Annotated in this window: 50 protein-coding genes and 1 tRNA gene (2 of these 51 only partly in view); 19 read left to right on the top strand and 32 right to left on the bottom strand. The window is 65.2% G+C overall.

All coding sequences use genetic code 11. From position 1 onward, the window contains the following. Positions 1-1,012 carry the 3' portion of a hypothetical protein gene (locus tag AC1ROT_RS18180; RefSeq protein ID WP_493000701.1) on the top strand. The gene continues 428 nt to the left of window position 1, outside the view, so 1,012 of the gene's 1,440 nt are visible here — the last part of the coding sequence; its start codon lies off the left edge, out of view; it ends in the stop codon at positions 1,010-1,012. A 50-nt stretch (positions 1,013-1,062) separates the two neighbouring features. Further along, on the top strand, positions 1,063-1,512 hold the full coding sequence (locus AC1ROT_RS18175; protein ID WP_493000700.1) for a GNAT family N-acetyltransferase: 450 nt from the start codon (positions 1,063-1,065) through the stop codon (positions 1,510-1,512). Here the strand turns inward: AC1ROT_RS18175 and AC1ROT_RS18170 are convergent, their stop codons facing one another. Beyond that, positions 1,513-2,595, bottom strand: coding sequence for an anhydro-N-acetylmuramic acid kinase (locus AC1ROT_RS18170; RefSeq protein WP_493001170.1), 1,083 nt, complete (start codon positions 2,593-2,595; stop codon positions 1,513-1,515). Between the two features lie 101 nt (positions 2,596-2,696). Between AC1ROT_RS18170 and tyrS the strand changes: the two genes are divergently transcribed. Both tyrS and AC1ROT_RS18160 read left to right on the top strand, forming a co-directional pair. Beyond that, a complete protein-coding gene (tyrS, locus tag AC1ROT_RS18165) occupies positions 2,697-3,953 on the top strand; it encodes a tyrosine--tRNA ligase (protein WP_493000698.1) in 1,257 nt (418 codons plus the stop codon). Positions 3,954-4,144: 191 nt separating this feature from the next. After that, entirely contained in the window at positions 4,145-5,125 is a 981-nt protein-coding gene (locus AC1ROT_RS18160; RefSeq protein ID WP_493000697.1) for an LLM class flavin-dependent oxidoreductase, read from the top strand. Here the strand turns inward: AC1ROT_RS18160 and AC1ROT_RS18155 are convergent, their stop codons facing one another. Beyond that, entirely contained in the window at positions 5,126-8,290 is a 3,165-nt protein-coding gene (locus tag AC1ROT_RS18155) for a YhdP family protein (protein WP_493000696.1), read from the bottom strand. Between the two features lie 152 nt (positions 8,291-8,442). Between AC1ROT_RS18155 and AC1ROT_RS18150 the strand changes: the two genes are divergently transcribed. The 4 genes from AC1ROT_RS18150 (at position 8,443) to AC1ROT_RS18135 (ending at position 14,161) form a co-directional block, all read left to right on the top strand. Further along, positions 8,443-11,574 (top strand): bifunctional [glutamine synthetase] adenylyltransferase/[glutamine synthetase]-adenylyl-L-tyrosine phosphorylase, encoded by a 3,132-nt coding sequence (locus tag AC1ROT_RS18150; protein ID WP_493000694.1) that lies wholly within the window; start codon positions 8,443-8,445, stop codon positions 11,572-11,574. Further along, the gene (locus AC1ROT_RS18145) at positions 11,546-12,121 is read left to right on the top strand and encodes a peroxiredoxin (protein ID WP_493000692.1); all 576 of its coding nucleotides are present in this window, start codon (positions 11,546-11,548) and stop codon (positions 12,119-12,121) included. The genes AC1ROT_RS18150 and AC1ROT_RS18145 overlap by 29 nt, the downstream gene beginning before the upstream one ends. Before the next feature lie 248 nt (positions 12,122-12,369). Then, complete coding sequence (locus tag AC1ROT_RS18140) at positions 12,370-13,686, top strand: M23 family metallopeptidase (protein ID WP_493000690.1); 1,317 nt, start codon at positions 12,370-12,372, stop codon at positions 13,684-13,686. Beyond that, positions 13,643-14,161: a bactofilin family protein gene (locus tag AC1ROT_RS18135; protein ID WP_492971145.1), complete on the top strand. Its 519-nt coding sequence runs from the start codon at positions 13,643-13,645 to the stop codon at positions 14,159-14,161. Before AC1ROT_RS18140 ends, AC1ROT_RS18135 begins: the two co-directional genes overlap by 44 nt. Positions 14,162-14,262: 101 nt before the next feature. On the opposite strand, the gene prfB is transcribed toward AC1ROT_RS18135, so the two are convergent. The 3 genes from prfB to AC1ROT_RS18120 all read right to left on the bottom strand — a co-directional run bounded on the left by prfB (position 14,263) and on the right by AC1ROT_RS18120 (position 17,820). Further along, positions 14,263-15,376, bottom strand: a protein-coding gene (gene prfB, locus AC1ROT_RS18130; RefSeq protein ID WP_493000688.1) for a peptide chain release factor 2 whose coding sequence is annotated in 2 segments (ribosomal slippage) — positions 14,263-15,309 and positions 15,311-15,376 — 1,113 coding nt in all. Because the reading frame shifts where the segments join, the coding sequence is not laid out codon by codon here. Positions 15,377-15,546: 170 nt separating this feature from the next. Next, entirely contained in the window at positions 15,547-16,302 is a 756-nt protein-coding gene (locus tag AC1ROT_RS18125) for a DsbA family protein (protein WP_493000687.1), read from the bottom strand. An 81-nt stretch (positions 16,303-16,383) separates the two neighbouring features. Beyond that, the gene (locus tag AC1ROT_RS18120; protein ID WP_493000685.1) at positions 16,384-17,820 is read right to left on the bottom strand and encodes a M48 family metalloprotease; all 1,437 of its coding nucleotides are present in this window, start codon (positions 17,818-17,820) and stop codon (positions 16,384-16,386) included. On the opposite strand from AC1ROT_RS18120, the gene AC1ROT_RS18115 reads away from it, so the two are divergent. Both AC1ROT_RS18115 and AC1ROT_RS18110 read left to right on the top strand, forming a co-directional pair. Beyond that, entirely contained in the window at positions 17,819-19,393 is a 1,575-nt protein-coding gene (locus AC1ROT_RS18115; protein ID WP_493000684.1) for a gamma-glutamyltransferase, read from the top strand. The genes AC1ROT_RS18120 and AC1ROT_RS18115 overlap by 2 nt on opposite strands. A 5-nt stretch (positions 19,394-19,398) precedes the next feature. Further along, positions 19,399-20,550 (top strand): pyridoxal phosphate-dependent aminotransferase, encoded by a 1,152-nt coding sequence (locus tag AC1ROT_RS18110; RefSeq protein ID WP_493000682.1) that lies wholly within the window; start codon positions 19,399-19,401, stop codon positions 20,548-20,550. 174 nt (positions 20,551-20,724) lie between these two features. Here the strand turns inward: AC1ROT_RS18110 and AC1ROT_RS18105 are convergent, their stop codons facing one another. After that, positions 20,725-21,210 carry a GNAT family N-acetyltransferase gene (locus AC1ROT_RS18105; protein WP_492971152.1) on the bottom strand — a complete coding sequence of 162 codons (486 nt, stop codon included), beginning with the start codon at positions 21,208-21,210 and terminating at the stop codon, positions 20,725-20,727. Then, entirely contained in the window at positions 21,198-24,104 is a 2,907-nt protein-coding gene (locus AC1ROT_RS18100) for an Rne/Rng family ribonuclease (protein ID WP_493000680.1), read from the bottom strand. The genes AC1ROT_RS18105 and AC1ROT_RS18100 overlap by 13 nt, the downstream gene beginning before the upstream one ends. A gap of 591 nt (positions 24,105-24,695) precedes the next feature. Between AC1ROT_RS18100 and AC1ROT_RS18095 the strand changes: the two genes are divergently transcribed. Both AC1ROT_RS18095 and AC1ROT_RS18090 read left to right on the top strand, forming a co-directional pair. Further along, on the top strand, positions 24,696-25,805 hold the full coding sequence (locus tag AC1ROT_RS18095) for an N-acetylmuramoyl-L-alanine amidase family protein (protein WP_493000678.1): 1,110 nt from the start codon (positions 24,696-24,698) through the stop codon (positions 25,803-25,805). Positions 25,806-25,902: 97 nt separating this feature from the next. Then, positions 25,903-28,356: a penicillin-binding protein 1A gene (locus AC1ROT_RS18090; protein WP_493000677.1), complete on the top strand. Its 2,454-nt coding sequence runs from the start codon at positions 25,903-25,905 to the stop codon at positions 28,354-28,356. A gap of 76 nt (positions 28,357-28,432) precedes the next feature. Here AC1ROT_RS18090 and AC1ROT_RS18085 read toward each other — a convergent pair whose 3' ends face one another. From AC1ROT_RS18085 to AC1ROT_RS18070, 4 genes are read right to left on the bottom strand one after another with little or no spacing between them, the layout of a single operon-like run. Continuing rightward, positions 28,433-29,515: a lactonase family protein gene (locus AC1ROT_RS18085; protein WP_493000675.1), complete on the bottom strand. Its 1,083-nt coding sequence runs from the start codon at positions 29,513-29,515 to the stop codon at positions 28,433-28,435. A gap of 32 nt (positions 29,516-29,547) precedes the next feature. Further along, positions 29,548-31,050 carry a tripartite tricarboxylate transporter permease gene (locus AC1ROT_RS18080; protein WP_493000673.1) on the bottom strand — a complete coding sequence of 501 codons (1,503 nt, stop codon included), beginning with the start codon at positions 31,048-31,050 and terminating at the stop codon, positions 29,548-29,550. Between the two features lie 7 nt (positions 31,051-31,057). Then, entirely contained in the window at positions 31,058-31,519 is a 462-nt protein-coding gene (locus tag AC1ROT_RS18075) for a tripartite tricarboxylate transporter TctB family protein (protein WP_493000671.1), read from the bottom strand. Between the two features lie 4 nt (positions 31,520-31,523). Then, positions 31,524-32,513, bottom strand: coding sequence for a Bug family tripartite tricarboxylate transporter substrate binding protein (locus tag AC1ROT_RS18070; RefSeq protein ID WP_493000669.1), 990 nt, complete (start codon positions 32,511-32,513; stop codon positions 31,524-31,526). Between the two features lie 135 nt (positions 32,514-32,648). On the opposite strand from AC1ROT_RS18070, the gene AC1ROT_RS18065 reads away from it, so the two are divergent. Beyond that, positions 32,649-33,530, top strand: a complete 882-nt coding sequence (locus AC1ROT_RS18065; RefSeq protein WP_493000667.1) for a LysR family transcriptional regulator — start codon at positions 32,649-32,651, stop codon at positions 33,528-33,530. Between the two features lie 104 nt (positions 33,531-33,634). Further along, positions 33,635-33,709 (top strand) — tRNA-Val (locus tag AC1ROT_RS18060). A gap of 60 nt (positions 33,710-33,769) precedes the next feature. Here the strand turns inward: AC1ROT_RS18060 and AC1ROT_RS18055 are convergent. The 7 genes from AC1ROT_RS18055 to AC1ROT_RS18025 form a co-directional block, all read right to left on the bottom strand. Next, positions 33,770-34,453, bottom strand: a complete 684-nt coding sequence (locus tag AC1ROT_RS18055) for a hypothetical protein (protein WP_492971162.1) — start codon at positions 34,451-34,453, stop codon at positions 33,770-33,772. 89 nt (positions 34,454-34,542) lie between these two features. Further along, positions 34,543-35,316 (bottom strand): sulfur oxidation c-type cytochrome SoxA, encoded by a 774-nt coding sequence (gene soxA, locus AC1ROT_RS18050; protein WP_493000665.1) that lies wholly within the window; start codon positions 35,314-35,316, stop codon positions 34,543-34,545. 10 nt (positions 35,317-35,326) lie between these two features. Then, positions 35,327-35,647 (bottom strand): thiosulfate oxidation carrier complex protein SoxZ, encoded by a 321-nt coding sequence (gene soxZ / locus AC1ROT_RS18045; RefSeq protein WP_493000663.1) that lies wholly within the window; start codon positions 35,645-35,647, stop codon positions 35,327-35,329. A gap of 5 nt (positions 35,648-35,652) precedes the next feature. Further along, positions 35,653-36,108, bottom strand: coding sequence for a SoxY-related AACIE arm protein (locus AC1ROT_RS18040; protein ID WP_492971165.1), 456 nt, complete (start codon positions 36,106-36,108; stop codon positions 35,653-35,655). A 3-nt stretch (positions 36,109-36,111) separates the two neighbouring features. Further along, complete coding sequence (gene soxX / locus AC1ROT_RS18035) at positions 36,112-36,561, bottom strand: sulfur oxidation c-type cytochrome SoxX (protein WP_493000661.1); 450 nt, start codon at positions 36,559-36,561, stop codon at positions 36,112-36,114. Positions 36,562-36,575: 14 nt separating this feature from the next. Next, a complete protein-coding gene (locus AC1ROT_RS18030; protein WP_493000659.1) occupies positions 36,576-38,765 on the bottom strand; it encodes a xanthine dehydrogenase family protein molybdopterin-binding subunit in 2,190 nt (729 codons plus the stop codon). Positions 38,766-38,782: 17 nt separating this feature from the next. Then, positions 38,783-39,259 carry a (2Fe-2S)-binding protein gene (locus tag AC1ROT_RS18025; protein WP_493000657.1) on the bottom strand — a complete coding sequence of 159 codons (477 nt, stop codon included), beginning with the start codon at positions 39,257-39,259 and terminating at the stop codon, positions 38,783-38,785. A gap of 274 nt (positions 39,260-39,533) precedes the next feature. Here AC1ROT_RS18025 and AC1ROT_RS18020 point away from each other — a divergent pair, with 274 nt between their 5' ends. The 4 genes from AC1ROT_RS18020 to AC1ROT_RS18005 all read left to right on the top strand — a co-directional run bounded on the left by AC1ROT_RS18020 (position 39,534) and on the right by AC1ROT_RS18005 (position 44,586). Further along, a complete protein-coding gene (locus AC1ROT_RS18020) occupies positions 39,534-40,559 on the top strand; it encodes a TRAP transporter substrate-binding protein (protein ID WP_493000655.1) in 1,026 nt (341 codons plus the stop codon). Positions 40,560-40,626: 67 nt separating this feature from the next. Further along, entirely contained in the window at positions 40,627-42,510 is a 1,884-nt protein-coding gene (locus tag AC1ROT_RS18015) for a TRAP transporter large permease (RefSeq protein WP_493000653.1), read from the top strand. Between the two features lie 4 nt (positions 42,511-42,514). Continuing rightward, the gene (locus tag AC1ROT_RS18010) at positions 42,515-43,576 is read left to right on the top strand and encodes a LacI family DNA-binding transcriptional regulator (RefSeq protein WP_492971171.1); all 1,062 of its coding nucleotides are present in this window, start codon (positions 42,515-42,517) and stop codon (positions 43,574-43,576) included. Positions 43,577-43,587: 11 nt separating this feature from the next. After that, on the top strand, positions 43,588-44,586 hold the full coding sequence (locus tag AC1ROT_RS18005; protein WP_493000651.1) for an NAD(P)-dependent oxidoreductase: 999 nt from the start codon (positions 43,588-43,590) through the stop codon (positions 44,584-44,586). Between the two features lie 5 nt (positions 44,587-44,591). Here the strand turns inward: AC1ROT_RS18005 and AC1ROT_RS18000 are convergent, their stop codons facing one another. The 10 genes from AC1ROT_RS18000 to AC1ROT_RS17955 form a co-directional block, all read right to left on the bottom strand. Continuing rightward, entirely contained in the window at positions 44,592-45,515 is a 924-nt protein-coding gene (locus tag AC1ROT_RS18000; protein WP_493000650.1) for a 3-hydroxyacyl-CoA dehydrogenase NAD-binding domain-containing protein, read from the bottom strand. Between the two features lie 20 nt (positions 45,516-45,535). Next, the gene (locus tag AC1ROT_RS17995) at positions 45,536-46,273 is read right to left on the bottom strand and encodes a CoA-transferase (RefSeq protein WP_493000648.1); all 738 of its coding nucleotides are present in this window, start codon (positions 46,271-46,273) and stop codon (positions 45,536-45,538) included. Positions 46,274-46,276: 3 nt separating this feature from the next. Then, a complete protein-coding gene (locus AC1ROT_RS17990) occupies positions 46,277-47,089 on the bottom strand; it encodes a CoA transferase subunit A (protein WP_493000646.1) in 813 nt (270 codons plus the stop codon). A gap of 105 nt (positions 47,090-47,194) precedes the next feature. Further along, positions 47,195-47,752, bottom strand: a complete 558-nt coding sequence (locus AC1ROT_RS17985) for an NADPH-dependent FMN reductase (protein WP_493000644.1) — start codon at positions 47,750-47,752, stop codon at positions 47,195-47,197. Between the two features lie 27 nt (positions 47,753-47,779). Continuing rightward, the gene (locus AC1ROT_RS17980) at positions 47,780-49,288 is read right to left on the bottom strand and encodes a tripartite tricarboxylate transporter permease (protein WP_493000642.1); all 1,509 of its coding nucleotides are present in this window, start codon (positions 49,286-49,288) and stop codon (positions 47,780-47,782) included. A 1-nt stretch (position 49,289) separates the two neighbouring features. Beyond that, positions 49,290-49,748 carry a tripartite tricarboxylate transporter TctB family protein gene (locus AC1ROT_RS17975; RefSeq protein ID WP_493000640.1) on the bottom strand — a complete coding sequence of 153 codons (459 nt, stop codon included), beginning with the start codon at positions 49,746-49,748 and terminating at the stop codon, positions 49,290-49,292. Positions 49,749-49,761: 13 nt separating this feature from the next. Continuing rightward, positions 49,762-50,739 (bottom strand): Bug family tripartite tricarboxylate transporter substrate binding protein, encoded by a 978-nt coding sequence (locus AC1ROT_RS17970; RefSeq protein WP_493000638.1) that lies wholly within the window; start codon positions 50,737-50,739, stop codon positions 49,762-49,764. Positions 50,740-50,798: 59 nt separating this feature from the next. Continuing rightward, the gene (locus tag AC1ROT_RS17965; protein WP_493000636.1) at positions 50,799-51,683 is read right to left on the bottom strand and encodes an intradiol ring-cleavage dioxygenase; all 885 of its coding nucleotides are present in this window, start codon (positions 51,681-51,683) and stop codon (positions 50,799-50,801) included. Next, positions 51,683-52,762 carry a maleylacetate reductase gene (locus AC1ROT_RS17960; RefSeq protein WP_493000634.1) on the bottom strand — a complete coding sequence of 360 codons (1,080 nt, stop codon included), beginning with the start codon at positions 52,760-52,762 and terminating at the stop codon, positions 51,683-51,685. The genes AC1ROT_RS17965 and AC1ROT_RS17960 overlap by 1 nt, the downstream gene beginning before the upstream one ends. 17 nt (positions 52,763-52,779) lie before the next feature. After that, a complete protein-coding gene (locus tag AC1ROT_RS17955) occupies positions 52,780-53,409 on the bottom strand; it encodes a nuclear transport factor 2 family protein (protein ID WP_493000632.1) in 630 nt (209 codons plus the stop codon). Positions 53,410-53,487: 78 nt separating this feature from the next. Here AC1ROT_RS17955 and AC1ROT_RS17950 point away from each other — a divergent pair, with 78 nt between their 5' ends. Then, positions 53,488-54,255: an IclR family transcriptional regulator gene (locus AC1ROT_RS17950; RefSeq protein WP_493000630.1), complete on the top strand. Its 768-nt coding sequence runs from the start codon at positions 53,488-53,490 to the stop codon at positions 54,253-54,255. Here AC1ROT_RS17950 and AC1ROT_RS17945 read toward each other — a convergent pair. From AC1ROT_RS17945 to AC1ROT_RS17930, 4 genes are all read right to left on the bottom strand, one after another. Beyond that, entirely contained in the window at positions 54,252-55,535 is a 1,284-nt protein-coding gene (locus AC1ROT_RS17945; protein ID WP_493000628.1) for a TRAP transporter large permease, read from the bottom strand. The genes AC1ROT_RS17950 and AC1ROT_RS17945 overlap by 4 nt on opposite strands. After that, positions 55,532-56,035: a TRAP transporter small permease gene (locus AC1ROT_RS17940; protein WP_493000626.1), complete on the bottom strand. Its 504-nt coding sequence runs from the start codon at positions 56,033-56,035 to the stop codon at positions 55,532-55,534. Before AC1ROT_RS17940 ends, AC1ROT_RS17945 begins: the two co-directional genes overlap by 4 nt. A 75-nt stretch (positions 56,036-56,110) precedes the next feature. Beyond that, positions 56,111-57,163: a TRAP transporter substrate-binding protein DctP gene (gene dctP / locus AC1ROT_RS17935; RefSeq protein WP_492971186.1), complete on the bottom strand. Its 1,053-nt coding sequence runs from the start codon at positions 57,161-57,163 to the stop codon at positions 56,111-56,113. A gap of 67 nt (positions 57,164-57,230) precedes the next feature. After that, positions 57,231-57,351, bottom strand: partial view of an alpha-ketoacid dehydrogenase subunit beta gene (locus AC1ROT_RS17930; protein WP_493000624.1) — the end only. It continues 839 nt past the right edge of the window; the window shows 121 of its 960 coding nt (coding positions 840-960); its start codon lies off the right edge, out of view; it ends in the stop codon at positions 57,231-57,233.

The following is a 57,351-nucleotide window of genomic DNA, read 5'->3' as shown; positions in this document are numbered from 1 at the left end:
TCGCGACTTCGTCACCAGCAAGGTCGGCTCGCTGCAGGACCTGCTGAGCCATGTCAAAGCCAACGGCAAACCGGCTCTGGCCGGTAGCGACCCGGCGAACCATGCCGGCGAGGTGATGCTGTTCGACGACGAGCCGGTCTGCGCCGATCTGTATGAAAGCGCCGCCCCGCCAACCCGCGCGCCGGCCATGGGCGCCGGCCCCGACCTGGCCGATCTCGACCAGTCGCTCGACTGCCTGTTTCAGAAAAAGACCAGCGCCACCTTCCTCAAGGAATGCCAGGCCGCCTTCTATCCGAATTTCAGCACGCGGCGTCGTGCGTTTTCCTTCTACACCGTACATGTCACGCATATGCCCACCGGCCGTGCGGCCGATATCAGCGATCCGATGCTGGAAGACCCCGACGAGCTGGAATTCCTGCTCGACCGCTATCGCCTGACCACCGCGCTGCTCGGCCTGCACCGGATGGTGACCGGCGGCCACAAGGGCATGATCTCCATCCCGGTGTCGTTCCAGACCCTGGCGACGGCGCGCGCGCGCAATCTCTATCTGGCCCGTTTCAAGGACCTGCCGGCCGGCCTGTTCCGCAGCCTGTGCATCACCATCACCAATATCCCCGACGGCACACCGGCCAGCCGCATCGCCGACGCGATCAACTATATCCAGCGCTTCTGTGCCGCCCGCATCCTGCACATCGCGCCCGATGTGCGGCTGATCGACCTCTATGCCGGCACCGGCTGCCAGGGCTTCGTCACCGCGCTGCCGACCGGCATCACCGATACCGCGACCCGGATGCAGACCCTGTCCGCTTTCGCCAAGCGTGCCGCCTGGCACAAGATGGAAGCCATCCTGTGGAATGTGGCCCAGCCCGATGACATCAACCTGGGCACGGCTGCGGGCTTTTCCTTCCTGGTCGGCGATGCCGTGGCGCCGCTGCTGGCCACGCCGGGCCATCGCCAGGCCCTGCGCGCCGATCATATCCCGGACCGCGCGGCGAGCGCCCCCGCGCGCTGATAGCGAAATCGCTGGCCCGGACATGCGCGCCGCCCTATCTGGCGGTGCGCATGTTCACGCTCCCTGTCATCCGTTCCGCCATCGAGGCCGATGCGAAAGCCATCGCCGCCCTGATCCAGCGCACGCTGCGGGTCAGCAATGCCGCCGATTATTCCGTCGACGAGATCGCCGGGGTCTATGCCGGCTTCAGTGCCGGCCAGGTGCGCGAGCGCATGACGCGACAGGATGTCTTCGTCGCCGTGCTGGACGACGCGATCGTCGGCACGGTGGGTTATGGCCGCGGCCAGCTCTGGGCGCTGTTCGTGGCGCCCGAGCAGCAGCGGCTCGGGCTGGGTTCGCTGCTGGTGGCGCATATCGAGGCCCATGCGCGCGAGCGCGGACGGCGCGAGCTGGGCCTCACCGCGTCGCATACCGGCGTGAGCTTCTACGAGCAGCGCGGCTATCGCCGGCTGAGCGACCGGCCGCGCGCCGATGGCTGGCCGATGGTGAAGGGGCTGTAATCAGATGTTGTAAATCCGCCCGCCACTCACCGCCTGCCGCACGCCGGTCGTGCCCGGCAGGCTGAGCGGCAATCCGCGCACGCTGCGCGCCGCGAGATAGGCAAACGCCTCCGCCTCCAGACTGTCGCCGCGCCAGCCCACCGCCTCGACGGATTCCACCGGCATGTTCAGATGCTGGGTCAGCATCTGCATCAGCGTCGCGTTATGCCGCCCGCCGCCGCAGACCAGGCAGCGCAGCGGCCGTTGCGGCAGATGGCTCAAGCCGCGCGCCACGCTGGCCGCGGTGAAGGCCGTCAGCGTCGCCGCGCCATCGGCGGCGGACAGAGGCTGCAGGACCGCCATGCCGAAGGCGTTGCGGTCGAGCGACTTCGGCGGCCTGGCTGCGAAATACGGATGCGCCATCAGCTGTGCCAGCGCGGCTGTATCGACCGTGCCGCTGGCCGCCAGCGCGCCGCCGGTATCCTGCGTCCTGCCGGTATGGCGCAGCAGCCAGTCGTCGATCAGCGCATTGCCCGGGCCGGTATCGAAGGCGATCAGGTCGTCGGCCTTGTCACTGCCGATATAGGTGACATTGCCGACGCCGCCGAGATTGAGCACCAGCAGCGGCGCGGCCAGCTGCGCATGTCGGGCAAGGGCCAGATGATACAGGGGCACCAGCGGCGCCCCCTGCCCGCCCATCGCCACATCGGCGCTGCGGAAGTCGCTGACCGTGTTGATGCCGGTGAGCTTGGCCAGCATGGCGCCGTCGCCGGTCTGCCAGCTGCGGCGATGCGGCGCGTCGGGCTGATGCAGGATGGTCTGGCCGTGGAAGCCGAGCCAGGCCACATCGGCCGGCTGCAACCCGGCCAGGCTCAGCAGCGCCCGCACCGCCTCGGCATGGGCGATGGTGACCACGCGGCTGACCACCGGCACCTGCCCCGCCGTGCCGGCCGGAACGCCGAGCACGGCACGGATGCGGGCCCGGACCTCGTCCGGATAGGGCAGGGTCAGCGCCGGGCCGAATTCCGCAATGATTTCGCCATCGGTGCGCAGCAGGGCGGCGTCGACGCCATCCATCGAGGTGCCGCTCATCAGGCCGATCATCCAGGAAGTCTGCGGCAAGGCCGGGCGTCCAAAAGCTAGGCGATTCACGGCCTGTATGTTAGACCATCGCCCACCAATACCCAACCCGAGCCTTGAGTCCGATGACCGAGTTCAAATCCGAATTCCTGCGCACCATCTCGCAGCGCGGCTATCTGCACCAGTGCACCGATGGCGCGGCGCTGGACGCGCTGGCGCTGAAGCCCCAGGGCATCACCTGCTATGTCGGCTACGACTGCACCGGGCCGAGCCTGCATGTCGGCCATCTGCTCTCGATCATGATGCTGCGCCGCCTGCAGCAGGCCGGCCACAAGCCGATCGTGCTGATGGGCGGCGGCACCACCAAGGTGGGCGATCCGTCCGGCAAGGACGAGGCGCGCAAGCTGCTGACGCCCGAAGGCATCCAGGCCAACATGGACAGCATCAAGACGGCGTTCAGCCGTTTCGTGACCTTCGGCGACGGGCCGTCGGATGCCATCATGGCCAACAATGCCGACTGGCTCGACAAGCTGCAGTATATCGACTTCCTGCGCGACTACGGCCGGCACTTCTCGGTCAACCGCATGCTGTCCTTCGACTCTGTGAAGCTGCGGCTCGACCGCGAGCAGCCGCTCAGCTTCCTCGAATTCAACTACATGATCCTGCAGGCCTACGACTTCGTCGAACTGGCGCGGCGCTATGACTGCAATCTGCAGATGGGCGGCTCGGACCAGTGGGGCAATATCGTCAACGGCGTCGAGCTTGGCCGCCGCAGCGCCGATCTCAGCCTGTTCGGCCTGACCTGTCCGCTGCTCACCACATCGTCGGGCCAGAAGATGGGCAAGACCGCCAATGGCGCGGTCTGGCTGAATGAAGACATGCTGTCGCATTACGATTACTGGCAGTACTGGCGCAACTGCGAAGATGCCGATGTCGGCCGTTTCCTCAAGCTGGTCACCGACCTGCCGCTGGACGAGATCGCAAAGCTGGAAGCCCTGCAGGGCGCCGAGCTGAACGAGGCGAAGAAGATCCTCGCCACCGAGGCAACCGCGCTGTGTCGCGGCCGCGAAGCGGCGGAAGCCGCGGCTGACACGGCGAAGAAGGCCTTCGAGCAGGGCAGCTTCGGCGGCGACCTGCCTGTGGTGAAGGTCGCGCGCGACCGGCTGAACGAGGGCATTGCTGCTTTTGCTCTGGTGCAGGAAGCCGGCTTCGCCAAGAGCGGCGGCGAGGCGCGCCGCCATATCCGCGGCAACGCCATCAAGCTGAACGATGCGGCCATTTCGGACGAGAACCAGAAGATCACGGCGGCCGATCTCGGCGCCGACGGCCAACTGCGCCTGAGCTTCGGCAAGAAGCAGCATGTGCTGATCGAGGCGGCGTAAGCCTAGCGACCTGTCATGGCCGGGCTTGACCCGGCCATCCACGTGACCGGGTTCTGCGCAGGACAAAGACGTGGATGCCCGATCAAGTCCGGGCATGACAAAATGGATGACAGATGTTGCCAATCCGCCGCCCTGTCCCATCTGATCGTCTTTCCGTCTGACCATCCGGTGCTCCGATGATTCCGTTTTCCATGCTCGATCTGGTGCGTGTCATGCAGGGCGGCACGGTCTCCGATGCCTTCCGCAACAGCCTGGCGCTGGCGCAGAAGGCGGAAGAGATCGGCTTCACCCGCTTCTGGCTGGCCGAGCATCACAACAACCCGGGCATCGCCAGCGCCGCCACCGCTGTGGTGATCGGCCATATCGCCGGCGGCACCAAGACCATCCGCGTCGGCTCCGGCGGCGTGATGCTGCCCAACCATGCACCATTGGTGATCGCCGAACAGTTCGGCACGCTGGAAGCGCTGTTCCCCGGCCGCATCGATCTGGGGCTGGGCCGCGCACCAGGCACCGACCAGATGACGGCGCGCGCGCTGCGCCGCGACCTCGAGACCAGTTCCGAGCGCTTCCCGCAGGATGTGCAGGAGCTGCAGATGTATTTCGACACGCCGGAGCCGGGGCAGCATATCCAGGCGGTGCCCGGCGCCGGCCTGAAGGTGCCGCTGTGGATTCTCGGCTCCAGCCTGTTCGGCGCGCAGCTCGCCGCCATCCTCGGCCTGCCGTTTGCCTTCGCCTCGCATTTCGCGCCGGACCACATGATGCAGGCGCTGGACCTCTATCGGGCCAAGTTCGAGCCATCGGAACAGCTCGACAAACCCCATGCGATGCTGGCGGTCAACATCATCGCCGCCGATACGGATGCCGAGGCGCGATATCTGTTCACGTCCTTCCAGCAGGCGGTGGCCAACCTGCTGCGCGGCCGGCCCGGCCTGACGCCGCCGCCGGTCGACGATATCGACCGGTACTGGTCGCCGGCCGAGCGCGCCGGCGCCGAGCGCATGCTGGCCTGCTCGTTTGTGGGGGCGCCCGACACCGTCGAAACCGGCTTACGCCGGTTCATCGCCGCGACGCAGCCCGACGAGCTGATGATCACCACGCATATGTATGACCTGAAGGCGGCCCTGCATTCGCTGGACCTCACCGCCGGCATCCGCGCGGCGATGGCGTCTTAGCTACTGCTGCTGGAACTGCTGGAACTCGACCGCCGGCGGCGGCCCCTTCTCGGCATCCTCCGGCGAAGGCGCGCGCACTTCCGGGGCCTGGAAGATACGGCGCAGGAAACCGGGCGCAATCACCGACAACGGATTGATGGTGAACTGCGGATCGCTTTTCGCGCCGGAGACGGCGAAGTTGACGCCGATGATGCCGTCGCCGACCAGCAGGTCGCCGAGCAGGGGAATCTTGCCCAGCAGCGTGTTGAGCACGAAGGCCGGCACGGCGGTGCCGTTGACGCTGATGCTGTTGGCCTTGCCGTTCACCGTGCCGTCGAAGGTGATGCCGAGCTGCGGGCCGCTGAGCCGCGACGGTTTCAGCGTCAGCACGCGGTCCTTCTGCTCGAAGGGCACCTCGCCATTGTCGAACATGATGCCCTCGCCCGACAGCAGGTTGGCCAGGCCGGTGAAGCTGCCGATGCCGAGCAGGCGGGCCAGGAAGGGCGTGCGCACGGCGCGCACCGATTTCAGCGTCATGCGGCCGGCGAGCGGCTGCAGCACCTGGGTATCGTCATAGGCGGCCGCGACATGCAGCGATCCACCCTGCATGTCGGTAATGCCGAGAAAATGCAGCACCGCACCGGCATTGTCGGAGTCCATCACCAGCCGGCGGCCGTTCAGCGCCGGCGAGATGTTGAGCGTCAGGCCGCCGGTGCTGGCGAAACCGCCGGTGACGCTGACACGCTCCATGCGGGTCGGCGCGCGCTGCGCCGCCACCGAGAGATTGCGCATCTCCAGGTCGTTGTCGATGCGCGCCTCGTCGAAGCGCAAGCTGAGCGTCATGCGCGGCTTGACCTCGCCCGGCGGGCTTTCGTCATTCATCACGTCCTCGACGAAGCGGCGCAGGTCGTAGCGTTTGCCGCTGAGTTCGATCTGGGCGTCGCCATTGGCGGCGAAGGCGATCTTGCCGCTGGCGTCGTTCTCGCCGAATTTCAGGCTCTGCACATCGGCGCTCCAGCCGCCGTCATTCTGCAGCACGGCCCTGGCGCGCGCGCTGAGCGTCGGCCCGCTGATCTCGATCAGGTCGAACTGCACGGGCTGACCCGCCTTCGTGCGAATCTGCACCTTGCCCGCAGCGGCCTCGCCGGCGCCCTTGCCCAGATAGGCATCGGCAATGGCAATGGTCGTGTTGGTCAGGTCGAACTCGCCGCCGATCGCCACCTCGCCGCCGCGGCGCTCCTCGATATCCATCACGGCTTCGGCCGGGCCGTCGATATAAGGTGCCAGCGGATAGCCGAGCGCCTTGCGCTGCGCCTCGTCGATACGGCCTTTCAGGCTGTAGCGCGCCTGCACGGCGGCCCGCGCATTGAAGTCCTGCTTCCAGCCGATCTGCAAAGGCACGCCGTTCAGCGCCGCCTTGCCGCCGGCCTCCAGCCCTTTGGCATCCACCTTCATGGTCATGTCGCCATCGGCCAGGTCATAGCGGCCCATCAGGCCACTCATGGTCAGCGCCGTCATCGCCGCGTCGGCATTGACCTGGATATCGTCGATCTTCAGCGCCATCAGCAGCGGGAAACGGATTTTCCAGCGCACCTCGCCGGTGCCGCCCACCGTGGCCGCCTTGATGCCCATGCGCGAGGGGAAGCCGAGCGGTTTCTGGTCGATGATGGTCAGGATGTCGGCTGTCCGGCCGCGCGCCACCGAGGCGATTTCGGCATGCTGGTCGACATCCTGCAGGCCCGTGATACGCGCATGACCTTCTCCAACCAGAACCGGGCCGACCTTGCCGTTGTCGAGCGTCAGATCGAAGACATCGGCATTCAGGGTGGCGACGCCCTTCGCCTCGGTCAGCCGCGTCATCGGCGGCAGGTAGTTGACGCTGAGATTGTCGAAAGCGAAATCCAGCTTGATCGCCTGCGGCGGCAGGCGCGTCTCACCCGCCACCATCCCCGGCGTCAGCGCCGCCTCGAAGCGGCCGGTGCTGACCATGCCGCCGCTGATCCGGGTGGTGACCCAGTCGCGCGCATTCTTCGCCATGCCGGGCGGCCAGTAGCTGCTGAGCCGGTCGGTCGGCAGTTCGAAGAACTGGCCCTTGAGATCGACACCGTAGCGGTCGCCCTCGCTGCGTGTCACCATGCCGCTCATCGACAGGCGGAACTTGTCGGCAAAGGACAGGCTGGCTTCATCCAGCTTGACGATGCCTTTGGCGCCATCGGCCTGGCCGCGGAAGCGCGCCTGCTGCAGCGACAGCGGCGCCGGCAGCGTGCCGGGCACATTGATCTGGCCGGCGCCGGCGGTGAGATCGAAGGCGAGACCGAGCCGCTCGCCGCTTTCGTTCACATCCAGCGTCAGCGTGCCGTTGATCGGCGCGGCAACATAGGCGAGCGGCGCCAGCTCGGGCAGCACATCGGCGAAATCGGACGGCTCGATCTCGCTGAACCGCAGCACCACGCGGGCCGAGCGGTCGGCCGCGGTGTAATCGGCATCGAGATTGAGATCGACGCGACGGCCGCGCCAGTCAAGCGCACCGCTGGCCGAGGCGAAGACATGGCCCTCGCCGCGCTGGAAGGCGATGCGCGCCGAAGGCACGATCCAGCGCTGGTTCAGCTTCCAGTCCTCGATCACCAGGCGGTCGGCCAGGATCGAGACGTTTTCCAGCAGGCCCATCGAGTCACTGGGGTCGATCGGGCGGGACAGCATCTCGAAGATGCCGCCGAACATGCTCTGCGCCATATTGCCTTCGGGCGCGGTTTCCGCCGGCGGCGCCACCGGCGCATCGGTCACGGCATCGTCGACCGCCGGCACGCCGAAGCGGAAGCGGCCATCGGCATCGCGCACCAGCCGCGCCTCGATGCCGCTCATATGCACGAAGCGGGGCGCGATCACGCCGCGGAGCGCGGCGCGGGCGCTCAGCATCATGTCGACATTGGGCACCGTGAGGCCGACACGATCATCGCTGCCGCGATAGCGCACATCGGTGACGCGTAGCCGGATGCCTTCGTCCTGCTCGGACCAGGCCAGCACCACATCGCCGATCTCGGCACGGATGCCCAGTTGCGGCAGGGCCAGCGCCTCGCTGATATAGGGGGCCAGCACAGCCAGCGAAATCGGTCCCTGGGCGACCCGCCAGACCAGCAGGCCCGCCAGAAGGCATACCGTCACCACACTCGCGGTGACCGTACGCACCAGCAACCGACTCCACCGCAAAACCACCTGTCGCGCCCTCGCCGTCTCTTGTCTGCATCATGGCCGGGCCGCCGCAACAGTCCCGGTTCGACCACGGGCTTGACCCTGGCCGGAGTTTAGCCGAACTTCGACGCCACTTCGAGAGAAACGCCATGCCCGCCAATGCATTGCCGGCAAAATCGGTCAAAAAGAAGGCCGCTGCCCGGCCGCCCCGTAACGGTGCCGTGAAGACCGCCAAGAAAGCCGCGACAAAATCCGCCGCGCCGGACTGGCGCGACCTGCCCCGCCCCTACGATGCGGATGCCGCAGCGCGCGGCTTCGAGGCCTGGACCTTGATGCTGGCCGAACTACCGGACCGCGCACTGGCCCGGCGACTGAAGACCGCCAGTGCCAAGGCCGGGCCGAAAGCCCTGCTGGCGGCGCTGTTCGGCAACAGCCCGTTCCTGAGCGACCTGGTCCTGCATGAGCCGGCCACGGTGGACCTGCTGTTCAGCGCCGGTCCCGATGCGGCGCTGGCCCAGGCCATCGCCGCGCTGAAAAAGATCGCGGCCAGGACGAAAGAGGCCGAAGCGCTGGCGGCACCGCTGCGCATCGCCAAGCGCCAGGTGGCGCTGACCACGGCGGCAGCCGATATCGCCGGGTTGTGGACGCTGGAGCAGATCACCGAGAGTCTGAGCGATTTCGCCGCGCTCAGTGTCGACAGTGCGATGGCCGCGGTGCTGCGCGAGGCGGCCGGCCGCGGCGAGATCGAGCTTCCGCACCCGAAGGACCCCTGCCGCGAGTCAGGTTTCGTCGCGCTGGGCATGGGCAAGCTGGGGGCACGCGAGCTGAACTATTCCAGCGATATCGACCTCATCATGCTCTACGACGCCGACACGGTGCGCTATCGCGGCCGCCGCTCGGCACTGGAATGCTATATCCGGCTGACGCAGCAGATGGTGCATCTGCTGCATGACCGCACCGAAGACGGCTATGTCTTCCGCACCGACCTGCGTCTGCGGCCCGATCCGGGCTCCTTCCCCGTCGTGGTCAATGTCGCGGAAGCGGAAAGCTATTACGAAAGCTTCGGGCAGAACTGGGAACGCGCGGCGATGATCAAGGCGCGGCCGGTGGGCGGCGACCTCGCCATGGGCGCGGCCTTCGTGAAGCATCTGACGCCTTATGTCTGGCGCAAGAATCTCGATTACGCGGCGATCGAGGATATCCAGTCGATCAAGCGGCAGATCCACGCGCATAAGGGCCATGCCGAAGTGGCGGTGGAAGGCCATAACATCAAGCTCGGCCGCGGCGGCATCCGCGAGATCGAATTCTTTGCCCAGACCCAGCAGCTGATTTCCGGCGGCCGCGACACGCGGCTGCGCGCGCCGCCCACCTGCACGGCCCTGCGCGCCCTGGTGGCGACCGAGCGCCTGAGCCAGAAGGCCTGCGACGAGCTGATCGAGGATTACCGCTTCCTGCGCCGGGTGGAGCATCGCCTGCAGATGATCCATGACGAGCAGACCCACACGCTGCCCACCGACCCGGCAGCGCTGGCGCAGCTCAGCTGCTTCCTCGGCTATGACAAGCCGACGCAGTTCCGCAAGGCCATGCTGGCCACGCTGGGCCGCGTGAAGACCTATTACGACAACCTGTTCGCCGAGGCGCCGGCGCTGGGCGCCGATGCCGGCGCGCTGGTCTTCACCGGCACCGACGACGACCCCGCCACGCTGGAAACACTGCGCGAGCTGGGCTTCAGCGATCCCTCCGAGGTGGCGGCCACCGTGCGCGGCTGGCATTTCGGCCGCTACCGCGCCATGCGCTCCGAACGGGCGCGCGAAAAACTCACCGCCATCATGCCGCAACTGATGGAAGCGTTTTCGCGTACCGGCAGCGCCGACACGGCCTTCAAACGGTTCGACCATTTCCTCTCCAGCCTGCCGGCCGGCGTGCAGCTCTTTTCACTGCTGCAGGCCAACCCGGAAGTGCTGCATACACTGGCCGAAGTGCTGGCGGCGGCGCCACAACTGGCCGAAGCGCTGGCGCAGAATGCCGCGCTGTTCGACAGCCTGATCGAATATGCCGACCATCCTGCTGCCTTTGAGCGCCCTGCACTAGCCAACAGCCTGAAGCGCCAGATGCAGGCGGCGCGCGATTTCCAGGATGTGCTGGACTGGGCGCGGCGCTGGACCACCGAACTGAAGCTGCAGGTCGGCATCGGCCTCCTGCGCGGCAGCCTGGACGGCATGGCCGCCGGTGCGGGCTTAAGCGCGGTGGCCGATGTGGTGCTGGAAGACCTGCTGGAAAAGGTGGAAGCCGAATTCATCGCCCAGCATGGCCGCATCGCCAAATCCAGCATCGCGCTGGTCGGCTTCGGCCGGCTGGGCAGCCATGAACTGACTCTGGAATCCGATCTCGACCTGGTGCTGATCTTCGACTGCCCGGCCAAAGCCAGGGATTCCGACGGCCCGCGTCCGCTGACGCCGGGGCTGTATTTCACCCGCCTGTGCCAGCGTTTCATCAACGCCATCACTGCGATGACTGGCGAAGGCAGGTTGTATGAAATCGACATGCGCCTGCGGCCCAGCGGCGGCGCCGGGCCGATTGCGATTTCACTGGAGGCGTTTGCCGAGTACCAGCGCAAGGAAGCCTGGACCTGGGAACATATGGCGCTGACGCGCGCGCGCGTCGTCTGCGGCGAAGCGGCCCTGATGAAAAAGATCGACGCGCTGCGGCTGGATATCCTGACCACGAAGCGCGACGAGAAACGCCTGCTGGCCAATGTGGCGAGCATGCGGGCACGCATGGCGCGGCATAAGCCGGTGAACAATCCCTGGGACCTGAAGCAGCAGCGCGGCGGCCTGGTCGATCTGGAGTTCATGCTTCAGTATCTGCTGCTGCGGCATGGCAGCAGCAAACCGGCGATCCTGCAGCAGAATCCGCTGCAGGCGCTGGCGGCTTTGCGCAGCGCCAAGCTGGTCGATGCCAAAACCGCCGAGCGGCTGGAAACGGCGGCGAGACTCTATGCCACCCTGCTGGCGGTCAGCCGCATGGCCGGCCGCGACGAGGCGGCGCATCCCGAACACTGGCCGCCGCTGCTGGCCCATCGCCTGCCGGCGCTGGTGAAAAGCGCTGACATGGCGGCCCTGACGGCGCGGCTGGAAGCGATGCAGAAAAGCGTGCACAGTCTGTTCGATACCCTGGTCGCCGAGCCGGCCCGGCCTTATTTGTCGCTGGCCGATTCCGTCAACAACGACCCTTCCGAGGCAGGACAGTCCCATGGCGAAGACCACAACCAAGACCGTTAAGAAGGCCGCTAAGAAGGCCACTGCACCGAAGAAGGCTGCCCCGAAAAAGGCGGCAGATGCCGCGCCCGGGCCGCAGGTGGGAGCCGGTCTTCAGGTAGGAGATCGGGCGCCCGCCTTCAGCCTGCCGACCGATGGCGGCGGCAAGGTGTCGCTGGCCAGCCTGAAGGGCAAAGCGGTGGTGCTGTACTTCTATCCCAAGGACGACACATCGGGTTGCACCGCCGAAGCCATCGCCTTCACCGCCGCCAAGGCGAAATTCGACAAGGCCGGGGCGGTGGTGATCGGCTGCTCGCGCGACAGCGTCGCCGCCCACGACAAGTTCAAGACCAAGCACAAGCTGAAGCTGGTTCTGGCGGCCGACGAGTCGGGCCAGGCGACCGAGTCGTACGGGGTCTGGGTCGAGAAAAGTCTGTACGGCCGGACCTATATGGGGATCGAGCGGGCCACCTTCCTGATCGATAGTTCGGGAAAAGTCGCGGCCGTCTGGCGCAAGGTGAAGGTACCCGGTCATGTCGAAGCTGTGCTGCAGGCGGTGCAGGCGCTGTAGAATCAAGCGCTTGCCAGCTTCATCCACACCCTGTGGATAACCCCTGAGACATACGTTAAGTATGTGTTCGCACGTGTTTTTTCGGAATTCGTAACAGATTCTTTCTTGCATTAACCAAGTTAAATAAGTCCTAATCGACCCCGCCGGAGGCCGGCAGATTTCATGACCAATCGGGGGGTTGAGTGACGCGACGCGCGAGACGGCAATGGCGGGAGTTGCGCGACCGCCTGTTCCCGGAACGGCAGATCATGTTCCGCAGCCGAGGCGACGTCCGCTACGTCGCGCTCTCGAGCCGCGGCCAGATGCTGATGGCCGTGAGCGTCGTCGCCTTCGCCGGCTGGATCGGCTACGCCTCCGTCAATGTCTTCTATCGCGACGCCATGCTGGATGCGCGCGACCGCCAGATCAGCGAACTGAAAATCGCCTACGACCGTCTGGCCACCAATTACGAAAAGGACCAGGAGAGCTTCGTCGTTGCCTCGCGCGACTTCGAGGAGCGCTATCGCCGGTTGTATGACATGGCGATGAAGCAGCGCACCCCGGCCCTGCCCGCCGATACCGCCGACGCCGCCAAGCAGGCGCCCACCCAGACTCCGCCGGCCCAGACCGCTGCCAAGCCGCAGGTCGCGCCGAAATCCACCGAGGTTGCCAAGGCCGACCTGCCGAAGCTGCCGGAAACCAAGGCCGCTGACGCCAAACCGGCCGAGACCAAGATCGAGGATGTCGCCTCGGTCGAGGACCTGGAAGGCATGCTGCGCGAGTCCAAGGCCAAGCCGCCGGTGCCGGCGGTGAAGCCGCGCGACATCGAGACCCGGATCCTGAGCGTGCGCGGCCACCAGCGCGACCTGATGGACGAACTCGGCTCGCGCACCGAGAAAAGCACCACGCTGCTGGAAAAGGCGCTGCTGCGCACCGGCCTGGATATCAGCGCCATGCTGGCCCGCGCCGCCGAGGCGCGTGCCGATATCGGCGTCGGTGGTCCGCTGCGCTCGCTCAGCGATGCACCGGCAATCACGGGCGCCGTCAATGTCGCCGTCGCGTCGCTCGATCCGCTCGACCGCGAGATGAACACGCTGGAAGGCAAGCTCGGCCGCTGGGGCGAATTGCAGGCCCTGGCGCAGCGTCTGCCGCTCGACCTGCCGATGGCCGGCGAGCCGGAAATCTCCTCCACCTACGGCCGCCGGTCCGATCCCTTCACCAAGCAGCTGGCCTTCCATGCCGGCATCGATTTCATCGGCCCGAACCGCGCGCCGGTGATGGCTACCGCGCCCGGCGTGGTTGTCTTCGCCGGACGCAAAGGCCCCTATGGCCGCGCCGTGGAAATCGACCATGGCCTCGGCGTGAAAACGCGATATGCTCATCTGAGCGCGATTTCGGTCCAGGCAGGCGATACCGTCGGTTTCGGACGGCAGCTCGGTACCATGGGTTCCACCGGTCGCAGCACCGGTCAGCATCTGCATTACGAAATCCTGCTCGATGACGAGCAGATCGATCCCGGCAAATTCATCGAGGCTGGCTACCATGTTTTCAAACAGCAAGAAAACCAATCCGCCGGCCGCCGTTAAGCAGCTGCCGCCGTCCATCCTGAGCGCCGGCCTCACGGTCAACGGCGACCTCAACTCCGATGGCGAGGTGCAGATCGACTGCCTCGTCAATGGCGACGTCACTGCCGTACGCCTCGCTATCGGCGAGAATGCCAAGGTGGTCGGTGAAGTGGTGGCCGAACATGTGCTGGTGCGCGGCGAGGTGATCGGCCGCATCCGCGCCAAGTCGGTGGAACTCGACAAGACCGCCAAGGTGCGCGGCGATATCTGGCACGAACTGCTGTCGATTGCCGCCGGCGCCAAGGTCGAAGGCCTGTGCAAGTTCGCCGAGAATCCGCGCGAGAGCGCGATTGGCGCCAAACTGAGCGTGGTCGCCACCAGCGACATCGCCGAAGCCACCGAAAAGGCCGTGCAGAAGGCGATCAAGGCCGGCGCCAGCACGACCGACCTGCCGATGCCGGCCGCCCTGCCGGGCCTCGCCCGCGCGACCAGCTGAATTCGACGATCTGAGTTTACAGTAGCAGTCCTAGCAAACGGCAAAACGGCGACGCGTGTTCAGCGTCGCCGTTTTTGTTTGGTCTGACCGTTGCTGGGCGCTTACGCCGTCTCGCCGTTGCCGACCTTGGCCGCCAACTGCGCGGCCATGAAGGCGTCCAGATCGCCGTCGAGCACGCCCTGGGTGTCGCTGGTTTCCAGCTCGGTGCGCAGATCCTTCACCATCTGGTAGGGATGCAGCACATAGGAGCGGATCTGGTGGCCCCAGCCGATGTCGCTTTTTGAATCGAACACCGCCTGCTTCTCGGCTTCGCGCTTCTGCAGCTCGCGCTCATAAAGCCGCGCCTTCAGCATCTTCATCGCCTCGTCGCGGTTGCGATGCTGGCTCTTGTTGGTCTGGCAGGCGACCACAATCCCGGACGGCATATGCGTCATGCGCACGGCGGAATCGGTCTTGTTGACGTGCTGGCCGCCGGCGCCCGACGCGCGGTAAGTGTCGATGCGCAGGTCCTTGTCCAGCACCTCGATCTCGATGGTGTCATCCACCACCGGATAGACGCCGACGGACGAGAAACTGGTATGGCGGCGGGCGTTTGAATCGTAGGGCGAAATGCGCACAAGACGATGCACGCCGGTCTCGTTCTTCAGCCAGCCATAAGCATTGGGCCCGCTGACCTTGATGGTGGCCGATTTGATGCCGGCCTCCTCGCCTTCGCTCTCTTCCTGGAATTCGACCTTGTAGCCGTGCTTCTCGGCCCAGCGCACATACATGCGCAGGAGCATCGAGGCCCAGTCCTGGCTCTCGGTGCCGCCGGCGCCGGCATGCACTTCCAGGAAGCTGTCGTTCATATCGGCTTCGCCCGACAGCAGGCTTTCCAGCCGCGCCTGGGCCACTTCCTTGCTGAGGCCCATGATCACGGCCTCGGCCTCATCGACCACGGCCTGGTCGCCCTCGGCTTCGCCCATCTCGATCAGGTCGATGCTGTCATGCAGGGCCGATTCAAGCCGGCGCTGCGTGGAGACGCCGCGGTCCAGCTTGGTGCGCTCGCGCATCAGCGCCTGCGCCTCGGCCGGCTTGTTCCACAGGCTGGGATCTTCCGAACGGGCGTTCAGTTCTTCCAGTTTCTTGACGGCATTATCCCAGTCAAAGAGACCTCCTCAGCAGCCCTAAGGACTGCTGGATCTCATCGGCCATCGCCCGAATTTCGGCGCGCATCGGTTACTTCCTGAACGGGGTTGGTTTTCGGGGCGGACCATAGGGTTTTTGCGGAGATTCGTCAAACCGGGCCGCCCCAGTCCGTCATTCCCGTGAAAGCGGGAATCCCATTTATTCTTTTGCGCAGAAAATGGGACCCCGGGTCAGGCCCGGGGTGACGATAGAGCCGATTAACTCCGCGCGGCTTTCACCAGCTGGCGCAGGCTTTCGAGCGGGATGGCGCCGGGCACCCGCTGGTTGCCGATAATGAAGCCCGGGGTACCGTTGATGCCGAGCTTTTCCGCCAGCGCCAGATTGGCCTGGATGATCCGCTCGGTCTTGGGCGTCGCCATATCGGCCTTCAGCTTGTCCAGCTTCAGCCCGGCCTCGCCGGCCATACGCAGGACCTCGGCTTCCGGCAGCGCGCCGCGATGGGCCATCATGGCATTGTGGAAGGCGAAATACTTCGCGCCCTTGTCCTGTTCCAGAGCGGCGACAGCGGCGCGCGCGGCGACCACGCTTTCCGGCCCCAGCACCGGCAGTTCCTTCAACACCACGCGCAGATTTTTGTCTTCCCTGATCAGTGCATCGACGCTGGGCTGCACCTGCTTGCAATAGCCGCAGCGGTAATCGAAGAACTCGACCAGGGTGACATCGCCCTTCGGATTGCCGGCGACAAAGGACACGCCATCGTCGAGAAGCTCCTTGCGGCTGCTGGTGATGGCAGCCTGGAAATCGGCCTCCTGCTTGTACAGCGCCTGCGCGGCTTCCGTCACGATCTCGGGGTGACGCACCAGCACTTCGAGGACTTTCGGATTCTCCATCAGCAGCTCGCGGATTTCCGCACGCATGGCGTCCGAGAACGGCGGCACCTGCTGCTGGGCCTGCGCCGTACCGAAGCCGGCCAGGAGCAGTAGGACGAGAAGGCATGAGCGGAACAACGACATGATGGAATCCCTGGAAAAACGATGGCCCGGACTATGCCTGCACGACCGGCGCGGCGAAAGCCACAAGCACGTGAAAGCCGCTCACTGGCGGCGCTGCATCCGCTTCTGGTCCTTGGCATTGGCGATGATGTCCTGGGCGCGCAGCCAGCCGGGCGAGCCCTCCTTCATCAGCCGCGCGGCGCGCTCGGCCTGGCCCTGCGCATCGCGCAGCACGCCCAAAACCAGGTAGCGTTCGGCCGAGGCCAGCGAGGCCATGCCGATATCGTTCTGCTTGCCATAGGCGACCGCGAGCTGCTGCCAGGCCGCCGAATTGTCTGGCTCGCGCAGGGTCACCTGCTTGAGGATGTCGACGGCCTCGCCCAGGCGGCTGGTATCCTCCAGCGCCACCAGACGCTGGCCGACGCCATAAGCGAGCAGCGGCTCGCTGGGCGCCAGGCGATAGGCCTCCTGCATCGGCGGCAGCGAGTCCGCCACCTGGCCGAGGTTGAGCAGGATGTCGGCCTTCAGCTCGTGGAAATACGGATCGTTCGGATAGAGCCGGATCAGTTCGTCGGTCTCGCTCAGCGCACGCTTGAAATCGAGGCCGCGGAAATAGGCGAAGGCGCGGGCATAGCGACCATACAGCGAGGTATCGGTCTCGGGGTATTTGCGCAGGGTGGCAGGCAGGCCTTCCAGATAGCCGATCAGCTTGGCCTGCATGCGCTTGAAGCGGTCGATATTGGCCGGCGTGTCGGGCGTGTTCTTGTAGGGCGAGCGCTGTACCCGCGCCTCCAGCGCCGAGACGCGATCGAAGGACAGCGGATGGCTGCGGGCATAGGGGTCCTGACGCTCGTAGGCCAGCGCTTCCTGGTTGCCGATGATGCGCAGGAATTCCCCGAGGCCGGCGGCGCTCTGGCCGGTCTGCTCCAGCATGGTGGCGCCAGCCTGGTCGGCGGCCGATTCCTGGCTGCGGGTGAAGGCGAGGAAATTGCGCTCGGCGATCTGCTGGCCGCCCAGGATGGCCGCCGCCGCGCCCTCGCCCGAGCCGGCCACGGCGGCGGCGGCGCCGAACAGCATGGACAGGATCATGGCGGTGGAGGCGGTGTCGATGGCATCGCCCATGCGGGCCAGATGGCCGCCGGAGATATGGCCGATTTCATGGGCCAGCACGCCCAGCACCTGGGCCGGGCGTTCGGCGCGGATCAGCAGGCCGGAATTGACAAAGATACGCTGGCCGCCGGCCACGAAGGCATTCAGGCTGCGGTCATTGACCAGATGAACCGTCAGGGCGTCATTGGACAATCCGGCGGTCGCGAACAGTGGCGCGGCGTAGGCGCGGATGGTATTTTCAATCTCGGCGTCGCGCACCAGGGAAATGGCGTTGCGGCGCTGGGCTTCGGCCGCGGTCGGCAGAATCGCACCGGCAGCCATCACCGCCACACAGCCGGCAGCCAAGACCCGGCGGCCGGTTTCAGCAAGACCGCAAATACCAGCAAGACTGCCAAGCCCAGCAGCGACAGAGACGAGAGAACGGCGCATGGAAGATCCGCGTATGGCCATGGCGAAGCATTGTCCCAACAAAGCGGCTGCATCATGGCAGCTCCCCCTAGGTAAGCACGCCCTCCGGCTGCGTCAATGCGCCCTGCTCGCCATGGTGGCGCTGGGGGCGGCCGGTTGCGGCAAGGATAACGGCATCGAATCCCCCGCCAGCCCGGGCCAGATCGACTATCTGAAGGGCTTTGTGGGCGGCGTGGCCGCCGACGAGCCGCGCGCGGCCCTGATCGCTCGCAACATTTTGACCGCCGGCGGTTCGGCCGCCGATGCCGCCGTGGCAGCAGCGCTGGCCTATACCGTCACCTATCCGTCCGGCGCCAGCATGGGCAGCGGCGGCATGTGCGTGGCCAGCGACCCGGTGTCCAAGCGGGTGGAAACCATCGAATTCCCCTCCGTGGCGCCCAAGGATGGCGGCCCGGTGGCGATCCCCGGCCTGGTGCGCGGGCTGGGCCTGCTGCAGAGCCGCTATGGCCGGCTGCGCTGGGAAGCTGTGGTCACCCCGGCCGAGCAGTTGTCGCGCTTCGGCGAACCGACCAGCCGTGCCTTCGTGCAGGCCACGGTGGAAGTGCAGCCTTCGATCACCACCAGCCCCGGCCTGACACCGATCTATGGCACCCGCAGCGGAATGGTGCCGCAGGAAGGCGAACGGCGGGTACAGCTCACGCTGGGCAATGTGCTGTCGCGCCTGCGCACCGCCGGCCCGGCCGAGCTGTATCAGGGCATGCTGGCCCACAGCCTGGTCGCCGACATGAATGCCGCCGGCAGCAAGATCACCATCGACGAACTGCGCGGCCATGTCGCCGGCGTCGGCAAGCCGATCGAGGTGCCGTTCGAGAACAGCATCACGCTCTACACCACCAACACCCCGGCGGGCGGCGCCGTTGCCGCCTGGCTGCTGGAGCAGGCCTTCGAGAGCACCTCGCTGTTCAGCAGCACCAGCGTGAAGAACGATAAATTCGCCGCCAGCCTGGGCCAGGCCTACCGCAGCGATCCCGCCACCCTGCAGATGGACGGTTTCGGTTCGGCCAGCATCGCCGTGATCGACCGCAAGGGCAGCGCCGTGGCCTGCGCCTTCAGCATGGGCACCGCCTTCGGCACACGGCAGGTGGGCCGCGAGACCGGCATCCTGTTTGCCGCGCCGCCCGGCGTGGCCGGCGACGAGACGCCGTATCTGACCGCGCTGGTCGGCTTCAACAAGCGCAACAGCCAGTCCTTCTTCGCCGCCAGCGGCAGCGGCGGCGCGCCGGCTGCGGCGGCCGTGTCCTACAGCGTGCTGCAGGCCGCCCTGAACAAGAAACAGAAAGAACCGGCCGTATCAGCCGTGGGCGAACCGCGCCTGTTCCAGGCCAGTCCGCAGTCGGTGCTGCTGGTGGAACCCAACACCAATCCGGCCCTGTACAAGGCCATGCAGGATCGCGGCGTGACGGTGAACCAGATCGGCCGGCTCGGCCGCGTCAATATCGCCTACTGTTCGGACGGCCTGCCACGCGATCCTTCAGCCTGCAGCTTCGCCACCGATCCGCGCGGCTACGGCCTGGCCGTCGGCCGCCAGTTCTGAGCGTCATGAATAGTCCGAAGCCATCGAAACGCGGGGCCATCGACCCGTTCTTCGTCATGGAAGTGATGAAGGCGGCGGCGCTACGCGAAGCCGCCGGCGGCGACGTGATCCATATGGAAGTGGGTCAGCCCTCGACGCCCGCGCCGCGTCGTGCGATCGAAGCGGCCACGGCCGCGGCGCAGAAGGATCCGCTGGGCTATACGCTGGCGCTCGGCATTCCGCCGCTGCGCGCGGCGATCTCCAATCACTATCGCAGCTATTACGGCCTGGATGTGTCGGCCGAGCGCATCATCGTCACCACCGGATCCTCGGCGGGTTTCCAGCTCGCCTTCCTGTCGGCCTTCGATGCCGGCGACATGGTGGCGCTGGGCGAGCCGGCCTATCCGGCCTATCGCAATATCCTGAAGGCGCTCGACCTGCAGCCGGCGATGATCGTCACCGAGCCGGAGACGCGCTTCCAGCCGACGCCGGCACTGATCAACGCCCAGGCACCGCAGGCAAAAGGCGTGCTGGTGGCCAGCCCGGCCAACCCGACCGGCACGATGCTGGGCGAGCCCGAGATGAAGGCGCTGGTGGATGATTGTGCTGCGAAAGGCCGCTGGCTGATCGTCGACGAAATCTATCACGGCATCACCTACAATGGCCGCGCGCAGTCGGTGCTGGCGCTGACCGACCAGGCCATCGTGATCAACAGCTTCAGCAAATACTTCTCGATGACCGGCTGGCGGCTCGGCTGGATGGTGGTGCCGGAAAGCCTGCTGCGACCGATCGAATGCCTGACGCAGAATTTCTACATCTCGGCGCCCGGCATCAGCCAGGTGGCCGGCGTCGCCGCCATGTCGGCCTATGACGAGCTGGAAGCCAATGTCGCGCGCTATGCAAAGAACCGCGAGATTCTTCTCAATGAGTTGCCGCGCGCGGGCTTCGACAGACTGGCGCCGGCCGATGGCGCCTTCTACATCTATGCCGATATCAGCCGCTTCACCAACGACGCCAACGATTTCTGCAAGCGCATGCTGGCCGAGACCGGCATCGCGGCAACGCCCGGATTCGATTTCGACCGCGGCCGCGGCCATTACTTCATGCGCTATTCGTTTGCCGGCAGCACCGACCGCATGATCGAGGCGGCGAAGCGGCTGAAGACCTGGATGAAGTGACGATGCCTTAAAGGCAGCCTCATCCTCGGACTTGTTCCGAGGATCCATCTGCGCGTTCCGACGCTCTGGGGGTTGGGATGGACCCTCGGGACAAGCCCGAGGGTGACGATCTTTCTTATAAAAAAATGGCCCGGATGAACCGGGCCATTTCACATTCTCAGAAAAACCGAAGCGTTACGCCGCCGGCAGCGTCTTGGCCATGTGGACCAACTCGCGGCCTTCGTATTGTTCAGAACCGGTTTCGGCATAGCCGAGATAGGCATAGAGGGCGCGGTTCTCGGTGAACATCGCATTGGTGTAGAGGCGGATTTCGTTCAGGCCGCGCTGACGGGCCTGCTCTTCGGCGAAATCGAGCAGGCGACGGCCCAGACCCGTGCCCTGCTGGGTCGGATCGACGGCCACGCTCCAGATCAGCAGGTGATCCGGCGCCTGACGCAGCACCAGCGCACCGGCCAGACCGTCCTCGACGCCATCGACCACCCAGACCTCATAGGCCTGCAGCAGCCCGGCGGCGTCTTCGGCCATCGGCTGCGGCTCGGCGCCGATCCGCGGCACGTATTTCACATAGGCACGCTTCTGCAAGGCGCCGAGGCGCGCTTCATCGGCCCCGGACGCGCGACGGATCGCCGGTTCACTCACCCCCATAGTCAACGGCGCCACCACCCCTTCTTGGTCGGGGCCGCATCGGCAGGCTTATCGGCACTGCCATCGGGCGCAATCACCACGGTCTCAAAGACCGGGCCGCTGTTCTGAACCGTGGCCTGAACCGGCACGACCAGGGGCTGCTCGACCGCCGGCGCCGGAACCGACACAGGCGCGATCTCGACAGGCTTCAGGGCTTCGGGGGCATGGGCGGCAGGCGCCTTTGCCGGCGCCGGCTCTTCATCGTCGAACTCGAAATTCGGCACGCCATCCAGCATGGCGCCGAGCGCCGCCGGGGTCATCGCACCCTCGCTGATGCCGGCATTCATGCCGCCATCGTTGCGCGGGCGCTCCTCGCGACGCGGACGATCCTCGCGCGGCGGACGTTCGCCACCCGCAGCACCATCTTCATCGCGACGACGACGACGACCGCCGCGACGACCGCGACGACGGCGACGGCCTTCGCCATCGCTGCCTTCCGCGCCGGCCTCGGCACCGGATTCGGTGCCGGACTCAGCGCCCTCGGCCGGCTCGTCACCCGGTTCGCCATCTTCGATAGCCGCATCGTCGCCTTCGCCGGACGCAGCCGCTTCGCCTTCGGCGCCGGCTTCAGCATCGTCACGCGGGGCACGTTCGCCATTGCGACCGCGACGACGACGACGGCGACGACGGCGGCGGGCTTCGCCCTCGGCCGCAGTCTCCTCGGTGCCATCGGCATTCGTCGTCTCTTCGGCCTCGCCGGCCACATCATCATCGCCGGCATCATCCTCGGGCTCGGCATAAGCCGACTCCTGGGTGATCGGACGCATCGGGTCGAGCTTGACCGGCGCCTCGGGGCGGTTCACGTCGCCCGGCTGGCGCGTCTTGCTGCGCTCGATGCGGAAGTCCGGCGGCACCAGGCTGGGATCGGCCGCCAGGATCACGCGCATCACATAGCGGCGTTCCATGTCGCCGATGCGGTCGCGCTTGTGGTTGAGCAGGTAGAGCGCCACTTCCGCCGACATCGCGACGGTGATCTCGGCCGAGCGGTCGCGGATGCCCTCTTCCTCGATGGCACGCAGTACGGTGAGAGCGGTCGATTCAATCGAGCGGACATAGCCACGGCCCTGGCAATGCGGGCAGGGCATGGTCGAGCTTTCCAGCAGGCTGGGACGCAGGCGCTGGCGCGACATCTCGAGCAAACCGAAGCCGGAGATGCGGCCGACCTGGATGCGTGCGCGGTCATTACGCAGGCATTCCTTCAGCTTCTGCTCCACCTTGCGGATGTTGCGGTTCTCTTCCATGTCGATGAAATCGATCACGACGAGGCCGGCAAGGTCGCGCAGGCGCAACTGGCGGGCGACTTCCTCGGCCGCCTCCAGGTTGGTCTTGTAGGCGGTCTCTTCGATATTGTGTTCGCGGGTCGACTTGCCCGAGTTCACGTCGATGGAGACCAGCGCTTCGGTCGGATTGATGACGATGTAACCGCCCGAGCGCAGCTGCACGGTGGGCGAGAACATCGCGTCCAACTGCTGTTCGACCTGGTAGCGGGTGAACAGCGGGATCTTGTCCTGATACTGCTTCACGTTTTCGGCGTGATTGGGCATCAGCATCTGCATGAAGTCATGCGCGAAGCGGTAGCCTTCTTCGCCTTCCACGATCACTTCGTCGATCTGGTCCGAATAGAGATCGCGGATCGAACGCTTGATCAGACCGGCCTCTTCATAGATCAGGGCCGGCGCAGAGGATTCCAGCGTGCGCTCGCGGATGCTGTCCCAGCTGCGCAGCAGGTATTCGAAGTCGCGCTTGATCTCCGGTTTGGAGCGTTCCATGCCGGCGGTACGCACGATCACGCCCATGCCGTCCTGGATATCCAGCTCCGCCGTGATCGCCTTGAGGCGCTTGCGGTCGGCCTGCGACTGGATCTTGCGCGAAATGCCGCCGCCGCGCGCGGTGTTGGGCATCAGCACGCAATAGCGGCCGGCCAACGACAGATAAGTGGTGAGGGCCGCGCCCTTGTTGCCGCGTTCTTCCTTGACGACCTGCACCAGCATGATCTGCCGGCGCTTGATGACTTCCTGGATCTTGTAGCGACGGAAGGCATTGGCGCGACGGCGACGACGGCTGTCGTCGGAATGATCGTCGCCCTTGCCGTTTTCCTTGGCTTCGGTTTCGTCGCCATGCTCGTCATCGCCGGGCTCTTCGCTGGCATGGAGCTCACCGCCATCGACAGGCGCCGAGATGCTCGGCACCGGCTCGGCCACATGCGGCACATTCCAGTAGGCCGGCTGGCCTTCGGCCGCGGCCGGGGCTTCGGTCGTCTCGGCCGCAGCTGGGGCTTCGGCGGATTCAGCCGGAGCAGCGGCGGCTTCCGCAGCCGGGGCAGCAGGTTCGGCAACCGGAGCGGCCGGCGCGTCTTCCGCAGCGGGCGCTTCAGCAGCAACCGGCTCGGGATCGCTGGCCTTGATCTCTTCGATGGTATCGAAATCGCCCTCAACGGTTTCGACGCCATGATCCTGATCGTCGTCGTGATCGTGATCGGCTTCGGCCGTTTCGCTGGCCTGCTGGTTGCGCGGACGGCGCGAGGCCTTGCGGGCTTCCTCGGCGGCCAGTTCGGCTTCCTCGGCTTCGGCGGCGCGCGCCTCTTCCTCGGCCTGCTGCGCGAGCAGCGCCTGACGATCGGCGATCGGGATCTGGTAATAATCCGGATGGATTTCGCTGAAGGCCAGGAAGCCATGGCGGTTGCCGCCATACTCCACGAAGGCCGCCTGCAGCGAGGGCTCGACGCGGGTGACCCGCGCCAGATAGATGTTGCCCTTGTTTACCTGCTTGGTGGAGGTCTCGTAATCGAACTCTTCGAGCCGAGTACCCTTCACGACCACAACCCGGGTTTCCTCCGGATGGGTCGCATCAATCAACATACGCATGCCCATGAGGCACTATTCCTGCGGCGCAGCGCCGCCCGCGCGAATAACAGACGGCGGGGCGCCTTTGCTCTCGAAGCGGACTGCGGCCGGATCGGCCCGTTACGACTCCACGAGGGAGGGGTGACGGTAATGATCCTGATGACCAGTGAGTGGGCGCTTCATCAGCGGGTATAAACGCTGAGCGCGCCGCGGCGCCGGTCTGCCGAGCCTCCCATCCAGCCTGTGGCCGAACGGGTGCTCCGAAGGTTAAATCTCATCCGGTATGTCTTGAGCGCCGCTTTGAGGGCTCTTCCGCGCCAGGTCGCCTCCTTCGGGCTGAACTCTGGATGATTGCGGTCGGGCTCACCGTCGCTACGCCGACCCTTCCGCTCCTGCACCGGGGCCGGAAACAAGGCAAATCGCCTTGCTACACAAGCCTTTGGCTGGACGTCCGGGTCTGACTCGGATATTCGCATCTCCATGCTACGCTTTGGCAGGGCATACTCACAAGGTCTTTCTTGCCGCGGCGCGGCAGGCCGCCCTGCCTTGTTCTTTAAATTATTGATATCATTTATAATTTTATCGGCCCTTGGCACCGAATCGGCGGCGGCCGAAGCGTTGCGGCTGACCCGGCTGCAGCTCGGCCTGAATGCGGGCCTCACCCGGCTGGTGATCGAGGCCTCCGGACCGCCCCAGGCGCAGCTCGCCGCCAGCCCCGACGGCCTGGGCCTGCTGCTGACTGTGGATAACATGCGCTGGGCCGCGCCGGCCCCGGCCGTCACCGCCAGCGGCCTGGTCGCCGCGCTCGGCCTGCCGGTCAGCACACCCACCGGCCCGCTCAGCATCGCCATCGACCTGGTCGAGCCGGCGGTGGTGGAGCGCGCCTTCCGCCTCGACCCGCAGGGCACCGCCGGGCACCGGCTGGTGATCGACCTGCGTCCGGCCGAGCCCAACGCCTTCAGCCTGGCCTTTGCCGCACCGGTGACGCTGCCGCTGGACACCGCCGTCGATATCGCCCCGCCGCCGGCCGTGGCATCCGATCGCCGCCGCCTGATCGTGCTGGACCCCGGCCATGGCGGCCAGGATCCCGGCGCCATCAGCGCGTCTGGCCGCTATGAGAAGGAAATCACCCTGCAGGTGGCGAAGGCGGTGGCCGCGAAACTGCGCGCCACCCGCCGTTACCGCGTTCTGCTGACGCGCGAGAGCGACCGCTTCATACGGCTGCCTGAACGTGTCGCCCTGGCACGGGCCAAGGAAGCCGACCTGTTTCTCTCGATCCATGCCGACAGCCTGTCCGCCGACCGCAGCACGCGCGGCGCCAGCATCTACACCCGCGCCGATGCGGCCTCGGATACGGAAGCCGAGGCGCTGGCGCTGCGTGAGAACCGGGCCGACCAGCTGGGCGACAGCCCGCGCAGCGGCGAGGTGGACGATGTGGTGTCGATCCTGCTCGACCTCGCCTCGCGCGACACCGCCCGGCTGTCCAGCCGCTTCGCCGGCTTGCTGACAGCCGCCCTGGGCGAAAGCTCGACCCTGCGACGGAATGCTCTGCGCGCCGCCAATTTCCGGGTGCTGTCAGCGCCCGACGTGCCCTCGGCGCTGCTGGAGCTGGGCTACCTGTCCAATGCCAGCGACGAGGCCCTGCTGTTCTCGGAGGCCGGCCGCGACCGCCTGGCGACCACCGTGGTGACCGCCATCGACCGGTTTTTCGGCACGGAAGCGCGCTAAAGCGCCGCACAGGCGCCACAATCTTGTGTCTATACAGAACCGCCGTTCGGGAGTACCTGTACGGCCGAAAAACACCCTCTGGGGAAGCCTCCCGTCCATGCGTCTGCTGTCGCGCTTTTTCCTGCTGATGTTCCTGGCCGTGCTGGCCATGATCGGCGCCGGCGTCGCCGGTCTGGTCGGCCTGTGGTATTACGGCCGCGACCTGCCGGATTATCAGCAGCTGGCGAAATACGAACCGCCGGTGACGACGCGGCTGCATGCCGGCGACGGCCGCCTGATCGCCGAATACTCGCGCGAGCGCCGCCTGTTCGTGCCGATCCAGGCGATCCCCAAGCCGGTGATCCAGGCCTTCCTTTCTGCTGAAGACAAAAACTTCTATGAACATAGCGGCATCGATCCGATGGGCATCGGCCGTGCCGTGATCCAGAACGTGGCGAACCTGGCGCAGAGCCGCCGCCCGGTCGGCGCCTCCACCATCACGCAACAGGTGGCGAAGAATTTCCTGCTCGGCAATGAAGTATCGCTCGGCCGCAAGGCCAAGGAAGCCATCCTCGCCTTCCGCATCGAGAAGACCTTCAGCAAAGACAAGATCCTCGAACTGTATCTCAACGAGATCTATCTCGGCTCGGGCGCCTATGGCGTCGCCGCCGCAGCGCTGGTCTATTTCGACAAGTCGCTCTACGACCTCACCCTGCCCGAAGCCGCCTATCTGGCCGCGCTGCCGAAAGCGCCGAGCAACTATCATCCGGTGCGCCACCTCGATCGCGCGAAAGCCCGCCGCGACTGGGTGATCGAGCGCCTGCAGGAAGACGGCGTCATCAATGTGGACCAGGCGCGCAGCGCCATCGCCACGCCGCTGGTGGCGCTGGCACGGCCGGAATCCGAGCTGGCGCGCGCCGACTGGTTCGCCGAAGAGGTGCGCCGCGACCTGGTGCAGAAATTTGGCGAGAAGGGCCTCTATGAAGGCGGCCTGAGCGTGCGCACCACCATGGACCCCAAGCTGCAGGCGGTTGGCGAGCGCGTACTGCGTGATGGCCTGGAAGCCTATGATCGCCGCGCCGGCGGCTGGCGCGGACCGCTGGCCAAGCTGCAGCCGGGCAGCGAATGGCGCTCTCAGCTGACGGCCCTGCCGCCCTTCCCCGGCCTGCCCGCGAACTGGCGCGTGGCTGCGGTGCTGAGCCTGGAGACAGACAGCGCCAGCATCGGTTTCGCCGATGGCAACCGGGCGACGCTGCCGCAGACGGGTTTCCGCTGGGCGCGCAAAAAGATGGGCCCCGATCAGTTCGGTCCGGTGCCGCGCACGGCGGCAGAAGTGCTGGCCGTCGGCGACGTGATCGCTGTCGAAGCCGCGGATATGGCCAAGCCGCAGGGCGCCTATAACCTGCGCCAAATTCCGGAAATCGGCGGCGGCCTGGTCGCCATGGATCCGCATACCGGTCGCGTGCTGGCGCTGGTCGGCGGCTTCGACTTCAAGATCAGCCAGTTCAACCGCGCCACCCAGGCCTTGCGCCAGCCCGGTTCGTCCTTCAAACCCTTCGTCTACACAGCGGCGCTGGACAGCGGCTTCACGCCCTCCTCGCTGGTGCTGGATGCGCCCTTCGTGCTCGACCAGGGCCCGGGCCTGCCGCTGTGGAAGCCGGGCAACTATTCCGACCAGTTCTACGGCCCCTCCACGCTGCGCGTCGGCATCGAGAAATCGCGCAACCTGATGACCGTGCGGCTGGCCCAGGCCATCGGCATGGAAAAGGTGGTGGAGAATGCCAAGCGCTTCGGCGTGATCGACAACATGCCGCCAGTGCTCTCCATGTCACTGGGCGCTGGCGAGACCACGCTGATGAAAATGACCACCGCTTACGCGGAGCTGGTCAACGGCGGCAAGAAGATCACGCCCACCCTGATCGACCGCGTGCAGAACCGCACCGGTGTCACCGTCTATCGCCACGACCGGCGCGAATGCACCGGCTGCCTGGCCACCGACTGGACCGGCCAGGGCGAGCCCGCCCTGCCCGATACGCGCGCGCAGGTGATCGATGCGGTTACCGCCTACCAGATGGTCTCGATGCTGGAAGGCGTGGTGCAGCGCGGCACCGGCATTCGTATCCGCGAACTGGGCAAGCCGCTGGCCGGCAAGACCGGCACCACCAACGACAGCATGGACACCTGGTTCATGGGCTTCAGCCCCGATCTCGCGGTCGGCGTCTTCATCGGCTACGACACGCCGCGCGACATGGGCAAGCGCGAGACCGGCTCGTCGGTTGCCGTGCCGGTGTTCAAGGCCTTCATGGCCGAAGCGTTGCAGGGCAAACCGAATATCCAATTCCGCGTGCCGCCCGGCGTGCGGCTGGTGCGCGTGCAGGCCGAGACCGGCGAACTGGCGCGGCCGGGCGACCGCAACGTGATCCTGGAAGCCTTCCGCCCCGGCACCGAGCCGCAGCAGGGCGAACGCAGCGCCGTGCTGGACGGTTCGATGCAGGCCGAGCGCGACAGCATCTCGGGCGTGGGCAGCAGCGCCGGCTCGGCGCCGATCTCCGGCACCGGCGGCCTTTACTGAAGACAGACTGTTTTTTACGGACGACTGGCGGGCAGCCGCTTGGCTGCCGCCCGCCATTGACGCCTGCCGGATCGACTTACGGCAAGTCGATGACCTCGACCCAGTTCGGCTTCTTGCCGACGGGATATTCCTTGATCGCCGTCAGCGCACCGCTCTTGCCATCGATGCGATAGGCGGTCAGGGCATGCGACTGCTCACCGACCGCAAACAGATACTTGTTGCCCGGATCGATGCCGAAGCCGCGCGGCTGCTTCTGGGTCGGCACTTCGCCGATGCGGGTCAGCTTGCCGCTTGCGGCATCGACCTTGAAGCCGGTGATCGTGCTGGTGGTGCGCTCTGAACCGTAGAGGAACTTGCCGTCAGGCGTGAGGTGCAGGTCGGCCGCCCAGGGCTTAGCCCCACCCGCGGGCATCACGCTGACAGTCTGGAATTCTTTCAGCGTGCCGGCCTTGGCATTGTAGTGATAGGCGATGATGTCGCCGCTCAGCTCGGTGATCAGATAGGCGTATTTGCGGCTGGGATGGAACACGAGATGGCGCGGACCGGATTTCGCCGGCGCCACGACATTGCCAGCCTGCGTCAGCGTGCCGGTCTGGGCGTCGAATTTGAACTGCAGCACCACATCGGAGCCGAGATTGGTGGCAAAGACATAGCGGTTGTCAGGGCTGGCGATGATGGCATGCGCATTCTGCCCGGTCGTGATGATCTGCTTGGGTGCCTGCACAGTGCCGGCCGGGGCGATCGGATTCACCGCGATCTTGTGGCCGCCGTATGAGGCACTGAGCAGATATTTGCCGCTGCGGTCGGTCGACACATAGGCCATGCTGTCGGCCAGCGGGCCGTTCGCCGTGGGCTGCAGCTTGCCACTGGCCGCATCAATGGCGAAGCCGACCGTTGTGAACGGATCGGAGCGCACGCCGGCATAGAGGAATTTTTTGCCCGGGCTGACCGCCAGCGGCGTCGACGGCCCGGCCTTCGTGATGCCGGGGAATGGCGCGACCTGAACAGCGGTCAGATCGCCGTTCGCCTTGTTCAGTTTCAGGACATGAATGTCATTGCTGTCAGCATTGCCGACATAGACATAAGTGTCGGCTTTGGCCGCCGAGGCCAGCAGGCCGACGGCAACAGCCGCAGCCAGCAATCCGGTACGATAGATCATTGTCTACTCCCCTGTGGTTTCTTGGTTATGAACTACTCGGTCAGCGCTTCCTTGCGCTTGCGCAGGATGGCCGGCGACAGCATCGCCAGCAGCAGGATGGCAACCACGATCAGCAGGCCGGCCGAGATCGGGTGACGCAGGAAGACAGTGAAATCGCCATCGGACAGCAGCATGGCGCGGCGGAAATTCTCTTCCAGCTGCGGTCCCAGCACGAGGCCGAGCAGCAGCGGCGCCGGCTCGACACCGATCTTGATGAAGAAATAGCCGACCACGGCGCAGCCCAGCATCAGCCAGATATTGAACAGGCTGTTGGAGATGCCATAGGTGCCGATGCAACAGAACAGCACGATGGCCGGGAACAGCAGGCGGTAGGGAATCTTCAGCATCGAGACCCAGACACCGACCAGCGGCAGATTGATCACCAGCAGCATCAGGTTGCCGACCCACATGCTGGCAATCAGGCCCCAGACCAGCACCGGCTGTTCGGTCATCACCTGCGGTCCGGGCTGGATGCCCTGCATCATCAGCGCGCCGATCATCAGCGCCATCAGCGCATTTGAAGGAATGCCGAGAGTCAGCAGCGGGATGAAGCTGGTCTGCGCGCCGGCATTGTTGGCGGCTTCCGGGCTGGCCACGCCTTCGATGGCGCCCTTGCCGAAGCGCGAGGGATCCTTCGCCAGTTTCTTTTCCAGCGCATAGGCCGTGAACGGCGGCAGGGCCGCGCCGCCGCCGGGCAGCACGCCCAGCACCGAGCCGATCATCGTGCCACGCACCATGGCGGGAAAGGCCTGTTTCATGTCGGCCCAGGTCGGAATCAGGTCACGGTAGCGCTGGCTGACCACGCGGCGGTCGGCGCCGCTGCGTTCCAGATTGGCAATGATCTCGCCCAGACCGAACAGTCCCATGGCGACGGGCACGAAATCGATGCCGTCGGAGAGTTCGGTGACACCGAAGGTCATGCGCGACACACCGGAATTCACGTCGACGCCGATCAGGCCGAGCAGCAGACCGAGCAGCACCATGGCGAGCGATTTCGAAACCGAACCATGGGCCATCACCACGGCGGCGATCAGACCGAGCACCAGCAGCGAGAAATATTCGACGGCGGTGAATTTCAGGGCCAGCGCCGACAGCGGCAGGCTGAGCAGTGCGATCACCACGGTGGCAACCGTGCCGGCGAAGAAGGACGAAATCGCGGCAGTGGCGAGCGCCGCACCGGCGCGGCCTTGCTTGGCCATTTCGTGGCCGTCGATGCAGGTGACCACAGAGGAAGTCTCGCCCGGCACATTGACCAGGATGGCGGTGGTCGAGCCGCCGTATTGCGCGCCGTAGAAGATGCCGGCCAACATGATCATGGCGCCGGCCGGCTCCAGCCCGAAGGTGAAAGGCAACAGCAGCGCAATGGTCGGAATCGGCCCGATCCCCGGCAGTACGCCGATGGCCGTGCCGATCAGCGCGCCGATCAGGCAGAACATCAGGTTCTTGAGCTGAAAGGCCGTGCTCAGGCCGAGCATCAGGTTGTCGAGCAGCTCCATGGTCACATCACCACGAACTCAGGACCGGTGGCCAGACCGGCACCGGCAGCGCCAGCACGGTGACAAACAACAGAACCGAGGCTGCAGCCATGACGCAGCCGAAGACCAGCGCTTCCACCGGCCGCACCTCTCGGGTGGCAAAGGCGGCGATCACGATGGCGGCGACAGAAGCCAGCGCCAGGCCCGCCACTTCCACCAGCAGGGTGAAGACGGCGCCGGCGATCACGATGCCGAGCAGCGGACGCAACTGCACGCGCTCGATGCCCTGGAAACCGCGCAGCAGGCCACGGATCAGGAAAAACAGGCCGAAGCCGATCACCGCAACGGCGATGACGCGCGGCATGTAGCCAGGCCCCATATTCGCCGCCGAGCCGATGCTCAGCTTCCTGGTCGCGACAAGCGTGCCCGTCGCGACCAGCAGCAGGAACAGGCCGAACAGGAAGTCCGGCCAGTCGATCCGCTTGATCATGCGGTCAGTCGTTGGCCGGCTTGATGCCAGCTTCCTTGATGATGCCGCCCCAGGTCTTCACGCTGCTGGCCAGCCAGGTCTTGAAGTCGTCGGGCGAACCGGCCTTCACCACGCCGCCCTGTTCGGCGATCTTGGCCTGCACATCGGGCTGAGCCAGAATCTTCTTCAGTTCGGCATTCAGGCGATTGACGGTGGCCGCCGGCGTGCCGCCGGTGGTCATCAGGCCCTGCCAGGTGCCGGCGTCATGCGCGGGCCAGCCGGCTTCCTTGAAGGTCGGCAGGTCCTTGGCGGCCGGCAGGCGCTCCTCGCCGGTCACCGCGATGCCGACCAGCTGTTTGTTGGCGACGAATGGCAGGGTCGCTGTCGTGCCATTGATGATGGTGTTGCTCTCGCCGCTGATCACGGCGCGCGAGGCGGCGGCACCGCCCTTGTAGGGCACGTTCTTCCATTCAATGCCAAGTGCTTTTGCCATTTGCACAGCCGTGATGTGGTTCACCGCGCCGACGCCGGAATTGGCCACCGCCAGCTTGCCCGGATTGGCCTTGGCATAGGCGATCAGCTCTTTCGGATTGGTGGCGGGCACGGAGGGATGCACGGCCAGCACATAGGGGCCGAACATCACCATGCCGACGGTGGCGAGATCCTTCTCGATGTTGAAGTTGAGATCGGGGAACAGGCTGGGCGCGGTGGAGAGGTTACCCACATCCATCAGCAGCAGGGTGTGGCCGTCGGGCTTGGCCTTGGCGACCGTTTCGGCGCCCAGATTGCCGGCAGCGCCGGGCTTGTTCTCGATCACCACCGACTGGCCGATGGCTTCCGACAGCTTCGGCCCGATCATGCGGGCAAGAATGTCCGACGTGCCGCCCGGCGCAAACGGCACGATGATGCGCACTGGCCCCTTGAAGTCCTGGGCCTGCGCGATGGATGGCGCGGATATGAAAGCGGCGATGGCAGCAGCCGTCAGGGCTACAGCCCGGATCATGCGGGTCTTCATCTGGCGTTCCTCCAAGAACATGTTGGCCAATGGTGTTGGCTGGACGGTCTGCGCCGCCTGCTGTCGGTCATGGTAATGGACATTCGATGCCTGAATGAGTTAATTTCAGACTGGATCAATACCTTTTTTGGATCGATGTTCGAACTCAGCCAACTCAGATGCTTCGTTGCCGTGGCCGAGGAGCTGCATTTCGGCCGCGCGGCGCAGCGCCTGAACCTGACCCAGCCGCCGCTAAGCCGGCAGATCCAGCTGCTGGAACATGCGCTGGAGGTCAAACTGTTCGACCGCACCAGCCGTTCCGTAATGCTGACGCCGGCTGGCGCCACCTTCCTGCCGGAAGCCCGCCGTCTGCTCGGCCTGTCGGAAGCCGCCGCACTGTCGGTGAAGCGTACGGCGCGCGGCGAGGCCGGCACGGTCAGCATCGGCTTCACGGCGGTATCGGGCTATGACTTCCTGCCACGCATGATCGCCGATTTTCGCAAGGCCGCACCCGATATCGATCTGATCCTGCGCGAGATGGTTTCCGCCGATCAGCTTGAGGCGCTAGCGGGCGGGCGGATCGATATCGGCCTGATCCGCCCACCCTTCAGCCGCGTCGAACTCAATTCCAAATGCGTGGTGCGTGAGCCGCTGATGCTGGCCGTCCCGGTCGATCATCCGTTGGCCAAAGCCGAGCGCGTGAGCCTGGCCGATCTCGACCGCCAGCCCTTCGTCACCTACTCACCCTATGAGGGACGGTATTTCTACGATCTGCTGGCGGCGATCTTTGCCGCGGCCGGCATCGCCCCGCAATATGTGCAGTATATCAGCCAGATTCATTCCGTCCTCGGCCTGGTGCGGGCCGGGCTTGGCCTGGCGCTGGTGCCGCAGGCGGCGACCAATCTGCGCTTCCGGGGCGTGCTGCTGCGGCCGATCGATGTCGGCGCCCATATCGTGGAACTGCATCTGGCCTGGCGGCGCGGCAACACCAATCCCTCGCTGCCGGTGCTCTTGGCCCAGGTGCCCGGTCTGGGGTGAGGCCCGCAGGGTCGGTATTTCCAGGCCTGCAGCCGAGGCTAAGCCCTTGGAACCACAGGCCGCTTGACACAATCGGGCCGCCTCTTTATACGCTCCGTTCTGGCGGGCGGTTAGCTCAGCGGTAGAGCACAGCATTCACATTGCTGGGGCCACTGGTTCAATCCCAGTACCGCCCACCATTTTCTCACAACGCTTTTCCGCATCTCCTGTCACCGCTATCGGGGTCGAATGCTTCGCCGTCAGCGTAGCGAGAACGAATCCATCGCCTCGACATCGAAGGAATACGACACCAGCGTTATCCCCGCCGGAATGCCGAGCCGCGAGTAGTGCAGCGTAGGGGACGTGATGCGACAGAGATCGGGCTGGCCGCGCCGCAGCAGTTCCGACACATGGTTGTGCAGGAAATAGCCATAGGCCCGGTCGCTGAGCGTGCGCAGGTCGCGACCGAGAATGCTGCGGTCGACATTGACCGAATGAGCCGCCGCTGCGCCGCCGCAATGGACGGTTCGAATCGAATCGTCCGCCTTGATCATGATATGCACATAGGCTAGCAGCCCCCTGTCGCCGAGCAGCTCGGGCAGCGACGTGCCAGCATTGCGGATGTCGGGCACAGCATCCAGCAGGCGGCTGGCGATCGGATTGTTGCGCGCCACGCTCATCGGCAGCGGCTGCGCCGACCATCCATGCGGCGTACGCACCTCGTCCATCAGGCCCGGAAAGCCGATGCTGGTGAAGTAATCCTCCAGCGCCTCGACTTCCTGGAACAGGATCGGATCGCGCCCCGCCCGTTTCGCCGACAGCGCGGCCGGCGTGAGGCCGACGGAACCGGCGACATCCTCGATCTTCACCTGGGCCTTCTCGGCCCGCCACAGCAGGGCCTTGTCCAGACGCTCCGCCAGCCCTGCATGAAGGGTCGGTTTCAAGGGGTGGATCTTGTCGTCCATTGTCTGGGCTATGCCTCGAGGGTAGCCCGGATTATCAGCCCGCCACCGCCGTGGTCAATGCTCGGCGATCACGGCCGCACCGCCGGCGTCTCCATCGGCATGCCGGCCGCGCGGCTGTTGAGATAGAGCTCCAGCTCCACCAGTTCGTCGGCGCCATAGGGATACGGCTCGGCACGCACGCCGGTCATGCAGTTGCGCAGCCGGCGCTGCAGCGACCCCATCGCCTGCCATTCCAGACGATAGATCGGATAGCCGGTCGGATGGGCCTGCGGAATCAGACTGCCGGCCAGCCGCTTGCCCCAGTTGTCGTCATGACATTGCGCACAGGAGAAACTGAGCTGCCCCATCGGCGTGCCGAACAGCGTCTGGCCGCGCGCGCGCGCCGGCTGCAGCCGCGCATCATCGGGCGGCGCGACGGCCATGCCTTTCGACTGCTGGCCGATATAGGCGGCGAGGCCCAGTAAGGCCCGGCTTTCGGGTTCATGGGCCAGCTGCTGCTGATGGGTCTGGCGGCAGGCATTGATGCGCTGCTGCAGGTCGACGGGCTTCTGTGTGCGCTCATCGAAGGCCGGGTAGCGCGCGGCGACACCGCGCATCGTCACCGTGGCATCGCCGTGGCAGGCCGCGCAGGATTTGGCCGCAGCTCCCGGCGCTTCGCTCCACAGCGCTTCGCCTTCCGCCACCCAGAGCATGGCGGGATTGAGCGTGTCGTCCTGCTGCATCGCCTGGGTATCGCGGGTCATGAAGTCGAAGCCGGACCGGCGCTCGGCCAGCGGAATATCGGCAGCCATGGCGATGCCGCCCAGCACGACGACCAATAGCAGCAGGACAGACCGGATCATGTCGCAGCGATCATGTGACCGTGATCGCCGCGGTTTCGGTCTGCGAGAAACCGTTGTCGCCGTCCCAGGTGAAACTGAGCGCGCCGCTCTGGGTTGCGACCGTGCTGAAACTGATGAAGGGGTTGGCGGCGACCGCCTGATGCAGGTCGGCGCTGAACACCTCTTCCCCGGCATAGCGGCAGGTGAAGCGCCGCAGGATGTCGCGCGGCACCACCTTGCCATCGGCACCAGGTCGGTAGCCGGTTTCCATCACATGCGAGATCAGCGTCTTGATCTCGATGATCTCGCCTTTCTTCGCGGTCTTGGGCAGACTGATCAAGGCACGTACCATGGCGATCACTCTACACAGGCGGCAAGGGTCACGATCACCTCGACCTGATCGGACCAGAATGTGCCATCGCTGAATCCCGCCACGGCAATCACTTTCTGCGAGGTGGCGAGCCGCATGCGGGTTGTCACGGATGCCCGTCCGGCCCGCGGGCCGAAGCGGAAGACCGCCACATTGGGTTGCGGATTCTGCTCGGTGAAGATGGCGATGGCGCGCACATGGTTGTCCGGCGTCATCGGGCTGTCGGCCTTCACGGTCACCGAGACCGAATTGCCGTTCTCCACCAGCGGCGGCAGGTCCAGCTTGATGCGCCCGCGCTGCGGCGAAACATTGCCGGTGAATTCGGCAATCGCACCGGCCAGTTCGGCCGGTGTGGCAAAGGCATCGGGACGCAGCACCAGCAGGCCGGTCAGGCCCATGCCGCCGATCAAGGCCGTCCGTCGCGTCACCGCTCGCCCGTCCATGCGTTACTCCTGCAAGGTCTTCAGAAACGCCACCACATCCTCGATCTCCTGCGCCGTCAGCACCGTGGCATTCTGCCAGGCCGCACCGACGCGATTGAGACCATCGATACGATAATAAGGCGGCATGATGGTTTCCGCATTCACCCGCCGTGAATCAACGATCCGCAAACGCAACTGTCCTTCCGACCAGCGCGAACCGGCGCCAGCCAGCGAGGGCGCAAGATTGCCCTGGAAGCGCTCCTCGGCAAACGGTCCGCTGTGGCAGAGCAGGCAAAGCCCCTTCTGCCGGCTGACCACGATGCCACGCCCGCGTCCCGCATCGCCGGTGCGCCCGGCGAGCGGTTCGGGGATCGCATCGCCGGCAACCGTATAGGCGACTGGCGGTTCGGCATGAACCAAACCGCCCGTAAGCGCCACCAGCATACCCAGCGCAATCGCCAGCCGAAGCCCCACTCAGTCCGCGCCCGTCAGGCCGACTTCAGATCGTGGTTCTTCAACGGCAAATCGCGGATGCGCTTGCCGGTGGCCGCAAAGATCGCGTTCAACACCGCTGGCGCCGCCACGGCGATTGTGGGTTCGCCCACACCGCCCCAGAAGCCGCCCGACGGCACGATCACGGTCTCCACCTTCGGCATCTCGTCGATGCGCATCATCGTGTAGGTATCGAAATTCTCCTGCTCGATGCGGCCCTTCGCCACGGTGCACTCACCATAGAAAGCTGCCGTGAGGCCGTAGACGAAGGAGCCTTCCACCTGGGCCGCGATCTGCTGCGGGTTGACGGCATAACCCGGATCGGTGGCCGCGACGATGCGGTGCACCTTGATCTTGCCATCCTTGCCCACCGACACTTCGGCACAGGCCGCCACATATGAGCCGAAGCCCATGCACTGGGCCAGGCCACGGAAGATGCCGGCAGGTGCCGGCTTGGACCATTCGACCTTCTCTGCCACCGCGTTCAGCACGGCAAGGTGCTTGGGGTGATTGACCATCAGCTTGCGACGGAATTCCAGCGGATCCGTCTTGGTCTCATGGGCCAGTTCGTCGACGAAGCTTTCCAGATAGATCGTGTTCTGGTTCAGGTTCACCCCGCGCCAGAAGCCCGGCGGCACATGCGGGTTGCGCATGGCGTGATCGATCAGCAGGTTCGGGAAGGTATAGCCGATGGCCGCTTCCGGGCCGCCGGGATTGAGCCCCTGGAACACCACCGGATCGAGCCCGTTGCGGATATTCTGCGGGAAGATGCCGGCGACGATGGACTGGCCGGAGATGCGCATATGCAGGCCGGTCACTTCATTCTTGTCGTTCAGCGCCGCCGTCATCTTGCACTGGGTGATCGGGTGATAGCGGCCATGGGTCATGTCCTCTTCACGCGACCAGATCAGCTTGACCGGCGTGCCGGGCATTTCCTTGGCAATGGCCACGGCCTGCCGGACCCAGTCATGCACTGCGCCGCGCCGGCCGAAACCGCCGCCAAGGTGCAGCTTGTAGACTTCGCATTGCGCCGGCGGCAGACCGGAGGCTTCCGAAGCGGCGGCCAGGGCGGCCTCGCCATTCTGCGTCGGCGTCCACACCTCGCAACGCTGCGGCGTGTATTTCGCCGTGGCGTTCATCGGCTCCATGGTGGCGTGATTCTGGAACGGATAGGAGTAGGTGGCCGTGACCTTGCGTGCCGCACCGGCGAGCGCCGCTTCCACGTCGCCGACCTTGTTGCCGGGCGCCGCCTCCTTCGCATCCAGGCCTTCCTTCAGCGTGGCGGCGATGGTGGCGCTGGAGACATTGGCATTCGCGCCTTCATCCCAGACGATGGGCAACTCATCGAGTGCGGATTTTGCCCGCCACCAGGTATCGGCAACCACGGCAACGGCGCTGTCGCCGACCTGCACAACTTTTTTCACGCCGGGCTTTTTCATCACCGCGGCGGCATCGAAGCTTTTCACCTTGCCGCCGAAGACCGGGCAATCCTTGATCGCCGCATTGAGCAGGCCGGGCAGCTGCAGATCGACACCATAGACCTGCTTTCCGGTCAGCTTGTCGACGGTATCCAGCCGCTTGACCGGCTTGCCCACCACCTTCCAGTCCTTCGGGTCCTTGAGCGGCACATCGGTCGGCGGCGTCAACTTCGCCGCCGCATCGGCCACCTTGCCGTAGGAAGTTTTGCGGTTCGACGGCTTGTGCGTGATGACGCTCTTCTCCGCCACGCATTCCGTCACGGGCACTTTCCACTGTTCGGCCGCAGCCTGTACCAGCATCATGCGCGCCGCGGCACCACCCTTGCGGACGTAGTCATGCGACTCACGGATGCCGCGGCTGCCGCCGGTGGAGAAATTGCCCCAGGCGCGGTTGCGGGCCAGGTTCTGGCCAGGTGTGGGATATTCGGTGGTCACCTTCGACCAGTCGCATTCCAGTTCCTCGGCCACGAGCTGGGCCAGGCCGGTGAGCGTGCCCTGCCCCATCTCGGAACGGGCGATGCGGATCACCACGGTATCGTCGGGCTTGATCACCACCCAGGCATTGATCTCGGGCACGGCCTTCGGCTGCGCCAGTGCATCGAAGGGGATATGGAAGCCGATGGTCAGGCCGCCGGCAGCGGCAGCCGATCCGGCGATGAAGCCGCGGCGAGAGACTTTCTTGCGGGACAGGGATGTCATGGCAGTCATGATGGCTCTCCTCCCGCTTAGCTGCGCGTGCGCGGCGCGGCGGCGCCCATGCCGGCGGCCTGATGAATGGCGCTGCGCACGCGGTTATAGGTGCCGCAGCGGCAGATATTGGTGATCTCGTTGTCGATATCGGCGTCGGTGGGCTTCGGCGTCTTTTTCAGCAGCGCCGCCACCGCCATGATCATGCCGACCTGGCAATAGCCGCATTGCGGCACATCCTGGTCAAGCCAGGCCTTCTGCACCGGATGGCCGCCATTCGGCGACAGGCCTTCGATGGTGACGATCTTCTGCTTTTCATTGAAGGCGGAAGCCGGCATGGCACAGGAGCGCACCGCCTCGCCATCCACATGCACCGTGCAGGCGCCGCATTGCGCGACGCCGCAGCCGTATTTGGTGCCGGTCAGCTTGAGCTGTTCGCGGATCACCCAGAGCAGCGGCGTATCCTCCTCGGCTCGGAACTCGCGCACTTTGCCATTCACATTGAGCTTGGGCATTGCCGTCCTCCTGGTCCGCCGCGGGGCGCGGCGCTGCTGCTATTCGGGCTTTAGGGCGTCGTCAGTATACAACCGGGACCGGTTGCAGCGCCGAGGCACATGTTTGTGATAGGCGGCGAAACATGGGCCGGCCCGTGTGCACTGCACCCAAACCCTGCGGCGCGCCATCCCGTTTGGATTGCAGTTGACAGGTCTGGGGCAATTTAGATAAATCGATTTAGTAAATCGATACACCAAATCATAAAAAGACCACCAACCGGGAAGGAAACCAACTATGTCGATCACGCGTCGTCACTTTGTCGGCGCTGGCGCCGGCCTCGCCGCCGCCAGCCTGTTCCCCGCGCCTGCCATCCTGGCCCAGGGCGCGCCGATCACCTTCCGCGTTTCGTCCAGCATGCCGATCGACCCCAATGCGGCGCATCATGCCTGGTTCGACATCTTCCAGAAGAATCTGAAGGCCAAGGTCGGCGACAAGATCCGGCTGGATTTCTTCCCCAACGGCCAGCTCGGTAAGGAAGCCGATGTGGTGCAGCAGGTCATCATTGGCTCGGTCGATATGATGATCACCGGCTCGTCGATCTGGGCCACCGCCGTGCCCGAACTCGGCGCGCTGGATCTTGGTTTCCTGTTCGACAACTACGCCCATGGCGCCAAGGCGCTGGATGCCGGCGTGGGCAAGACCTTCGAGGCCATGCTGGATGAGCGCAAGGGCGTCAACGTGCTGGGCTGGGGCTTCCATTTCGGCGCCCGCAGCGTCTACACCCGCACCAAGGCGGAGAACCTGGCCGGCCTGAAGAGCGTCAAGCTGCGCGTGCTGCCGGCGCCGGCCTTCATCGAGACGTTCAAGCTGATGGGTGCCGTGCCGGTGCCGATCCCGGTGAACGAGCTGTATACCGCGCTGCAGACCGGCGTGGTCGATGGCTTCGAGCATGATCCGGCCACCGTGCTGTCGAACCGCTTCTACGAAGTGGCCAAATTCTGCCTGCGCACCGACCATCTGTTCAGTCCGATGATCTGCGCCATCGGTAAGCGCGGCCTGGCCAAGGTGCCGAATGACATGAAGGCCGCCTTCATGACAGCCGCCCGCGACGCCACCGTGGCCGAGCGCGCCATCGCCGATGCCAAGGCAACCGAAGCGATGAAGGAGCTGGAGAAACTGGGTGTCACCTTTACGCCCTTCCCGGCCGCTGACCGCGCCGCGATCTCCAAACCGATCTCGGATACACTGTATGCGCAGTTCATGACCCAGTATCCGGCGACCAAGCCGGTGTTCGACGCCATCGCCAAGGCGCGCGGCTAAACATCCTGGACCTAGGCTCCGGTCACGCCCTGCAAGGCGGACCGGAGCCGACAAGGAAAGTATTGTCATGAACAGCAGTGCGCCGCTTCCCGATGCTCCCCTCCTGTATGCCCGCTACGGCCGCATGGGCGGCGTGCTGCGCCACGGCCTGAGCGTGATTGAACACGCCGCCGGCCTGGCCCTGGCGGTCGACGTGCTGGTGGTCTTCGCCTCGGTGATCTATCGCTATTTCCTGCATGACCCCGTCGACTGGGCCGAGGAAGTAGCCCGTGCCCTGATGGTGCTGCTGGTCTTCTTCGGCGCCGCCACGGCGCTCGGTCGCAGCCACCATGCCGGCATCGACGTTTTCCGCGCCGCCTTCCCGCTGCACTGGCAGGCGGCCCTGGTGCAGTTCGGCCGCTGGGTTGTCGTCGGCGTGGCGCTCGCCCTGCTGGCCACGACCTATTCCCTGATCGAGGAAAGCGCTGGCCAGACCACGCCGCTGGGCCTGCCGCATGGCATCTATATCTATCCGGTGCTGGTCGGCAGCCTGTGCATGGTGGTCTTCGCGCTGGCCAATGCCTTCGAGGCGTCGCGTGCCCTGGCCTTCGGCACCCTGGCCGTTGCGATCATCTTGGGCGCCGGTCTCTGGCTCTGGCACACGCTGGCCTGGGCCTCGGCACCTTCGCCGCTGGTTCTGCTGCTGGTCGGCTTCATCGGCAGCGTGGTGATCGGTGTGCCGATTGCCTTTGCCCTGGCCTTCGCATCCCTGGCGTATTTCCTCGCCGATCCCTCCCTGCCGATGGTGATCTATTCGCAGCAGGTGTCGGCCGGCGCCGATCATTTCGTGCTGCTGGCGATTCCCTTCTTCGTGCTGGCCGGACTGGCGATGGAAGCGAACGGCATGTCCTCGCGCCTGATCGAGCTGCTGTTGCGCATGATGGGTCGCATGCGCGGCGGCATCAACCTGATCACCATCGTCGCCACCGCGGTTTTCTCCGGCATCTCCGGCTCCAAGCTGGCCGATATCGCCGCCGTCGGCGGCATCATCATGCCGGCGGTGCGGCGCAGCCGGCAGGATCCCAATGAAACCGCGGGCCTGCTCGCATGCACGGCCGTGATGGCGGAAACCATTCCGCCCTGCGTCAACATGATCATCTTCGCCTTCGTCGCCAATGTGTCAGTCGGCGGCCTGTTCGTGGCCGGCCTGGTGCCGGCGGCCTTCCTCGCCCTGTTGCTGGCAGCCGTCGCCATCTGGTTTGGCAGCAAGGTCGATCCGCAGTATCTGAAAGCCAGCGACCGCTCGATGGCGCAACTGATCGTTGGCTCCCTGGTGGCCCTCATCATGATCCTGATGATCGGCCGCGGCGTCATGGCCGGTCTGGCGACCTCGACCGAGATTTCCGCCTTCGCTGTGGTCTATGCCCTGGTCGTCGGCGGCCTGGCCTTCCGCGAGCTGACCACGCGCATAACCATAAAGCTGTTCGTGCAGTCAGCAGCCATGGCCGGCGGCATCCTGTTCATTGTCGCCGCCGCTTCGGGCTTTGCCTATGCGCTGACCATCGAACAGATTCCCACCCTGATCTCGCAGACCATGATCGAGTTCGGTCACAAATACGGCAGCGTCATGTTCGTTCTGCTCGCCACCGTGGTGATGATCTTCTTCGGCGCTGTGCTGGAAGGCGCGCCGGCGCTGATCATCTTCGGCCCGCTGCTCACCCCCATCGCCGCCCAGCTTGGCGTCAGTCCCCTGCATTTCGGCACCGTGATGGTCATCGCCATGGGCTTTGGGCTCTTCGCCCCTCCCGTCGGCCTGGGGCTGTTCGCCACCTGCGCGATGACCGGCACCCGGGTTGAGGATGTGGCGCGTCCGATGGCAAAATACCTTGCCATCCTGGCCTTGGGGCTAATTATACTGGTGCTGTTTCCAACCTTCTCGCTCTGGCTTCCTGCAAAATTCGGCATGAACTGATCCCATGTCCACTATCAGCGATGTTGCCAGACTGGCCGGGGTTTCCACATCGACGGTGTCGAATGTGCTGAACGGCCGTGTCGAGCGCATGAGCAAGGAAACGCTCGACCGCGTGCAGCAGGCGGTGGCCGAACTCGGTTTCCGCCCCAACCGCACCGCGCGCCAGCTTAAGACCGGCGAGACCCAGCTGCTCGGCCTGCTGGTACCCTCAATGGGCAATCCGTCTTACGGCCTGCTGGCCCGCGAGATTGAGCGGGTGTCGCGCGAGCGCTACGGCTATCGCGTCATCGTCGCCAACACCTATCGCCAGCCGGACCAGGAACGCGCTTTCCTCGACGACCTGTGGTCGCAGGGCGTACGCGGCGCCATCGTCATCTCCTCGCTGGCCGACGAAGCCCATTTCGAGGAGCCGGTGGCGCGTGGCTTGGTCACGGTGAGCTATGACAGCCATGCCCGTCGCGACCGCCAGCCGATCCTGGATTATGTCTCGGCCGACAACGTGGCTGGCGCCAGCCTCGCCGTACAGCATCTGGTGGCCGAGGGCCACCGCACCATCGCCTTCCTCACACCCTCGGGCTGGACCTTCAGCCGTGCTGAAAAACGCGAGGGCTTTCTCCATGCCGCGAAAGAAGCCGGCATACAGGGCGTGATCATCGCCGGCAGCACAGCGTCGCATTACGCCGATGAGGAAATGGCCGAACTGGGCCAGAGCCTGGCCGCACCGCTGGCCGGGCACCCCGATAAACCGACGGCTGCCGTCGCCATCAACGACATGATGGCCATCGGACTGATGGCCGGCCTGCGGGATCTGGGCTTCTCACTGCCAGGCGACATGTCGGTGATCGGCATGGACGGCATTCCACTCGGCGCCTATACGGCACCGCCCCTGACCACCGTCTGCCTGCCGCTGCCGGAACTGGCCCAGACCATGGTCGACCGCATCATGCTGCGTCTCAAGCAGCCCGATACCGCACCGGGCGAATTTCGATTTGCCTCCTCCCTGCTGCTCCGCGATTCCGTTGCCGCGCCAGCCAAACGGCGCGCCAGCGTCAAGCCGTCCCGGTGATCCGACCCGTCATGCGTATCCTGCTCACCCACACGCCCGATGCTTTCCAGAACTATTATGGCGAAGATGCCCTGGCCGGCCTGCTCACCCATGGCGAGGTGCGACTGCACAAGGGCGCGACGCCGCTCGACACGGCAGCGCTGATCGCGGCAGCCCATGACTGCGATGTGATAGTATCCGACCGCCAGACGCCGGGCGAAGCCGCCGTCTTCGAATCCCTGCCCAACCTGGTCGCTTTCCTGCGCTGCGCCATCGATATCCGCACGATTGACTTGGCGGCGGCCAGCAAGGCCGGCGTGCTGGTCACCCAGGCCACCGCCGGCTTCATCGACGCGGTGGCCGAACTGGCGGTCGGCTTCATGGTCGACCTGTCGCGTGGCGTCAGTGCCGCCGTGCACGCCTACCAGACCGGACAGCCGCCCGCCATCCGCATGGGCATCCAGCTGTCGCGCGCCAGCGTCGGCATCATCGGTTATGGCGTCATCGGCCGGCGCACGGCCGCACTGGCCCATGCCTTGGGCATGACGGTTCTGGCCTGCGATCCGTTTGCGCAGATCACCGAGCCTTACGTGGAACAGGTGGCCATGCCCCATCTGCTGAATGCTGCGAAATTCGTGATCTGCCTGGCACCGGCCAATGCGCAGACCGAAAAGCTGATGGATGCGGGGGCCTTCGCCGCCATGCAGCCGGGCAGCTATTTCATCAACCTGTCGCGCGGCGACCTGGTGGATGAAGCTGCCCTGGTGCAAGCGCTGGATAGCGGCCATCTGGCTGGCGCGGCGCTAGATGTCGGCCGCGCACCGGACCAGATGCCGTCACCCCTGCTGGCCCGGCGCAGTGATGTGATCGCCACGCCGCATATCGGCGGCCTGACGCCCGAAGCGGTGTCGCATCAGGCCTTCGACACCGTGAAACAGGTAGCGGCGCTGGCCGCCGGTCAGTTGCCGCCGGGCGCCGTCAATGCTACGGCAGCACGGCGGCTGGTTCGCCTCGGCGTCACCATCGCGTAATCCACTCAGCTTCGGCGCTTAGCCCGCAGTTTCAGAGTCTGCAGCAGCGCCATATCGCGTTCGGCGCTCAACTCTGCAATCGAGCGACCATTCGCTTCGGCTTCCACGCCGCGCACGATGGCCTCCTTCACCGCAGGTGTGAGCGATGGATTGCCCAGCGAGGCCCAGCGCTTTTCCTGGCTGGGACCGAGATGGTCGAGATAATGGCGGATGCCGCCGTCGCCGCCACCCAGGTGATAGGTCATATGCGCGCCCTGGATCGACCAGCGCAGGCCCGGCCCTTCCACCAGCGCCCTGTCGACATCTTCGACATCGGCGATGCCCTCGGCGACGATATTGACCGCTTCGCGATACAGCGCCGAGGCCAGCCGGTTGGCGATATGGCCGGGCGCTTCCTTCTTCATGCGCACCGGCACCTTGCCCATCGCGGTGTAAAAGGCGATCACGCGGCGCACCACGGCATCGTCGCTGCCGAAGATTTCCACCAGCGGTACCAGATGCGGCGGATTGAAGGGATGCGCCACCACCACCTGCGCAGCTTTCGCCACGCCTTCGGTCAGATCGGACCAGGCAAAAGACGAGGTGCTGCTGGCAATGATCGTGTCGGGCGCTGCCGCGAAAATATCGGCATAGAGCCGACGCTTCAAATCGATCTTTTCCGGCGCATTCTCCTGCACCAGGTCGGCGCCCTTCACCGCGGCTGACAGGCGGCGCAACAGCTTCACCTTACCGCGACCGCGCAGGCCAAGCTGGGCGAGCTGCCTGCGCGCCACCAGCATGCGAGGACGGAAAGCAGCGAGCGCGGTTTCGTCGGGATCCCAGACCGTCACATCGATGCCACCGGCCGTGAACAGCGCCGCCCAGCTCACGCCGATCAGGCCGCCGCCAACGATGGCCACGCGCTGCACAGGCAGATCGATCTGCGTCATGGGTCTTGACCCTTTGAATATTAAGCGGCGGCCGGCGGAAAAACCTGCGCGGCAAAGCGCGGGTAGGTCTCGGCGATCTCTGCGGCAATACGTGTCCGCATCAGCGCCAATACATCGGCATCCGGCGCCGGGGTCTGCGGCACGGTGTCCGGGCAATCGAAATCGAAGCCGGTATTGTCGCGCACCTCTTCCACACTGTGGCCCGGATGCACGCTGTCCAGCCGGAACCGCAGCCTGCTCTTGTCGAAGGCGAACCAGCACAGGTTGGTCAGCAGGCCGATGGGGCCGCCGGGCCGATACGTACCGTCATTCTTCGGACCGGCCGAGGAAATGAAATCCACTTTTTGCACCAGCACGCGGCGCGAATGCTCCTCACGGAACAGGATGACGCGTGGCACCAGGTAATAGAGATAGCCCGAACCGAAGGAGCCCGGCCAGCGCGCGTCGGTCTGCGGATATTCGCCGCCGGCACCGACGAGATTGATATTGGCCTGGCCATCAATTTGCCCGCCGCCAAGGAAGAAAGCATCCAGCCGACCCTGGGCTGCGATATCGAACAGCTCAACGCCGCCGTTGCAGAAGAAATCATTGCGCACGCTGCCCAGGATATTCACGCGCAGCCGACCACTAGACTGCGCCCGCGCCAGCAGCGCGCCGGCACCGGGGATCGGCGAGGAGGCGCCAGTGGCGACAATGCGACAGCCCTGCAGCAGCCGTGCGATGGTGTGGATCAGCAATTCCTGGCGGCTGAAGGACATGGCTTACTCGGCTGCCCGCCGATCATGCACGAAGAGATCGAGATAGCGCCGGAAACCCTCCTCCGTGCGCGCCAGTTCGCCATATTGTTTCAGATGTGCCTCGTCGTAATCGTAGATATCCCAGAGCTTGAGCGGCCATGCGCCGCGCGGCGCCTGGGCGATGCCACCAATGTAAGCTGCCGTCAGCGTACCGGCGGCGCTTTCTTCGGTGGCCAGCAGATCGACATCACGGATTTCCTCCACCGTCACCAGCGCCTGGGCGGAGGCATGCGCCATCGCCACCAGCTCGCGGCGGCGGCCGATGAAAACATTGCCGTTGCGGTCGGCATAGGGCGCGTGGAAGACGGCAAAATCCGGCCGGATTGCCGGCAGCAGCACGATTGGGTCTTGTTCGGTATTGAACGGATTGTCGATCACCTGCCAGTCGGGCCGGTTGGCCAGCAGGTCCGTACCGAGCAGGCCACGCAACGGCATGAAGGGCAGCCCCTTGCCGGCGGCCTGGATGGCGGCATGGATGGCCGGACAGGTGGCATCCATCATGCGGAACTGCTTTGCCTTCAGGCCGGCCTGGAAGCGGTGCGCCGTGCCGTATTCGCCGAGCGTGATAGCCGAGGTTTCCACCGTGGCCACGCAGCCGGCGCCGATCAGCATCTCGGTCTGCAGGCCTGAGACCGGCACACAGACCACATGCAGGCCGCGGATACCGCGGCGGATCATGGCGCGGGTCATCTCCATGGCGACACCGGAATAATCCGGCGGCACGGCGATCTTGGCGCCATCGGAGATCATCGCGGCAAGCTGGTCGAGACCGGTCATGGCGCCCTCCTGTTGCTTCCTCCCGTTCTATTTAGGGGCAACAGGGCGTGTCGTCTATCGGGGACGGTGCTGCGCCGCCTCATATGGCAGCGCAGCATCGTGGGTTCAGCCGCGCAGCTTGTTGGTCCAGGCTTCCAGCGCGACCATCAGCTTCTGGATGAATTCACGGGTCGGCTGGTCGGTCAGCTTGCCTTCGGCATCGAACTTGGTCTGCGCCATGCCGATAAAGACTTCCGGCTTATTCACCGGGAAGGCGTTCAGGAACACCATCATCTTGCGCAGGTCATACTGCGCGCGGCCGGTGCCCAGCGGCCCCATGGCGGCGCCCATGATGGCGACCGGCTTGCCGTCGAACGGCTGGGGCTGCAAGCGCGAGACCCAGTCGATGGCGTTCTTCAGCACGCCGGGGATCGAGAAATTGTATTCCGGGGTGACGATCAGGATGGCATCGGCCTCGCCCAGCGCCTTGCCCAGGCGCTGCACCGGCGCCGGGAAGCCCTGCTGCTTGATGTCGTCATTGTACAGCGGCAGGTCGCCAATCTCGGCCGGCGTGATGGTCATGCCGGCCGGCGCTTCCGCGATGGCGACGCGCAACGCCGCGGCGTTGTAGGAAGCCTTGCGGAGACTGCCGCACAGGGCGGCGACGCGGATCGGTGCAGTCATGGGAAACCCTTTCGTTTCTGAAGGCGGTTATTGTTCCGCCTGGAAGATTTCGCTGCGGCGCTTGCCGAGCTGCGGCAGCAGTACCAGACAGGGCACCAGCAAAGCCAGTACGATCAGCGTGGCGGCCAGCGGCCGGGTGACAAAGACGCTGGCATCGCCATCGGACAGCGCCATGGCGCGACGCAGATGCTCCTCGATCAGCGGCCCGAGCACGAAACCCAGTACCAGCGGCGCCGGCTCAAGGTCGAGCTTGGACAGCAGATAGCCGAGCAGGCCAAAGCCGACCGCCAGCCAGACCTCGAAGGCGCTGCCATTCACGCCATAGACGCCGATGCAGCAGAACAGGAAGATCGCCGGGAACATCAGGCGATACGGCACCTTCAGGAACTGAATCCAGATACCGACCAGCGGCAGGTTGATGATCACCAGCATGATATTGCCAAGCAGCATGCTGGCGATCAGGCCCCAGAACAGATCCGGCCGCTCGGTCATCACCGTCGGGCCCGGCGCGATGCCGTGGATCATCATGCCGCCAACCAGCAGCGCCAGTACGGCATTCGGCGGAATGCCGAGCGTGAGCAGCGGAATGAAAGACGCCTGAGCCGCGGCATTGTTTGCCGATTCAGGGCCGGCCAGGCCCTCCACGGCACCATGGCCGAATTCTTCCGGATGGCGCGACAGGCGCTTTTCCAACCCATAAGAACTGAAGGAAGCGAGGATCGCGCCGCCACCGGGCAATACGCCCAGGATGGTGCCGAGGACGGTGCCGCGCAGCACGGCTGGGACCGCGCGCCGGGCCTCCTCGCGCGAAGGCCACAGGCGGCCAACCTTCTTCACCATGCCGCCCAGTGTCTGGGTGCCGTCGAGATTGCGCATCACTTCGGCGATGCCGAACAGTCCAACCGCCAGCGGCACAAAGCCGATGCCATCGGACAGCTCGGGGATATCGAAGGTCAGGCGGGCATAGCCCGTATTGACGTCACGCCCCACCGTGCCCAGCACGACGCCCAGGCCGACCATGGCGATGGCGCCCAGCATCGAACCATGCGACATCGCAATCGAGATCGACAGGCCGAGCAGCATCAGGCCGAAATACTCGGCCGAGCCAAAAGCCAGCGCCAGTTTGGCGAATTCCGGGCCGAACAGCACGTTCAGCATGGTGCCGACGATGCCAGCAAAGAACGAGCCGAGCGCTGCAATCGCCAGCGCCGAACCGGCGCGGCCGCGCACCGCCATCTGGTAACCATCGAGACAGGTGACCACGGAGGCCGTCTCGCCCGGCACCTTCATCAGGATCGAGGTGGTGGAACCGCCATATTGCGAGCCGTAATAGATGCCGGCCAGCATGATGAGGGCCGCGACCGGCGAGAGATAGAAGGTGACCGGCAACAGCATGGCGATGGTGGCAACCGGTCCGATGCCCGGCAGCACACCGATCAGCGTCCCGCATAACGCACCGAGAAAGCAGAACAGCAGGTTGCCCGGCTGTAACGCAATGCCGAGGCCCGTGGCGAAATGCTCCAGCGATTGCATCATGTCAGCGGAACTCCGGCCAGATCGGCACCTGCAGACGCAGGCCGTAGCCGAACAGCAATGTCACGAAAACGGCGAGCACGACAGCAGCCGTGACACGCTCCTTCAGCGACAGGTCACGCGAGGCGAGACCGGCAATGAAAGTGGTTACAGCCGCCGTCAGCGCCAGGCCGAGCCAGGACAGCAGCAGGGCGAACATCGCCATGGCTGCCGGGATGACGAAAGCGCGCGGTGTGAAACCGCCGGCCGAGACTGCAGTGACGGGAGCACGGAACAAAGCACGGAGCGCCATCAGAATGCCGAGCAGCAGCAACAGGCCACCGGTCAGTTGCAGCATGAGCCCCGGGCCGATATCCGAGAGATCGCCGCTCGGATATCGCCAGGTCAGAACAAGCACCAGAGCGCCGGCGAGTGTGGAAAACACGCCGGCGCGGAAGTCCCTGGCGGCAGGCAGGCTGGTCACTGCCGGCTCCCGTTCACTGCTGTTGCTGCTGGATGCCGTCATCCTGCATCACCTTCGCCCAGCGCTGGATCTCGGCGCCGAGATGGGTGTTGAAGGCGGCCGGCGTGCTGGTCTCGGGCAGGAAGTAGGCATCTTCCACCTGCTTGCGCACCTCGGGCTTGCCCAGCGCCGTGGTCACGGCGGCGTTCATCTTGGTGATGATGGCATCCGGCGTGCCGGCCGGGAAAGCCAGACCATACCAGGTGGTGACGTCGTAACCGCGCAAACCGGCTTCAGCCACGGTGGGCGTGTTGGGCAGCGCCGGGAAACGCTTGGCCGACGTGACCGCCAGCGCCTTCAGCTCGCCGCCCTTGATCTGACCGATCACCGGGGCTGCCACTTCCACCAACAGCTCGACTTCGTTGCTGCGCACGGCGGCGATGGCGGCCGGCGTGCCGCGATAGGGAATGTGGCGGATTTCGCCGCCGCTCATATTGCGGAAGACCAGGCCGGCGAAATGCTGGGTGCTGCCGACGCCGACGCTGGCGAAGCGAATCTTGCCCGGCTGCGCCTTGATCAGTTCAATCAGGGTCTTGCCGTCGGTTGCGGCCACGTCGTTGCCCGCCACAATGATCAGCGGCATGGTGGCCACCAGCGAAACCGGCGCAAACGACTTGTGCGAGTCATAGGGCAGCGATTTGTAGAGGCTGGCCGAAACCGCATGACCATTGTTCATCATGAAGATCGCCGAACCGTCCTTCGGCGATTTGGCGACAAAGTCCGCACCGATGGTGCCGCCGGCGCCCGGCTTGTTTTCCACCACCACCGGCTGGCCGAGAATTTCCGACAGCGGCTGAGCAATGATGCGGGCGATGATATCGGTGCCGCCGCCGGCGCCGAAGCCGACCACCATGCGGATCGGCCGTGACGGCCAGTCCTGCGCCAGAACCGGCAGAGCGGCAAAGGTCGCGGTGAGGGCAACCGCCAGGGCGGTGAATGTCGTCTTCTTCATGGGTTCCTCCTCTATCGGCCGGCCCTGTGCCGGCTCTCTTTGTGGGTCAGTGCTGAAACTTACTCGCGAGCGGCCAGCCGGAAGTCGTAGTGCAGCCGCGCATAAGGCGTATCCAGTTTGCGTCCGGCCACCGTCTCGCCGGCCGGACGCTGCTCATACGGTGCGACCAGGGCGTCCTTGACGCCGAAGACCACATCGCTGTCGAGATAACTGTCGCCCTGTTCGAAGACATGGGTGACCAGCTTGCTGTAGCCGGGCGCCTCGATCATGAAATGCACATGGGCCGGGCGATACGGATGCCGCCCCTGGACGCGCAGCATGTCGCCGACCGGACCATCATCAGGGATCGGATAAGATGACGGCTTGACGGTCCAGAAATGGAAATGGCCCTGCTCATCGGTGAGGAAGCGCGCACGGCCATTGAGGTCGTCTGGATTCTGAAGTTGCTGCACGTCGTAGAAACCGGCTTCGTCGGCATGCCAGATATCGACGGTGGCACCGGCCAGCGGTTTGCCGTCAGCGCTGCTGACGCTGCCCTCGACATAGAGCGGCTGGCCTTTCATGCGGCCGCCGACATCGGCGCCCAACGGATACTGCGGTGGCTCGTCGACATAGAACGGCCCGAGCACGGTGGACAGCGTGGCGCCGCGGTCGCGGCGGTGGTTGATGGCATCCACCAGCATCGACGCACCCAGCGTATCGGACAGCAGGATAAATTCCTGGCGATGCTGGTCGCACATATGGCCGGTGCGGGTGAGGAACTTGATGCCCTCGAACCATTCTTCCTGGGTCGGCTCGACCTCGCGCAGGAAGGCGTGCAGATGCCGCACCAGCGCCTGGCTGATCTGCCGCGTGCGCGGATCGGCCCCCTGCCCCACCTTCTCCAGCACGGCACTGGTAATGGAGGATTCATCGAACTGGCGGGTCGGGGAGGCTTCACTCATCACGGCAACTCCGGGGCTTCGCCGGCATGGGCCCGGCGCAGCAGCGAGAGCAGCGGCGCGCGGTCCAGCGGGCGGGGATTCCAGTAGGGATTCTGCAGGGCGATATCGGCGGCCCGTTCGATGCCATCGGCTGGCATGCCGATGGCGGCCAGCGAGGCCGGGGCGTTCAGGCTGCGCGCCAGTCGCCACAGGCCAAGCGACGCGTTGTCGGTATCCAGCGCACGGGCGATGCGCTGCATCGCCTCGGGCACCGCCGGCGCGTTGTAGGCCAGGGCATAAGGCAGGATCACGGTATGGGTTTCGGCATGCGGCAGGTCGAAGCTGCCACCCAGCACATGGCAGAGCTTGTGATGCAGCGCCATGCCCACCGTGCCAAGGCAGACGCCGCAGAGCCAGGCGCCATAAAGCGCGGCAGCGCGGGCATCCATATTCTGCGGATCGGCCTGGATGGCCGGCAGCGCGGCGGCCAGGGCGCGAATACCCTCTTCCGCCATCAGGCTGGTCACCGGATTGGCGTCTTTGGCATACAGCGCCTCGGCCGCATGGGCGATGGCATTCATGCCGCTGGTGACAGAGACATTAACCGGCAGTCCAGACGTCAGATCGACGTCGTAGATCACCGCGCCGGGCCGGATCGACTCTTTCCGCTGAACGGTCTTCAGGCCGTCCTTGGTCTCGCCCACGGTCGGCGTCATCTCCGAGCCGGCATAGGTGGTCGGCACGGTGACCTGGGGCAGACCGGTGCGTAAGGCGAGTGCCTTGCCCAGACCGGTCGTCGAACCGCCGCCGACCGAGACCAGCGCATCGGCCTTCATATTTTGCAGCACGACCAGCGCCTGTTCGGTGACTTCGACCGGCGTATGCATGCGCGCGCCGGCAAAGCGGCCGGCGACCCGGCCGTCGGCAGCCGTTTCGGCCTGGTCGGCCAACCCGCCGCGCCCCGGCGTCGACAGCAGCAGCGCACGCGAGGCCCCGATCCGCGCCAGCTCGGCGCCAAGCTGCGACAGCGTGCCCCGGCCGAAGATCACCTTCGACGGCAGGCTGCTGTAGACGAAGCTGCCGGGATTGAGCATCGACATGTCGGCGTCCGCGACCCTCAGGCGGCCGGCGCGAAGAACATCTGCGGCGACACGGTCTCGCCGCGCAGCCAGGCGGCACCGCGCGCATAGAGCGCCGCCACTTCCGGCCCCTTCAGGCCCGGCATGTCGCGTTTCACCTTGTAGCCGATCTCCTCCTGGATATAGGCGAGATGGCGATAGCCTTCCGGCAGGGCCGCCAGCTTGGCCGGGTCGATGGCCGGAGCCTGCGACGGATCGATCGGATCGATGCGATCCTTCTCGTAGATCGGCTGGCGGACCACGATACCCCACTTGCCGTTCCGCTTTTCGATGAAGTCATAGAAACGGCCGGTGCAGACCACGTCGCAAGGCACGCCATGCACGGTGGAGCGCTGCGAGATGGTCATCTTGGTCTGCGAGATGGCGCGGCTGCCGTTCAGGTCGACCGAAATGCCGCCCAGGAAATGCAGGATGCTGACGCCCTTGGCCCAGCCTTCCTGGCTGACCCGGATGAATTCGGCTGCCGGCCCCTGGAACCAGGTGGCCATCATCCAGCCGTCGTCATGCCAGACCGTGCGGAACCGCTCCCAGTCACCGGCATCGCGCCACACCGCCCAGTTCTGCAACAGCTCGGCGATGGTCAGGCGTTCGATCTGATCCGGATGCATTCTTTGTCCTCCCGCAGGAGCGCCTTGCTTGTCACGGCGCCTTCCTGTAAGTTCACATATATAAACTAGTTCAGATCTATGAAACCCGATAGCCCTGCCACTGTCAAGTCAGCCGACCGCGTCCTCGATATCCTCGAGGCGGTGGCCGCCGCGTCCGGCCGCGCCTCCTTTTCACAACTGATGAGCGATCTGGGGATTCCGCGCAGCAGCCTGTTCCAGCTGCTGGGCAACCTGACGGCGCGCGGTTATCTGGAGCAGGATCCGGCAACCCTGCGTTATCGGCTGGGCGTGAAAATCGGCGAACTGGGTCGACGGCGTCCGGCGCCGCCGCTGCAGCAGATCATCCAGCCGCTGCTGAAACAGCTGAGCCAGGACACCAACGAAACCGTCGGCTTTTATGTGCGCGACGGCGACCATGTGACCGCCATTGCCACCCAGACCGGCGGCCAGGCGCTCACCTACACCATGCGGGTCAGCGAGATGGCACCGCTCTATGCCATCTCGTCAGGCAAGATCGTGCTAAGCCGAATGAGCGATACCGAGGTGAAGGCCTATCTGGCCCGCACGCCATTCGAGAGATTCACGTCGCATACCCTGACCAGCGCCAAGCAGGTGATGGAGCAGCTGCGCAGCATCCGCGAGGAAGGCTTTGCCTATGCCCATGAGGAATTCACCGTCGGCATCATCGGCATCGGCACTGCCGTGCTGGTGAAGGACGAACTCGTCGGCATGGTGAACTTGGCCGTGCCCTCTGCCCGCTTCACCAAGACCAATGCGGCCATGCTGCGCCAGCATCTGCGTCGCGCCGCCGCCGATATGGCCGCCGCTATCGAGAAAGCCGTCTAGTAGCCGAGCGTCTCCGGCAGCCAGAGCACCAGCTGCGGCATGAGGATGAAGGCCACCACCAGCGACAGCATGGCCAGCACGAACCAGATGGCGTATTTCACCGTCTGCTCGATGGGCACACGCGCCAGCTTGGCTGCCACCATCAGGTTGACCGCCATCGGCGGGGTGAACTGCCCAATGGCGACCATGTAGGTCAGCAGCACGCCGAACCAGACGGGATCCCAGGCGAAATTACGCATGATCGGCATCAGCAGCGGCACAAAGATCAAAAAGATCGAGATACCGTCCAGCACCATGCCGACGCCGAGCAACACCAGCACGATGATAGTGAGCGTGCCATAGGAGCCAAGCCCGCTGGTCGCGATCCAGCGTCCCAGCGGATCGACAATGCCCAGCGTGCTGACCGCGTAGGCGAAGATGCTGGCCAGAGCAACAATGAGCAGGATAATCCCCGAGGTCTCGGCCGCTTCGACCAGGATTGGCACAAGGTCTTTTGGCTTGATCTGGCGATGCACCAGAATGCCGACGAACAAACCATAGACCACGGCAACCACCGCGGCCTCGGTGGGCGTGAACCAACCCATGCGCATACCGCCCAGGATCAGCACCGGTGCGGCGAGGCCCCAGAGCGCGTCGCGCAAGGCCGGCCAGAATGGTGGCCGTTCGGTATCCATCTCGGCTTTTCCGAAACCGTAATGCTTGGCGAGCCAGACCGCCGGAACCATCAGAGCAAAACCGGCCAGAATGCCGGGCACCATGCCGGCCGCGAACAGCGCCGGCACGGAAGCGCCGGGCACCAGGACCGAATAGATGATGAAGGCAATGGACGGCGGAATCAGGATGTCGGTCGCCGCGGCCGAGCCGATCACAGCAGCCGAATAGCCCGCCGGATAGCCGGCGCGCTTCATAGCCACCAGCATGACACCGCCAACAGCAGCCGCCGTGGCCGGACCGGACCCGGAAATACCGCCGATCAGCATGGCGACGCCGATAGCCACCAGCGGCAGCCGTCCGGGCTTGCGGCCGACAATCGACACCGCGAGGTTGACCAGACGCTCGGCCACACCGGATTTCTCGAAGATCACACCGACCAGTACGAACATCGGCAGCGCCAGCAGCGGATATTTGGCGATACCAGCATAGAAGTTGTTTGGAATCGACATCAGGCCGAGATCGGCCAGGGCGATGCCGAGCGAGCCGCCCAGCATCAGCGACACGCCGATCGGCACACCGGCCAGCATGAGGACCGCGAAGACGATAAAGATCAGGATGCCAATCATTGCGAGCGCCACTTGCGAAGCAGTACCTGCACACCCCGTGCAGTGATGGCAAAGGCCAGAACCGGCAGCCAGATGCTGTACCACCATTGCGGCCAGCCGATGCCGGGCGAGGTCACATCGTATTTGTAGTCATCCCAGAAGAAACGCACGGCCAGCACGGTAAGAATGCCGAAGGCCAGCACGGTGCAGGCCGCCGACAGCAGCGCCAGGCGACGGCGGCGTTGCGGTGTGCCGCCATCGAAGAAGGCCTCAATGCGGATATGACGGTCGCGCGCCACGGCGGCGGAAGCGGCCACCATGGTGAGGATCACCATCAGCGAGATGGAGAGTTCTTCCGTCCAGGCAAAAGATTCATCGGTGAAGTAACGCACCAGCACATTGGTGAAAGTGATGATGGCCAGCAATGCCATGGCACCGGCGCCAACCCAGTCCTCCCAGCACATTTTCTGGGGCTGCGCCGAATCGATAGCCAGCGGTTCGCTTTCAGTGGGGATGGACACGCTTCATTCTCCGGCTGGTCGGAAAAAGCAAAGGCCGGGATTGCCCCGGCCTTTGCCAATATCAGATCACTCTGCTCAGGCCTTCTTACGGGTGGCCGCGACGGCGTCTTCCGCCTTCTTCACCAGATCCTTGCCGATCTGGCCGGCCCACTTGTCGTAGGACGGCTTCACCGCCTTTTTGAAGGCGTCCTTCTCGGCAGCCGAGAGCTCGGTGACCTTGACTCCAAGGCCTTCCACTTCCTTGACCAGCGACTGATCGGTCGGCACCAGGCCCTTGCGGGCGATGGCGATTTCCTGCTTGCCGGCATCGATGGCAGCCTGGTGCACGATGTCGCGATCCTTCTGCGTCCAGGAATTCCAGATTTCCTGATTGGCGATGAAGATCAGCGGATCGGCCACATAGCCCCAGCGCGTGACGAACTTCTGCGCCAGTGTGTGCAGCTTGGCGGCCGTGAAGATATGCAGCGGGTTCTCCTGGCCTTCGACCGCACCCGAGGCCAGCGCCGGCTGGGCATCGGCCCAGCTCATCTGGGTCGGATTGGCGCCCAGCGCCGTGAAGGTATCGTTGAAGATCGGCGAACCGACGACGCGGAACTTCAGGCCCTTCATATCGGCCGGCTTGCGGATTTCGCGCTTGGAGTTGGTGACTTCACGGAAGCCGTTCTCGCCCCAGGCCAGCGGCACCACGCCGTTCTTGCCGACGATATCCATGATCTCCTTGCCGACCGGGCCCTGCACCAGGGCATCGAGGCCGGCATGGTCCTGCGCCAGGAAAGGCAGCGAGAACAGATTGAGCTGCCGGATCTGCGGCGACCAGTTGATGGTCGAACCGATGGCCAGATCGATGACGCCCTGACGGACTGCGGTGAATTCACGGGTCTGGTCGCCGTTCACCAGCGACACACCCGGATACATCTTGATGTTGATACGGCCCTCGGTGCGCTCGCGCACGAGGTTGCCCCAGATTTCACCGCCCTGGCCCCAGGGGAACGGCAGGCCCACCACGGTGGAGAGCTTGTATTCCGGCTTGTAGGCGCCCTGGGCGCGGGCAGAACGGATGAAGATGGTGGGAGCGGCGGTGAAGGCAGCAACGGCCACACCGGCCTTAAGCAGCGAACGACGGTTCATCGGGTCTTCCTCCAGTTATTTTTTATAATTCGTTGAACAGAATATTCAGGACGCAGCGCCAAGGCAATCAGCGACGCAGCAAGTCGCGGGCCTTTGCTGCAATGCGGTCGGGCGTGACGCGCACCTCTGCTTCCAGTCCCGGCGCATAACCGACAGGCAAACGCGGTCCCCCGAGGCGCGCGACTTTC

It is taken from the genome of Ferrovibrio sp. GW821-FHT12E11 (assembly GCF_058806975.1).
This window is presented reverse-complemented; position numbering and strand designations above follow the sequence as displayed.

Excerpts from the sequence above, each read along its gene's own strand:
- AC1ROT_RS18175 (WP_493000700.1), top strand. The coding sequence starts at position 1,063 with ATGTTCACGCTCCCTGTCATCCGTTCCGCCATCGAGGCCGATGCGAAA.
- AC1ROT_RS18170 (WP_493001170.1), bottom strand. The coding sequence starts at position 2,595 with ATGATCGGCCTGATGAGCGGCACCTCGATGGATGGCGTCGACGCCGCC.
- tyrS (WP_493000698.1), top strand. The coding sequence starts at position 2,697 with ATGACCGAGTTCAAATCCGAATTCCTGCGCACCATCTCGCAGCGCGGC.
- AC1ROT_RS18160 (WP_493000697.1), top strand. The coding sequence starts at position 4,145 with ATGCTCGATCTGGTGCGTGTCATGCAGGGCGGCACGGTCTCCGATGCC.
- AC1ROT_RS18150 (WP_493000694.1), top strand. The coding sequence starts at position 8,443 with ATGCCCGCCAATGCATTGCCGGCAAAATCGGTCAAAAAGAAGGCCGCT.
- AC1ROT_RS18145 (WP_493000692.1), top strand. The coding sequence starts at position 11,546 with ATGGCGAAGACCACAACCAAGACCGTTAAGAAGGCCGCTAAGAAGGCC.
- AC1ROT_RS18140 (WP_493000690.1), top strand. The coding sequence starts at position 12,370 with ATGTTCCGCAGCCGAGGCGACGTCCGCTACGTCGCGCTCTCGAGCCGC.
- AC1ROT_RS18135 (WP_492971145.1), top strand. The coding sequence starts at position 13,643 with ATGTTTTCAAACAGCAAGAAAACCAATCCGCCGGCCGCCGTTAAGCAG.
- AC1ROT_RS18125 (WP_493000687.1), bottom strand. The coding sequence starts at position 16,302 with ATGTCGTTGTTCCGCTCATGCCTTCTCGTCCTACTGCTCCTGGCCGGC.
- AC1ROT_RS18115 (WP_493000684.1), top strand. The coding sequence starts at position 17,819 with ATGGAAGATCCGCGTATGGCCATGGCGAAGCATTGTCCCAACAAAGCG.
- AC1ROT_RS18120 (WP_493000685.1), bottom strand. The coding sequence starts at position 17,820 with ATGCGCCGTTCTCTCGTCTCTGTCGCTGCTGGGCTTGGCAGTCTTGCT.
- AC1ROT_RS18110 (WP_493000682.1), top strand. The coding sequence starts at position 19,399 with ATGAATAGTCCGAAGCCATCGAAACGCGGGGCCATCGACCCGTTCTTC.
- AC1ROT_RS18100 (WP_493000680.1), bottom strand. The coding sequence starts at position 24,104 with ATGGGCATGCGTATGTTGATTGATGCGACCCATCCGGAGGAAACCCGG.
- AC1ROT_RS18090 (WP_493000677.1), top strand. The coding sequence starts at position 25,903 with ATGCGTCTGCTGTCGCGCTTTTTCCTGCTGATGTTCCTGGCCGTGCTG.
- AC1ROT_RS18085 (WP_493000675.1), bottom strand. The coding sequence starts at position 29,515 with ATGATCTATCGTACCGGATTGCTGGCTGCGGCTGTTGCCGTCGGCCTG.
- AC1ROT_RS18080 (WP_493000673.1), bottom strand. The coding sequence starts at position 31,050 with ATGGAGCTGCTCGACAACCTGATGCTCGGCCTGAGCACGGCCTTTCAG.
- AC1ROT_RS18075 (WP_493000671.1), bottom strand. The coding sequence starts at position 31,519 with ATGATCAAGCGGATCGACTGGCCGGACTTCCTGTTCGGCCTGTTCCTG.
- AC1ROT_RS18070 (WP_493000669.1), bottom strand. The coding sequence starts at position 32,513 with ATGAAGACCCGCATGATCCGGGCTGTAGCCCTGACGGCTGCTGCCATC.
- AC1ROT_RS18065 (WP_493000667.1), top strand. The coding sequence starts at position 32,649 with ATGTTCGAACTCAGCCAACTCAGATGCTTCGTTGCCGTGGCCGAGGAG.
- soxA (WP_493000665.1), bottom strand. The coding sequence starts at position 35,316 with ATGATCCGGTCTGTCCTGCTGCTATTGGTCGTCGTGCTGGGCGGCATC.
- soxZ (WP_493000663.1), bottom strand. The coding sequence starts at position 35,647 with ATGGTACGTGCCTTGATCAGTCTGCCCAAGACCGCGAAGAAAGGCGAG.
- AC1ROT_RS18040 (WP_492971165.1), bottom strand. The coding sequence starts at position 36,108 with ATGGACGGGCGAGCGGTGACGCGACGGACGGCCTTGATCGGCGGCATG.
- AC1ROT_RS18030 (WP_493000659.1), bottom strand. The coding sequence starts at position 38,765 with ATGACTGCCATGACATCCCTGTCCCGCAAGAAAGTCTCTCGCCGCGGC.
- AC1ROT_RS18025 (WP_493000657.1), bottom strand. The coding sequence starts at position 39,259 with ATGCCCAAGCTCAATGTGAATGGCAAAGTGCGCGAGTTCCGAGCCGAG.
- AC1ROT_RS18020 (WP_493000655.1), top strand. The coding sequence starts at position 39,534 with ATGTCGATCACGCGTCGTCACTTTGTCGGCGCTGGCGCCGGCCTCGCC.
- AC1ROT_RS18015 (WP_493000653.1), top strand. The coding sequence starts at position 40,627 with ATGAACAGCAGTGCGCCGCTTCCCGATGCTCCCCTCCTGTATGCCCGC.
- AC1ROT_RS18010 (WP_492971171.1), top strand. The coding sequence starts at position 42,515 with ATGTCCACTATCAGCGATGTTGCCAGACTGGCCGGGGTTTCCACATCG.
- AC1ROT_RS18005 (WP_493000651.1), top strand. The coding sequence starts at position 43,588 with ATGCGTATCCTGCTCACCCACACGCCCGATGCTTTCCAGAACTATTAT.
- AC1ROT_RS18000 (WP_493000650.1), bottom strand. The coding sequence starts at position 45,515 with ATGACGCAGATCGATCTGCCTGTGCAGCGCGTGGCCATCGTTGGCGGC.
- AC1ROT_RS17995 (WP_493000648.1), bottom strand. The coding sequence starts at position 46,273 with ATGTCCTTCAGCCGCCAGGAATTGCTGATCCACACCATCGCACGGCTG.
- AC1ROT_RS17990 (WP_493000646.1), bottom strand. The coding sequence starts at position 47,089 with ATGACCGGTCTCGACCAGCTTGCCGCGATGATCTCCGATGGCGCCAAG.
- AC1ROT_RS17985 (WP_493000644.1), bottom strand. The coding sequence starts at position 47,752 with ATGACTGCACCGATCCGCGTCGCCGCCCTGTGCGGCAGTCTCCGCAAG.
- AC1ROT_RS17980 (WP_493000642.1), bottom strand. The coding sequence starts at position 49,288 with ATGATGCAATCGCTGGAGCATTTCGCCACGGGCCTCGGCATTGCGTTA.
- AC1ROT_RS17970 (WP_493000638.1), bottom strand. The coding sequence starts at position 50,739 with ATGAAGAAGACGACATTCACCGCCCTGGCGGTTGCCCTCACCGCGACC.
- AC1ROT_RS17965 (WP_493000636.1), bottom strand. The coding sequence starts at position 51,683 with ATGAGTGAAGCCTCCCCGACCCGCCAGTTCGATGAATCCTCCATTACC.
- AC1ROT_RS17960 (WP_493000634.1), bottom strand. The coding sequence starts at position 52,762 with ATGTCGATGCTCAATCCCGGCAGCTTCGTCTACAGCAGCCTGCCGTCG.
- AC1ROT_RS17955 (WP_493000632.1), bottom strand. The coding sequence starts at position 53,409 with ATGCATCCGGATCAGATCGAACGCCTGACCATCGCCGAGCTGTTGCAG.
- AC1ROT_RS17950 (WP_493000630.1), top strand. The coding sequence starts at position 53,488 with ATGAAACCCGATAGCCCTGCCACTGTCAAGTCAGCCGACCGCGTCCTC.
- AC1ROT_RS17945 (WP_493000628.1), bottom strand. The coding sequence starts at position 55,535 with ATGATTGGCATCCTGATCTTTATCGTCTTCGCGGTCCTCATGCTGGCC.
- dctP (WP_492971186.1), bottom strand. The coding sequence starts at position 57,163 with ATGAACCGTCGTTCGCTGCTTAAGGCCGGTGTGGCCGTTGCTGCCTTC.